Source organism: Acinetobacter sp. P1(2025) (genome assembly GCF_051390655.1).
Taxonomy (GTDB): Bacteria; Pseudomonadota; Gammaproteobacteria; order Pseudomonadales; family Moraxellaceae; genus Acinetobacter; species Acinetobacter junii.
In genome coordinates this window covers 57,672-115,342 of the sequence record NZ_JBPKBJ010000001.1, presented here as the reverse complement: position 1 = coordinate 115,342, position 57,671 = coordinate 57,672, and the positions used below count along the sequence as shown (strand labels likewise).

General features: G+C 38.6%; 54 protein-coding genes (2 of these 54 cut by a window edge). 37 read left to right on the top strand and 17 right to left on the bottom strand.

The annotated features are described in order from the left end of the window. From nuoH to ACSC97_RS00545, 10 genes are all read left to right on the top strand, one after another. A protein-coding gene (gene nuoH / locus ACSC97_RS00590) for an NADH-quinone oxidoreductase subunit NuoH (protein ID WP_004914292.1) crosses the window boundary here: on the top strand, positions 1–540 show its 3' portion. Its footprint begins 477 nt before the window's first position; the window shows 540 of its 1,017 coding nt (coding positions 478–1,017); the start codon falls outside the window, past its left edge; it ends in the stop codon at positions 538–540. 18 nt (positions 541–558) lie between these two features. Beyond that, positions 559–1,101, top strand: a complete 543-nt coding sequence (gene nuoI, locus ACSC97_RS00585) for an NADH-quinone oxidoreductase subunit NuoI (RefSeq protein ID WP_004914290.1) — start codon at positions 559–561, stop codon at positions 1,099–1,101. Continuing rightward, positions 1,101–1,619, top strand: coding sequence for an NADH-quinone oxidoreductase subunit J (gene nuoJ / locus ACSC97_RS00580; RefSeq protein WP_171053817.1), 519 nt, complete (start codon positions 1,101–1,103; stop codon positions 1,617–1,619). Before nuoI ends, nuoJ begins: the two co-directional genes overlap by 1 nt. Then, the gene (nuoK, locus tag ACSC97_RS00575) at positions 1,619–1,927 is read left to right on the top strand and encodes an NADH-quinone oxidoreductase subunit NuoK (RefSeq protein WP_004914285.1); all 309 of its coding nucleotides are present in this window, start codon (positions 1,619–1,621) and stop codon (positions 1,925–1,927) included. Before nuoJ ends, nuoK begins: the two co-directional genes overlap by 1 nt. Beyond that, positions 1,924–3,819 (top strand): NADH-quinone oxidoreductase subunit L, encoded by a 1,896-nt coding sequence (gene nuoL, locus ACSC97_RS00570; protein ID WP_436658641.1) that lies wholly within the window; start codon positions 1,924–1,926, stop codon positions 3,817–3,819. The genes nuoK and nuoL overlap by 4 nt, the downstream gene beginning before the upstream one ends. A gap of 1 nt (position 3,820) precedes the next feature. Next, entirely contained in the window at positions 3,821–5,419 is a 1,599-nt protein-coding gene (gene nuoM, locus ACSC97_RS00565; protein WP_004952461.1) for an NADH-quinone oxidoreductase subunit M, read from the top strand. 3 nt (positions 5,420–5,422) lie between these two features. Next, the gene (nuoN, locus tag ACSC97_RS00560; RefSeq protein WP_004914279.1) at positions 5,423–6,919 is read left to right on the top strand and encodes an NADH-quinone oxidoreductase subunit NuoN; all 1,497 of its coding nucleotides are present in this window, start codon (positions 5,423–5,425) and stop codon (positions 6,917–6,919) included. Between the two features lie 114 nt (positions 6,920–7,033). Then, on the top strand, positions 7,034–7,669 hold the full coding sequence (gene upp, locus ACSC97_RS00555) for a uracil phosphoribosyltransferase (protein WP_075696145.1): 636 nt from the start codon (positions 7,034–7,036) through the stop codon (positions 7,667–7,669). A 117-nt stretch (positions 7,670–7,786) separates the two neighbouring features. Continuing rightward, complete coding sequence (locus tag ACSC97_RS00550) at positions 7,787–8,080, top strand: cold shock domain-containing protein (protein WP_005158613.1); 294 nt, start codon at positions 7,787–7,789, stop codon at positions 8,078–8,080. A gap of 188 nt (positions 8,081–8,268) precedes the next feature. Further along, positions 8,269–9,021: an excalibur calcium-binding domain-containing protein gene (locus tag ACSC97_RS00545; protein WP_348882825.1), complete on the top strand. Its 753-nt coding sequence runs from the start codon at positions 8,269–8,271 to the stop codon at positions 9,019–9,021. 13 nt (positions 9,022–9,034) lie between these two features. Here ACSC97_RS00545 and gigC read toward each other — a convergent pair whose 3' ends face one another. Continuing rightward, the gene (gene gigC / locus ACSC97_RS00540; protein ID WP_004914268.1) at positions 9,035–9,919 is read right to left on the bottom strand and encodes a LysR family transcriptional regulator GigC; all 885 of its coding nucleotides are present in this window, start codon (positions 9,917–9,919) and stop codon (positions 9,035–9,037) included. 84 nt (positions 9,920–10,003) lie between these two features. Between gigC and ACSC97_RS00535 the strand changes: the two genes are divergently transcribed. After that, complete coding sequence (locus ACSC97_RS00535) at positions 10,004–10,765, top strand: ferredoxin--NADP reductase (RefSeq protein WP_436658637.1); 762 nt, start codon at positions 10,004–10,006, stop codon at positions 10,763–10,765. Positions 10,766–10,786: 21 nt separating this feature from the next. Here ACSC97_RS00535 and ACSC97_RS00530 read toward each other — a convergent pair whose 3' ends face one another. Further along, positions 10,787–11,209, bottom strand: a complete 423-nt coding sequence (locus ACSC97_RS00530) for a hypothetical protein (protein WP_436658658.1) — start codon at positions 11,207–11,209, stop codon at positions 10,787–10,789. Positions 11,210–11,421: 212 nt separating this feature from the next. Here ACSC97_RS00530 and ACSC97_RS00525 point away from each other — a divergent pair, with 212 nt between their 5' ends. The 3 genes from ACSC97_RS00525 to ACSC97_RS00515 all read left to right on the top strand — a co-directional run bounded on the left by ACSC97_RS00525 (position 11,422) and on the right by ACSC97_RS00515 (position 13,685). Continuing rightward, positions 11,422–11,622 carry a hypothetical protein gene (locus ACSC97_RS00525; protein ID WP_026057418.1) on the top strand — a complete coding sequence of 67 codons (201 nt, stop codon included), beginning with the start codon at positions 11,422–11,424 and terminating at the stop codon, positions 11,620–11,622. A gap of 224 nt (positions 11,623–11,846) precedes the next feature. Then, the gene (locus tag ACSC97_RS00520; protein WP_436658635.1) at positions 11,847–13,409 is read left to right on the top strand and encodes a mechanosensitive ion channel; all 1,563 of its coding nucleotides are present in this window, start codon (positions 11,847–11,849) and stop codon (positions 13,407–13,409) included. Between the two features lie 96 nt (positions 13,410–13,505). Further along, positions 13,506–13,685 (top strand): hypothetical protein, encoded by a 180-nt coding sequence (locus tag ACSC97_RS00515; protein WP_004914255.1) that lies wholly within the window; start codon positions 13,506–13,508, stop codon positions 13,683–13,685. 30 nt (positions 13,686–13,715) lie between these two features. Here the strand turns inward: ACSC97_RS00515 and ACSC97_RS00510 are convergent, their stop codons facing one another. Further along, on the bottom strand, positions 13,716–14,912 hold the full coding sequence (locus ACSC97_RS00510) for an NAD(P)/FAD-dependent oxidoreductase (protein WP_168154775.1): 1,197 nt from the start codon (positions 14,910–14,912) through the stop codon (positions 13,716–13,718). 142 nt (positions 14,913–15,054) lie between these two features. On the opposite strand from ACSC97_RS00510, the gene ACSC97_RS00505 reads away from it, so the two are divergent. Further along, positions 15,055–15,420, top strand: coding sequence for a DUF4870 family protein (locus ACSC97_RS00505; RefSeq protein ID WP_099948165.1), 366 nt, complete (start codon positions 15,055–15,057; stop codon positions 15,418–15,420). A 43-nt stretch (positions 15,421–15,463) separates the two neighbouring features. On the opposite strand, the gene ACSC97_RS00500 is transcribed toward ACSC97_RS00505, so the two are convergent. From ACSC97_RS00500 to ACSC97_RS00485, 4 genes are all read right to left on the bottom strand, one after another. Further along, on the bottom strand, positions 15,464–16,330 hold the full coding sequence (locus ACSC97_RS00500; RefSeq protein WP_436658632.1) for a 1-aminocyclopropane-1-carboxylate deaminase/D-cysteine desulfhydrase: 867 nt from the start codon (positions 16,328–16,330) through the stop codon (positions 15,464–15,466). A gap of 66 nt (positions 16,331–16,396) precedes the next feature. Continuing rightward, positions 16,397–17,464, bottom strand: a complete 1,068-nt coding sequence (locus tag ACSC97_RS00495) for an HlyD family secretion protein (protein ID WP_436658656.1) — start codon at positions 17,462–17,464, stop codon at positions 16,397–16,399. 125 nt (positions 17,465–17,589) lie between these two features. Continuing rightward, complete coding sequence (locus tag ACSC97_RS00490; protein WP_436658630.1) at positions 17,590–19,236, bottom strand: MFS transporter; 1,647 nt, start codon at positions 19,234–19,236, stop codon at positions 17,590–17,592. A 13-nt stretch (positions 19,237–19,249) separates the two neighbouring features. Beyond that, a complete protein-coding gene (locus ACSC97_RS00485) occupies positions 19,250–19,798 on the bottom strand; it encodes a TetR/AcrR family transcriptional regulator (protein ID WP_125297891.1) in 549 nt (182 codons plus the stop codon). A gap of 187 nt (positions 19,799–19,985) precedes the next feature. On the opposite strand from ACSC97_RS00485, the gene ACSC97_RS00480 reads away from it, so the two are divergent. Beyond that, on the top strand, positions 19,986–20,666 hold the full coding sequence (locus ACSC97_RS00480; RefSeq protein WP_004952490.1) for a DUF1345 domain-containing protein: 681 nt from the start codon (positions 19,986–19,988) through the stop codon (positions 20,664–20,666). A 313-nt stretch (positions 20,667–20,979) separates the two neighbouring features. Continuing rightward, positions 20,980–21,603, top strand: coding sequence for a LysE family translocator (locus tag ACSC97_RS00475; protein WP_436658627.1), 624 nt, complete (start codon positions 20,980–20,982; stop codon positions 21,601–21,603). A 57-nt stretch (positions 21,604–21,660) separates the two neighbouring features. Here the strand turns inward: ACSC97_RS00475 and ACSC97_RS00470 are convergent, their stop codons facing one another. The 3 genes from ACSC97_RS00470 to metG form a co-directional block, all read right to left on the bottom strand. Next, on the bottom strand, positions 21,661–22,626 hold the full coding sequence (locus tag ACSC97_RS00470) for an MBL fold metallo-hydrolase (protein WP_436658625.1): 966 nt from the start codon (positions 22,624–22,626) through the stop codon (positions 21,661–21,663). Between the two features lie 386 nt (positions 22,627–23,012). Next, entirely contained in the window at positions 23,013–23,369 is a 357-nt protein-coding gene (locus tag ACSC97_RS00465) for a hypothetical protein (RefSeq protein WP_004960269.1), read from the bottom strand. A 140-nt stretch (positions 23,370–23,509) separates the two neighbouring features. Then, positions 23,510–25,567 carry a methionine--tRNA ligase gene (gene metG / locus ACSC97_RS00460; RefSeq protein WP_436658622.1) on the bottom strand — a complete coding sequence of 686 codons (2,058 nt, stop codon included), beginning with the start codon at positions 25,565–25,567 and terminating at the stop codon, positions 23,510–23,512. Between the two features lie 200 nt (positions 25,568–25,767). On the opposite strand from metG, the gene ACSC97_RS00455 reads away from it, so the two are divergent. Next, entirely contained in the window at positions 25,768–26,229 is a 462-nt protein-coding gene (locus ACSC97_RS00455) for a hypothetical protein (protein WP_129261958.1), read from the top strand. Positions 26,230–26,256: 27 nt separating this feature from the next. Here the strand turns inward: ACSC97_RS00455 and ACSC97_RS00450 are convergent, their stop codons facing one another. Then, complete coding sequence (locus ACSC97_RS00450) at positions 26,257–26,754, bottom strand: hypothetical protein (protein WP_034602660.1); 498 nt, start codon at positions 26,752–26,754, stop codon at positions 26,257–26,259. Positions 26,755–26,861: 107 nt separating this feature from the next. Here ACSC97_RS00450 and ACSC97_RS00445 point away from each other — a divergent pair, with 107 nt between their 5' ends. The 4 genes from ACSC97_RS00445 (at position 26,862) to ACSC97_RS00430 (ending at position 30,508) form a co-directional block, all read left to right on the top strand. After that, complete coding sequence (locus ACSC97_RS00445; protein ID WP_436658619.1) at positions 26,862–27,398, top strand: GNAT family N-acetyltransferase; 537 nt, start codon at positions 26,862–26,864, stop codon at positions 27,396–27,398. A gap of 192 nt (positions 27,399–27,590) precedes the next feature. Beyond that, complete coding sequence (locus tag ACSC97_RS00440) at positions 27,591–28,127, top strand: hypothetical protein (protein ID WP_004960254.1); 537 nt, start codon at positions 27,591–27,593, stop codon at positions 28,125–28,127. Between the two features lie 150 nt (positions 28,128–28,277). Next, entirely contained in the window at positions 28,278–29,507 is a 1,230-nt protein-coding gene (gene apbC, locus ACSC97_RS00435) for an iron-sulfur cluster carrier protein ApbC (RefSeq protein WP_436658616.1), read from the top strand. Between the two features lie 128 nt (positions 29,508–29,635). Then, positions 29,636–30,508, top strand: a complete 873-nt coding sequence (locus ACSC97_RS00430) for a 5'-methylthioadenosine/S-adenosylhomocysteine nucleosidase (RefSeq protein WP_436658614.1) — start codon at positions 29,636–29,638, stop codon at positions 30,506–30,508. A gap of 18 nt (positions 30,509–30,526) precedes the next feature. Here the strand turns inward: ACSC97_RS00430 and ACSC97_RS00425 are convergent, their stop codons facing one another. Continuing rightward, positions 30,527–31,084, bottom strand: coding sequence for a DUF2062 domain-containing protein (locus ACSC97_RS00425; protein ID WP_436658612.1), 558 nt, complete (start codon positions 31,082–31,084; stop codon positions 30,527–30,529). 326 nt (positions 31,085–31,410) lie between these two features. Between ACSC97_RS00425 and ACSC97_RS00420 the strand changes: the two genes are divergently transcribed. From ACSC97_RS00420 to ACSC97_RS00385, 8 genes are all read left to right on the top strand, one after another. Further along, a complete protein-coding gene (locus tag ACSC97_RS00420) occupies positions 31,411–32,004 on the top strand; it encodes a LysE family translocator (protein ID WP_023013055.1) in 594 nt (197 codons plus the stop codon). A 105-nt stretch (positions 32,005–32,109) separates the two neighbouring features. Then, positions 32,110–32,679: a dCTP deaminase gene (gene dcd / locus ACSC97_RS00415; protein WP_004914176.1), complete on the top strand. Its 570-nt coding sequence runs from the start codon at positions 32,110–32,112 to the stop codon at positions 32,677–32,679. Between the two features lie 248 nt (positions 32,680–32,927). Next, positions 32,928–34,409, top strand: coding sequence for a hypothetical protein (locus tag ACSC97_RS00410; RefSeq protein WP_436658610.1), 1,482 nt, complete (start codon positions 32,928–32,930; stop codon positions 34,407–34,409). 63 nt (positions 34,410–34,472) lie between these two features. Continuing rightward, positions 34,473–35,954 (top strand): tryptophan 7-halogenase, encoded by a 1,482-nt coding sequence (locus tag ACSC97_RS00405; protein ID WP_436658608.1) that lies wholly within the window; start codon positions 34,473–34,475, stop codon positions 35,952–35,954. Positions 35,955–36,216: 262 nt separating this feature from the next. Next, positions 36,217–38,337, top strand: a complete 2,121-nt coding sequence (locus tag ACSC97_RS00400) for a hypothetical protein (RefSeq protein ID WP_436658606.1) — start codon at positions 36,217–36,219, stop codon at positions 38,335–38,337. A gap of 13 nt (positions 38,338–38,350) precedes the next feature. Further along, positions 38,351–39,133 (top strand): hypothetical protein, encoded by a 783-nt coding sequence (locus tag ACSC97_RS00395; protein ID WP_404228217.1) that lies wholly within the window; start codon positions 38,351–38,353, stop codon positions 39,131–39,133. A gap of 27 nt (positions 39,134–39,160) precedes the next feature. Continuing rightward, entirely contained in the window at positions 39,161–41,773 is a 2,613-nt protein-coding gene (locus tag ACSC97_RS00390; protein ID WP_436658603.1) for a DUF6160 family protein, read from the top strand. A gap of 12 nt (positions 41,774–41,785) precedes the next feature. Continuing rightward, positions 41,786–42,847: a pilus assembly protein FilA gene (locus ACSC97_RS00385; RefSeq protein ID WP_129261977.1), complete on the top strand. Its 1,062-nt coding sequence runs from the start codon at positions 41,786–41,788 to the stop codon at positions 42,845–42,847. Positions 42,848–42,887: 40 nt separating this feature from the next. Here the strand turns inward: ACSC97_RS00385 and ACSC97_RS00380 are convergent, their stop codons facing one another. Together ACSC97_RS00380 and ACSC97_RS00375 are read right to left on the bottom strand one after the other, a co-directional pair. Beyond that, the gene (locus ACSC97_RS00380; protein ID WP_004960223.1) at positions 42,888–43,817 is read right to left on the bottom strand and encodes a tRNA dihydrouridine synthase; all 930 of its coding nucleotides are present in this window, start codon (positions 43,815–43,817) and stop codon (positions 42,888–42,890) included. Positions 43,818–43,896: 79 nt separating this feature from the next. Next, positions 43,897–44,706 (bottom strand): cytochrome C assembly family protein, encoded by an 810-nt coding sequence (locus tag ACSC97_RS00375; protein ID WP_005403133.1) that lies wholly within the window; start codon positions 44,704–44,706, stop codon positions 43,897–43,899. A 147-nt stretch (positions 44,707–44,853) separates the two neighbouring features. Here ACSC97_RS00375 and ffh point away from each other — a divergent pair, with 147 nt between their 5' ends. Together ffh and ACSC97_RS00365 are read left to right on the top strand one after the other, a co-directional pair. Next, complete coding sequence (gene ffh / locus ACSC97_RS00370; RefSeq protein ID WP_004914148.1) at positions 44,854–46,263, top strand: signal recognition particle protein; 1,410 nt, start codon at positions 44,854–44,856, stop codon at positions 46,261–46,263. A 172-nt stretch (positions 46,264–46,435) separates the two neighbouring features. Next, positions 46,436–47,023 carry an RBBP9/YdeN family alpha/beta hydrolase gene (locus ACSC97_RS00365; RefSeq protein WP_436658600.1) on the top strand — a complete coding sequence of 196 codons (588 nt, stop codon included), beginning with the start codon at positions 46,436–46,438 and terminating at the stop codon, positions 47,021–47,023. Here ACSC97_RS00365 and ACSC97_RS00360 read toward each other — a convergent pair. Next, the gene (locus ACSC97_RS00360; protein WP_125298939.1) at positions 46,993–47,736 is read right to left on the bottom strand and encodes a pantothenate kinase; all 744 of its coding nucleotides are present in this window, start codon (positions 47,734–47,736) and stop codon (positions 46,993–46,995) included. The genes ACSC97_RS00365 and ACSC97_RS00360 overlap by 31 nt on opposite strands. A 14-nt stretch (positions 47,737–47,750) precedes the next feature. Next, positions 47,751–48,503 carry a biotin--[acetyl-CoA-carboxylase] ligase gene (locus ACSC97_RS00355; protein WP_171065676.1) on the bottom strand — a complete coding sequence of 251 codons (753 nt, stop codon included), beginning with the start codon at positions 48,501–48,503 and terminating at the stop codon, positions 47,751–47,753. 31 nt (positions 48,504–48,534) lie between these two features. Here ACSC97_RS00355 and ACSC97_RS00350 point away from each other — a divergent pair, with 31 nt between their 5' ends. The 5 genes from ACSC97_RS00350 (at position 48,535) to ligA (ending at position 57,109) form a co-directional block, all read left to right on the top strand. Beyond that, a complete protein-coding gene (locus ACSC97_RS00350) occupies positions 48,535–49,335 on the top strand; it encodes a sulfite exporter TauE/SafE family protein (protein WP_075696164.1) in 801 nt (266 codons plus the stop codon). Between the two features lie 518 nt (positions 49,336–49,853). Next, positions 49,854–50,549: a GntR family transcriptional regulator gene (locus ACSC97_RS00345; RefSeq protein ID WP_004960197.1), complete on the top strand. Its 696-nt coding sequence runs from the start codon at positions 49,854–49,856 to the stop codon at positions 50,547–50,549. Positions 50,550–50,559: 10 nt separating this feature from the next. Next, the gene (gene smc / locus ACSC97_RS00340) at positions 50,560–54,009 is read left to right on the top strand and encodes a chromosome segregation protein SMC (RefSeq protein ID WP_436658596.1); all 3,450 of its coding nucleotides are present in this window, start codon (positions 50,560–50,562) and stop codon (positions 54,007–54,009) included. Between the two features lies 1 nt (position 54,010). Then, a complete protein-coding gene (locus ACSC97_RS00335) occupies positions 54,011–55,009 on the top strand; it encodes a cell division protein ZipA C-terminal FtsZ-binding domain-containing protein (protein ID WP_436658594.1) in 999 nt (332 codons plus the stop codon). Between the two features lie 72 nt (positions 55,010–55,081). After that, the gene (ligA, locus tag ACSC97_RS00330) at positions 55,082–57,109 is read left to right on the top strand and encodes an NAD-dependent DNA ligase LigA (RefSeq protein ID WP_436658592.1); all 2,028 of its coding nucleotides are present in this window, start codon (positions 55,082–55,084) and stop codon (positions 57,107–57,109) included. A gap of 51 nt (positions 57,110–57,160) precedes the next feature. Here the strand turns inward: ligA and ACSC97_RS00325 are convergent, their stop codons facing one another. Next, positions 57,161–57,671, bottom strand: partial view of an SDR family oxidoreductase gene (locus ACSC97_RS00325; RefSeq protein ID WP_129261994.1) — the end only. Its footprint extends 545 nt past the window's final position; 511 of the gene's 1,056 nt are visible here — the last part of the coding sequence; its start codon lies off the right edge, out of view — the gene reads right to left on this strand; its stop codon occupies positions 57,161–57,163.

Below are 57,671 nucleotides of genomic sequence, written 5' to 3'. Positions count from 1 at the left end.
ACCATTTCTTATGAAGTGTTCTTGGGTATCTCATTAATGGGTGTGGTTGCGATTGCGGGATCATTTAACCTTCGTGAGATTGTTGAAGCACAACGTGATATGTGGTTCATCATTCCACAATTCATTGGTTTCTTGATCTTCGTGGTTGCAGGTGTAGCAGTGACTCACCGTCATCCATTTGACCAACCAGAAGCTGAACAAGAGTTAGCTGAAGGTTACCATGTTGAATATGGTGGTATGAAGTGGGGGATGTTCTTCGTTGCAGAGTATGTCAACGTGGTATTAATCTCAGCTTTGATAGTCACTTTATTCTTCGGTGGATGGTTAGCTCCATTTAACTTAGAAATTCCATTTGTTCCACCAGTTTTCTGGTTCGTAATTAAAACAGCATTCTTTGTGATGATGTTTGTCTTGGCGCGTGGCTCTTTAATGCGTCCACGTTATGACCAAGTCATGAATTTTGGTTGGAAAGTTTGTTTGCCATTGGCGTTGGTCAACTTGTTAGTGACTGGTGCTGTGATTCTGATGAATCAGGCCTAGGACAGCAGGGAGTACAAAATGTATAAAATTCTAGCTGGATTTGGATCGATTGTACGTTCGTTGTGGATGGTATTTAGCCATGCCACACGCAAACGTGACACGATTTTATATCCAGAAGTACCAGCTGAACAAATTGTACCTCCACGCTTTCGTGGTCGTATTATCTTGACGCGTGATCCTGATGGTGAAGAGCGTTGCGTAGCATGTAACCTTTGTGCGGTTGCTTGTCCAGTAGGCTGTATTTCATTGCAAAAAGCGGAAAAAGAAGATGGGCGTTGGTATCCAGAATTTTTCCGTATTAACTTCTCACGTTGCATTTTCTGCGGTATGTGTGAAGAAGCATGTCCTACAACTGCTATTCAAATGACGCCTGATTTCGAGCTTGCTGAATACGTTCGTCAAGATTTGGTTTATGAGAAAGAAAATTTACTCATCTCAGGTCCTGGTAAATATCCTGATTATAACTTCTACCGTGTAACAGGTATGGCTGTAACAGGTAAAGACAAAGGCCAAGCACAAAAAGAAAGTGCACCAGTTGATGTACGGAGCTTATTACCATGATGTGGCCATTTTATTTGATGGCACTTGTGGCCATTGTTTCGACAGTTCGTGTTGTAACTAACACGAACCCTGTACATGCGTTATTAAGCTTGATTGTTTCATTGCTCGCTGTTGCTGGTATTTTTATGATTGTGGGTGCACCGTTTGCGGCTGCACTTGAAATTATTGTCTATGCAGGCGCGATCATGGTTTTGTTTGTCTTCGTTGTGATGATGCTCAACCTAGGTCAAGAAACAGTTGAACAAGAAAGTAAATGGTTAACCTCAGATGCATGGGCATATCCTGCAATGTTGAGTTTTATCTTAGGTTTGACACTTGTTTGGATGTTAAACGGTGAATACACCACGATTTCTGCACCAATGGGCTTAGAAATCGTTGGTCCTAAAGCCGTAGGTCAAGCGTTATTTACTCACTATCTATTATTGGTAGAAGTTGCCGCGATGTTGTTGCTTGCAGCCCTAGTTGCTGCATATCACTTAGGCAAACGTGAACCAAGTGCAGAAGAGGATAAAGAATAATGGGACACATCCCTTTAGAACATGGTTTGATTGTCGCAACCATCCTTTTTGCACTGGGTTTTTACGGTGTAATGGTGCGTCGCAACCTATTATTTATGCTAATGAGCCTTGAAATCATGATGAATGCTGCTGCATTAGCATTTGTCCTAGCAGGTAGCGTTTGGTCTCAGCCAGATGGTCAAGTGATGTTTATTTTAATTTTGACACTTGCTGCTGCCGAGGCGTGTATCGGTCTTGCGATCGTCCTTCAGTTTTATCATCGCTTCCATCACTTGGATGTTGATGCTGCTAGTGAGATGCGCGGATGAGTACATTATATTTAACCGTTTTATTCCCGCTCATTGGTTTTATCCTTTTAGCGGCAGGGCGCAATAAACTTTCTGAAAATGTAGCTGCCATTATTGGTGTTGGTTCAGTTGGTTTATCTGCTCTATTTGCTTTAATTGCTGGTCTTGCTTTTACGAGCAGTGGTCAAACCGTTTTTGTTCAACATTTATGGACTTGGTTCAGTGTTGGCGGTTTTGAGCCAGGTATTAGCTTACATCTTGATGGCTTGTCATTATTAATGACGGGCATGATCACGGGTGTAGGTTTTCTGATTCATATCTTTGCATCATGGTACATGCGTGGTGAAGAGGATTACGCGCGTTTCTTCTCTTATTTCAACCTATTCGTTGCTAGCATGTTGTTGTTGGTACTTGGTGATAACTTAGCGTTATTGTTCTTAGGTTGGGAAGGCGTGGGGCTGTGCTCTTACTTACTGATTGGTTTCTATTACTCTAATCCTGCAAATGGTTGGGCAGCAATCAAAGCATTTACAGTAACACGTGTGGGTGACGTATTCTTACTCATCGCATTGTTCTTGCTTTATCAACAATTTGGTACTTTGAATACTCAGTACATCGTTGAAAATGCAGCGACTGTAATGACGCAAAGCTCATCATTGTCAATTTGGACAGCATTAATGTTGTTCTTGGGTGCAGCAGGTAAATCAGCGCAAATTCCATTACAAACATGGTTAGCTGATGCGATGGCAGGTCCGACACCTGTATCTGCATTGATCCATGCTGCGACAATGGTTACAGCAGGTGTGTACTTATGCTGCCGTATGTTCTCCGTGATGGAAATGGCACCAGAAGTGATGCAGTTCATCTCGATTACAGGTGCTGTGACATTGCTTGTGGCTGGTTTTGCAGCGCTTGTGCAAACCGACATCAAACGTATCTTGGCTTACTCAACTATGAGTCAGTTAGGTTATATGTTTATGGCTGTAGGCGCTGAAGCTTACCAAGCTGGTTTGTTCCACATGTTGGCTCATGCATTCTTCAAAGCATTATTGTTCCTTTCTTCGGGTGCCGTAATTCTTGCATGTCATCACGAACAAAACATTTTCAAAATGGGTGGATTACGTAAAAAGATTCCATTCGTATTTTGGTGTTTCGTCATCGGTGGTGGCGCATTGGCTGCACTTCCAATCGTAACTGTTGGTTTCTTCTCTAAAGATGCCATCTTAGGTGCAGTATATGCACAGTCTACAATTGCCAACATTCCACTTTACAACACATTGTATTGGGTTGGTGTAGCGGGCGCTTTCTTAACTTCTATTTATACGTTCCGTCTAATTTGGGTCGTATTCTTCGGTGAAGAAAAAACTCACGCTCATGCAATTCATGGTGTGACATATTGGGCACCACTTGCGATTCTTGCTGTGTTATCAACAGGAATTGGTTACTTCTTGCAAGCACCGGTTGCAAATTTATTGACTGCTGCAAGCATTCCAAGTTTTGTTATCCCTGAAACTTTACATGAAGCTGTTGTACATGCAGAACATTTGGCGAGTGGTATTGCACTTGCTGGTTTAGCAGTTGGTATCTTCCTATTTGCCTTTGCATATGGTGGTGTTAAATCATTTGCTCAAACATCATTGGGCGCTGGTTTAGCACATATTTGCCGTACAGCATTTGGTTTTGATGCTTTGTATGACATCGTATTCGTCAAACCTTATTTATTGATTGCGAAAATCTTAGGTCGTGATCCAGTTGATGGTTTATGGCTAGTACTACCTGCGATTGTGAAAGGTGGTAATACCTTTACTAGCTCGCGTCAAACAGGTTCATTACGTGAATACGCATCAAGCATGTCACTCGGTGTAGTGGTGCTATTGATGATCTTGATCGTGATTCAGGTTGTGGGGAAATAAAATGGAAAACAATTTAATTTTACCCGCACTGATTTTAGTTCCTTTCATTGCTGGTTTTATTTGTTGGTTGGTTGATAAATTCGACCAACAATTACCGCGTTGGATTGCCTTAATTGGTATGCTTATTACCTTTGGTTTAGGCATTGCGCTTTGGCAAAGTGGTACATTTAGTTACGAGTTGGGTGGTAAAGTCCCAACTTGGGCGGCTGAGTTCCATTTACCTTGGATTCAGACACTAGGCATTAGCATTCACTTGGCAGTGGATGGATTATCTTTACTCATGGTATTACTGACAGCATTACTTGGTGTACTTGCGGTTGGCTGTTCATGGGGTGAGATCCAAAAGAATGTTGGTTTCTTCCATTTAAACCTCCTATGGAGTTTAGGTGGTGTTATCGGTGTATTCTTGGCGATTGATTTATTCTTGTTCTTCTTCTTCTGGGAGATGATGCTCGTACCAATCTACTTCTTGATTGCGTTATGGGGTCATAAAGGCTCGAATGGTCGTTCACGTGTTTATGCTGCAACCAAGTTCTTCTTATACACGCAAATTGCTGGTTTGATCATGTTGATCGGTATCTTAGGCCTTGTGGTTTATGGATACATGATGACAGGTATGATAGGCTTCGATTACAACTATTTATTGGCTGTGGCGAACCACTTACCGCCTGAAGTTGCTTATGCATTTATGCTATGTTTCTTCATCGGTTTTGCTGTGAAATTACCTGTGTTCCCATTACATGGTTGGTTACCTGATGCGCATGCACAAGCACCAACTGCAGGTTCTGTGGACTTAGCTGGTATTTTGATTAAAACAGCAGCCTATGGTTTACTTCGTTTCGTTATCCCATTCTTCCCAGCAGCATCAGCGCAATTTGCTGATATTGCGATCATTCTTGGTTTGATTGGTATTTTCTACGGTGCATTCTTAGCGTACCAGCAAACAGATATGAAACGTTTGCTTGCATATACGTCTATTTCGCACATGGGTTTCATCTTACTTGCTATTTACGCAGGTAATATCCTGACATTCCAGGGACTTATGATCATGATGTTGGCACATGGCTTGTCATCTGCTGCATTATTTATCATGTCTGGTCAGGTTTATGAGCGTTTACATACACGTGACTTACGCTTAATGGGTGGTTTACGCGGTCAGCTGCAGTACCTTCCATTTTTCTTAATGTTCTTTGTAGCTGCACTTGTAGGTGTACCAGGTTTAGGTAACTTTATTGGTGAATTCCTGATCTTGATGGGTTCATTCAAAGCTTATCCTGTATTCACGATTATTGCGGCAGTAAGCTTGGTGTTTGCTGGTCTTTATGGTTTGATTTTGATTCATAAAGCATTGTTTGGTACACCAAATCCAGAGCAACAGCAGCACTATACAAGCCCATTAAAAGATTTATCAGCACGTGAAGTTACTATCTTGATGATCTGTGTGATCGGTTTGGTTTGGTTAGGTATTTACCCACAAACATTCTTGGATGTATCGCATTCAAGCATGCAATGGTTAGTAAATAGTTATATGCCAGTACAAGAAGTTGTTGAAACTGTTCAGCAGACAGCAACTCAACTTGAGCATGTGGAGATGCAATAAACCATGAACTTCACACTTTCTTTTTCTGAACTTATGCCGCTCGTCCCTGTGATGATTGTGGCGTTGACTGCAATTGTTGTGATGTTATTGATTTCGATTAAACGTAATCATAATTTAATCGCAACAACTTCAGTTGTGGGGCTTAACCTCGCTGCAATTTTTATCGCATACACTGCGTATACAGGTCACTATGCACCTGTAAACGTGATGGGCATGTTTATGGTTGATCCATTTACCATGCTCTATCAATTCATGATTTTGATCGCAGCTTTGGCATGTTGTACTTTGTCACATGCTTATATTGAGACATATAAAGACAATCGCGAAGAGTTGTACATCTTGCTACTTTGTTCAGTAGCTGGTGCGATGTTGATGGTTGCTAGCTCTCATTATGCTTCGTTCTTTATCAGCTTAGAATTAATGTCAATTCCAGTATATGGTATGTTGGCATATACCCATCAGCGCAGCCAATCTTTGGAAGCAGGGATTAAATATCTTGTGCTTTCAGCGACGGCATCTGCAATGTTGTTAATGGGTATGGCGTATATTTATGCTTATACGGGTTCATTATCATTCTATGATTCTGTACAAGCGTTATTCACTGCAATCAAACAACCAATGGTGTTATTGGGCTTAGGCTTAATCATCTTTGCTGTTGCGTTTAAACTGTCACTTGCTCCATTCCACAAATGGACACCTGATGTGTATGCAGGTGCTCCAGCACCGATGGCAACATTCTTGGCGACAGCTGCGAAAGTAGCAACGATCGGTTTGTTTGTACGTTACTTATTGGCATCAGGTGCAATCCTAGTTGAATCGCTGGTAACAGTTCTTACAATTATTGCTGTATTGTCAATTTTAGTAGGTAACTTACTTGCAGTACGTCAAGTAAACTTGAAACGTATTCTTGGTTATTCATCGATTGCTCACTTTGGTTATTTGTTAATTGCTTTAATTAGCATGACTTATGCGAGCCTTGGTAGCGTGACGGTCTATGTGATTACTTATGTACTTACAACAATCGGTGCGTTTGGTGCAGTTACGTTAATGTCGAGCCCTTATAACAACGTGGATGAAGCACAAAGTCTTGCTGACTACCGTGGTTTGTTCTGGCGTCGTCCGATTTTGACTGCAACATTAACTGTGATGATGTTATCGCTAGCTGGTATCCCATTAACAGCGGGCTTTATTGGTAAGTTCCTTGTGGTTATGGCTGCAGTAACAACTCAACACTGGTTCTTAGCTGCAATGATCGTTGTGGGTAGTGGTATCGGTTTGTACTACTATTTGCGTGTCATGGTTGTGATGTACATGACTTCACCAGATACTCCTCGTATTGATGCTGATGCACATTGGGGAACTAAAGTTGGTGGGATCATGGTACTAGGTGCTGCATTGTTGGTATTGTTCTTGGGTATCTATCCAGATCCAATGATCAATTTAGCATTGAAATCAGAGATTCTTTCTCCATTACATTTCATGTTATCTCAGCAACAGTAATCATCTGATAATCTGATTTGTACAAAAAAGCCTCCAAAACTGGGGGCTTTTTTATTGAATAGTAAAAAAACACTTTATAATAAGCGAATATTTATATTAGCTAGGTACTTACTCGTGTCGATTCAAGAAATTCGTCATCCGCTTATTCGCCATAAACTTGGTTTACTTCGTCGCTCTGACATTAGTACTAAGAACTTCCGTGAATTAGCGCAAGAAGTTACGATGCTATTGACGTATGAAGCAACAAAGGACTTATCTGTTGTGGATCACGAAATTGATGGGTGGGCAGGGAAAGTAACAACTCAACGTATTGCAGGGAAAAAAATCACGATTGTTCCGATTCTTCGTGCAGGAATTGGAATGCTAGAAGGTGTACTTAACCTGATTCCAAGTGCAAAGGTGAGTGTTTTAGGTTTAGAACGTGACGAAACAACTTTAGAAGTTCGCACTTACTATAAAAAGCTAGTACCAGATGTCGCTAATCGTTTGGCGATGATTATTGATCCTATGCTTGCAACGGGTAATTCATTGATTGCTGCAATTGATGTATTGAAAGCAAGTGGCTGTAAAGATATTCGAGTGATGATTTTGGTTGCTGCTCCTGAAGGGATTGCAAAAGTTGAAGCTGCACATCCTGATGTTCGTATTTATACGGCTTCAATTGATCAAGGCCTGAATGAAGAAGGTTATATCGTGCCTGGTTTGGGTGATGCAGGCGATAAAATCTTTGGAAGTGTGCAAAAAGATTAATTTTTGAAAATATGCTTAAAAAAGAGACTTAATCCAACCGTACTGTTTTCAGGGGAGGATTTAAAGTCTCTTTTTTTATATACTGAAATACAGTACTTGCAAAATTAGGTGAATGTCATGAAGAAAGAATTTTATCAGGGAAAAGTTAAACAATATAATCCAGACAAAGGGTTTGGTTTTATTGCAACTGCTGAAGGCGAGATCTTTTTTCATATTTCAGATTTTCCTGCATCGGAAGGTGAGCCGAAACGAAATGAAAAAGTAAAATTTGTAGCCCTAGAAAATAATGGAAAATTTAAAGCAGTACAAATTGAACGAGTAGATCCGAATCCTGCAAAAACTAAAAAAAATAAAATATTGGCTCATAATCAATCGATTACATCAGAATTGTTATCAAACTTTCGACGTTAGGAGAATGCATGATGAATCGCTCATCAGCAAATAAAAATACTTGCTTTTACTTTATCGCAGTCTAACAGGGCAGCATTATTTTTTGTGATGATGTCAAATTTTATATATTACGTGTTGAATTTTTTGGGGTAATCTGATGCTAAAAACTGGAATAATTAAAAAATATAATAAAGAATGGGGGTGCCATTATGCAAAGTGATATTGATATTGTAGTTACTCAAAGCAAGGCTTTGGAAGCATTGCTGGAGCAAAAATTTGGAGCTACTGGGCGTGGTTTGCATGAAAAATTAACGAGCATTGAATATCAGCTTGAAGTTGGGCTAGTGAAGAATATACGTTGGATAGCCACTATGCGTAATAAAGTGGTACATGAAAATTTCCAATTGACCAATCAAAATGACTTTTTAAGAAGTTGTCAGCGTGCTTTAGAGGGTTTACAAAACACCCAAAATACTTTGAGAATTGTTGGTAAAACTAAAGAAATCAATACCGTAAATTGGAGTTTTTCATCACAAAACTCGCAACATACAACGTCGGAACGAGTAAATTCCTCATCACGAAATTCATATAACACGACACCCAAACGTATCGTATCTCATTCAAGAAGAAAAACTAAACGAAAGAATGAATCAGGTGGTTTTTTTGGGACAATCATTACAGTCATTATTTTTGGCATAATCGGCTATTTTGTGTATGGTTTTATTCAAGACTCTTTGCATCGTAATGAATTGACAAATCAACCTGTAATACAGGAAACCTTAGAAATAGCAAATACTCAAGCAGTAAATAGCAACCCTAATCATTTTCAATGTGATGGTAGAAAACATTGTTCTCAAATGCGATCACTTGAAGAGGCACGTTGGTTTGTAAGAAATTGTCCAGATACAAAAATGGATAGTGATCATGATGGTGAGCCATGTGAAAATGATTCACGTTGGTAAAAAAAGATCAGATTTAAATCTGATCTTCACAAAATTGTAGAAAGGCTTTTAATCCTGGTCCCTGATATTTTTGACGGTGTACCAGCATATAAAGTGGTCTTGTCAGTTGCCAGAACGGTGTGTCAAGGATGACCAATTGACCTTTTTCAGCTAAAGGCTCAATCGCCAATCTTGATACACAGGACATTCCAAGCCCACCCGCTACAATTTTTAAAATTGCTTCGTTATGACCTAAGGTCAAACGAATATTCGCATCAGGAACATCTTGTAAAATTGCATTGTCAAAAACTTCACGTGTACCAGAGCCTTCTTCACGTAAAATCCATTCAACATTTAGAAAGTCAGCAGGGCTTAATGCACGTTGAATTTGAGCAAGAGGATGTGAAGGTGCACAGCAAACGGCTAATTCATCATCACGCCAGTGAATACACTGTAATTGTGGCAAATGACAAGAACCTTCAATTAAAGCTAAATCCAGTTGGAATTGATTGACTGCTTCAATCATTTGACGAGTATTACCCACTTGTAATTGTAAGTGTGCCTGTGGGTGTTTTTGTAAGAAATCAGCCATTAAATCAGGCATCAAGTAGTCGCTGATTGTGAGCGTTGCTCCCAATCTAAGGTCAATACTTTGTAATTCACCTTTGGCTGCTTGCTCAAAAGATTCACAGCGACCTAATATTTCTAATGCTTGTGGCAATAAAAAGCGTCCCAAATCATTAAGCTGTAAACGCTTGCCGAGTCGATCGAACAATGGCGCACCAAGACCATCTTCTAAATCAGCTAAAGCCATACTTGCTGCACTTTGAGTAAGTCTAACAGCATCACTGGCTTTGGTTACGGTTCCTTCCTGAGCGACCGCCACAAAAACAGCCAATTGGCGTAAGGTCATTCGCATGTTATATAGCCTTAATGTTTTGAGTATCCATCAAATATTCGATCATGCTAACATGAGCATACTGTTTCGTGCCACGTTCAAATCATGTCAATTGAAAAATTTACCGTAGAAAAGGTTTTATCTGTACATCGTTGGGCTCACAATCTTTTTAGTTTCACGATGACGAGACCCGCCCATTTTAAATTTACAGCAGGTCAATTTGCTCGTATTGGGTTGATGGTAAATGGTGAATTGGTGGTTCGTGCATATTCAGTCGTTTCTTCACCTTTTGATGAAAATCTGGAATTCTTTTCTATCGTTGTACCTGATGGTGCGTTTACTTCAAACCTTCAACATCTTGAAATCGGTGATGAGTTATATCTCGACAAAACTGCGTATGGGTATTTAACTTTAGCTCGCTATCAATTGCCTTTAGCTCATGATTTATGGTTATTAGCCACAGGTACTGGATTGGCTCCTTTTTTATCTATGCTCCAAGATTTTGAAACGTGGACGAAATATCAGCATATTCATCTTATATATAGTGTGAGATCTACAGCTGAACTGGCTTATGTAGATCGTATACAAGAGATCGCTGAGAGCTTTGGTGAAGGGCATACAGGTTTCAAATTTGTACCTATAATTACCCGTGATCCAAATGCGACCCTACATGATCGTTTACCTGTTTTGATTGAAAATGGTGAGCTAGAAAAAGTGCTTGGCCTATCACTCAATCCTGCTACTAGCCATGTGATGTTATGCGGTAATCCACAAATGGTAGAAGATACTAAGGATGCATTAAAACAACGTGGACTGACGATGAATCGTCGTGGTGAGGGAAATATTGCTGTAGAGAACTATTGGTAATATGTACGCATGGATATGTTATTAGTGAACAAACATATCCATAAATTCGCGGATTTCTTGAATTGCGGTATCAACATCTGTATTCAGCCATGTAGGCTCAAAAAGTCCAGTGTAGTGCTCTAAGCGATCATGGGGAACAACCAGTCGAACTGTGCAATCTTCTTCAAGTAAGCGCCAAGGTAAAATCGGAACTTCATTATCGAGAAATGGTTGTACATTCCGAATATCGATAATCATTGCATTAATGCAATCGGGTAAGGGCATAACCGAGAATTCTTCAGTACGTCGACGGAAATATTCTAGATCACCCCATTTTAAAATATAGCTTGGTTTATTGAACTCGATAATACCAATCAAATGTTCATCGCGTGTGTGATGTAAAAAACATTGATGTGTGACATCAGTGTCTAAATCTAGAGAAACACTTTGTTGGCTATAGGACATACAGTAATTAAAAACAGAACAGAAACGTGACAGAGGATTATAGCTTATTTTTATCATTTTCTAAACCGCCTATATTTTATACAAGAAAGCAAATAATAAAAAGTAGAGTTATGCAAACAAAACAACGATAGTGCGAAGCTTTGTCACACAATGCAACACAGTCCATTGCTAATATAAAGGTCTAAGCAATAAAAGGATGAGGGCAAACTATGATGCATGATTTTAGTAAGCCACAGCCTCATGTGGCCAGTAAAGAAGAAATAGCAAGGAAAAGGAAATTACCAGTCTATATGCTCATTATCGTAGGGCTGTTCTTGCTAGCATTATTAATTTTTATGGTTGCAGACCATTCGAATAAACCTACTGCACAAGTGATCATGTCACAGTTGCATTCGGTCCTTTTAAATGCGTAAGCAATCTATCTTAGACCAAACCTAATCGATTTAACGAGCTCATTGGTGTGAACTAGTGGGCTTTTTTGCAAAATTATGCGTAATTTTTGTTGTATTAGTGATGCTGTTCGTTGATTGAGAATTAAGCAAAAATTATGGTTTAGCTATCCATTCGTGATTTTCTCTTAACAGAATGAGTATGGGTAGCTATTTGACTTAAAAAACACATAAAAGGATAACAAGACATGAATGAAATTTTTAGTGATCCATCCCAAAGAGGGGGATTTGATGCAATGTATTATTGGGATCAATTTCAGCCAATATTAGCCGCAATTGTTATTCTACTGGTGGGTTGGATTATTGCCCTAGTGATTGCAGCAGGCGTGAAAAAGTTATTACAAAAATTTGATACCAATCATAAATTGTCATCGGCGACTGGTAGAGCGCCCAATATAGAAAGTCTCATCTCCAAACTTGTATTTTGGTTTGTGATGATTTTGGCCGTTGTTGGCGCATTAAATGTCTTAAATATTAGTGGTGTAAGCGATCCATTTAGCAATATGGTTGGTCGTGTACTGGCTTATATTCCAAATCTGTTAGCTGCTGTTGCCGTCGGATTTATTGGTTGGATTGTTGCACGCTTGGTACGTGTAGGCTTGACCAATGTATTATCCAAAACTCAGTTAGACGATAAGTTAAGTAGTGAAGTTGGTGTTAGTTCACTGAGCAGTAATATTGCTGAGATCTTTTATTGGTTAGTTCTATTATTATTCTTGCCGATTGTTTTATCTATTCTCGGTTTAAATGGGCTACTTGTTCCTGTACAGAATATGGTGAATGAAGCAATTGCATTCTTACCGAATCTATTCATTACAGGCGTAATCATTTTTGTTGGTTACATTTTAGCGAAAATCGTTCGTGGTATTGTTGAGGGCTTAACCAATAGCTTAGGTTTACAGGCTCAAGCAGAAAAGATCGGATTATTTAAAAATTCAAGTGTTTCTAAATTCTTAGGTTCATTTGTATTTGCAATTATTATCATCACAGCATTAATTGTGGCATTTGAAGCATTGGGTGTTGAAGCAATTTCACAACCAGCAACAGCGATGTTGAATGAAATTATGCATGCAATTCCACAAATTATCGCGGCTGGATTGATTTTAATCGTGGCTTATGTGGTATCGAGATTTGTTGGACGTTTGGTCGCTGAATTAATATCAGGTGCTGGTGTTGACGAAGTTCCGATGAAACTTGATGTACAACGTTTTCTTGGACAAACACGTGTTTCTGATATTGTTGGCTACTTGATCGTGTTCTTTACTATGTTATTTGCTGTTTCTGAAGCAGCGAATCGCTTAGGCTTAGAACAGGTGAGTGGCTTGATTGCCATGTTTATCCAATTCGGTGCAGACATTTTACTCGGTGCTGTGATCTTGGTAATCGGTTTTTGGCTTGCAAATGTGGTTGCGAATGTCGTGCAACGTGGTGAATACAACAGCTCACGTTGGTTAGGTAATCTAGTTCGCATTTTGATCATGGGCTTAGTTATTGCGATGGGTCTAAAAGCAATGGGTATTGCCGATTCGATCGTTAACTTGGCATTTGGTTTGACGTTGGGTTCTGTTGCAGTTGCTTTTGCATTGGCATTTGGTTTAGGGGGTCGTCAACCTGCTGAACGTTTATTGACAGATTTATTGGATAAAGCAAAAACCGAAGCTAAGCAACCAAATCCAATTCATCAAAATCAACCTACAATCAGTACCAATAACAATCCAACTCCTCCTTCATCTCCATATTCAGATGAATAGAAAAAATAATCTTTGATTTTTTTGATCAATTCGACCACTCTTAACAGGGTGGTCGTTTTGTTTTTTCAATAAATAAAAAGTCTATAGGAGAATTAAATGAAGAAGCCTAACCGCGTATTTGCACCGATTATTATTGCTGGAATCACCGTAGGATTTTTGGCAAGTGCATATAAATTCGTAATCGCAAAGTCTGGCACGAGCAAAGAAAAATCAACATCAAATAGCTCGCAATCCTCTTCTGTTGAAGCAGCGAATTCTCCTGAGCATCACTCTTAGTTCATCAAATGATCTCTCAATTTGAATTTTCTAGACGAATTGAGCAGCGGCTTGTGCTGATGACCACGCCCATTGGAAGTTATATCCCCCAAGATGACCTGTTACATCGAGAACCTCTCCAATAAAGTACAAGCCTTTTTGTTTTTTACTTTCCATGGTTTTGGAGGATACCTCACTGGTATCTACACCACCGAGAGTCACTTCTGCAGTTCGATATCCCTCAGTTCCTGAAGGTTTTACAGCATAAGCATGTAGTTGTGTTGCAATGTGCTCAAGTTGAGCATCACTGATATTGCCAATCGCAGTTTCACTGTGATCCGCCCAAATGAGTTGCTGTAACTCAACAATGATACTTTTTGCAGTGAACTCATTCAGTAAAGTTCTGAGTAGAACTTTAGGTTGTAATTTTTTCTTGGCTTTGAAAAAATCCAATAAATCTTGGCTTGGGAAAAAGTCTATTTTAAAACTTTCTCCAACATGCCAGTAATTGGATAGTTGCAAGGAGCTTGGACCACTTAAACCGCGATGGGTAAATAAAAGTGCTTCAGTAAATTGATGACGATCGTTGATCAAGGTTACATCTAATGCATTACCACTTAAGCGAGTGGTTACTTCTTTAAACTGATCCGAAAAAGTAAAGGGAACAAGACCAGCACGGGTTGGAAATACATGATGTCCGAACTGCTTTGCCAGTTCATAGCCAAAACCTGAACCGCCTAATGTTGGAATCGATAAACCACCAGTGGCAACCACTAACGACTCACAGTGATAAGTGCCTTGATTGGTTTCAATAATAAAACCTGAATCTGCTTTATTTTTTACCTGTTCAACTTCGCAGTGTGTTTGAATTTCAACGTGCTTTGATTTGCTACATTCTGAAAGTAACAATTCAAGAATTTCTTTAGAGCCTTTCAACGTGAAGAGCTGACCATGTTTACGTTCTTCGTATTCAATGCCATATTCACAGACCAAACCAATAAAATCCCAATTGGTATAACGGGTTAAGGCTGAAATCACAAAATGAGGATTTTCTGAAAGATAGTTGGAAGGCTCCACTTCTAAATTGGTGAAGTTGCATTTACCACCACCTGACATCAGAATTTTTTTACCGACTTTATTGGCTTTTTCAAGTACGACGACTGAACGTCCACGTTTGCCTGCTTCAGCAGCTAACATCAAGCCCGATGCACCTGCACCTAAAACAACCACATCAACTTGATGAACCATGAGCATTACTCGATAGAATACGAAAAGCGGGCAATTATAGAAGATTTAAAGCCTTTTGAGTACGTCGATTGTTTGATTAAAAAATATGCCTTTAAAATCAAGGCATGCTATAAAGTTGAATTCTATAGAGGGGTAAAAAATAATGAACGATAAAACATTTTTAAACGATATTCAGCCGAACAACCAAGATCAACTAAGACAATATACTTTAATTGCCTATGGTTTATATGCAGCCAGTATTTTTGTGGGTTTGACCAGTATTGCAGCTGTCATCATGAACTATATGAAACGTAATGAAGTACAAGGTACGTGGTTGGCGAGCCATTTTGAATGGCAAATCAAAACCTTTTGGTTCACGCTAATTGGTGCTGTGATTGGTTTCGTATTGTCATTTGTCCTCATCGGCATTCCAATCTTGTTTGCGGTGTCGATTTGGTTTATTTATCGCATAGTAAAAGGTCTTGTGGTGTTTATGGATAATAAACCAATCGGTGATGGATGGTTTTAAGCCGTTAGAATCAGTAGATCAAAAAGTCACTTCAGGGTGACTTTTATTTTATGCGTCCTTGTAGCCCACCTGTATGAATCGCTAAGATTCCCGTATTCACAGGGAAGTGCCCTTGTTGAATTAAATCAAATAATCCCATCATCATTTTAGCTGTGTAGACCTGCTCGAGTGGAACAGCATATTGTTGTTCGAATTGCTGCATAAATTTCAGCAGTTCAGAATTGGTTTTGGCATAACCACCACAACAATATTCATCTGTTAAAGACCAGTTGGTTTTATTGGTCCATTGTTGAATATCGTGCTTGAGAAAATCACCTTTAAGTGCCGAAAAGCCTAAAATATGCTGCTGAGCTGAACTACTTTCGATGATCCCTGCAATCGTGCCACCTGTACCGACAGCACAACAAATCACATCATAATTTTCTCGATCATCAGCAGACAGAATTTCTTTCGTGCCTTGTATCGCAAGTTGATTAGTCCCACCTTCTGGAATAATCCAAGTATTTGGATAACGCTGTTTTAATTGTTGTAAATACTCAAGTTCATGGCGAAGTCGGTATTCAGCTCGACTGACAAAATGCAGTTGCATACCAAAATCTTGTGCGGTTTGCAGGGTTGAATTCAATGCTTGCTTTGCTAACTCTTCACCCCGAATAATGCCAATACTTTGGAAACCAAAATAATGAGCTGCATAAGCTGTTGCAGCGATGTGGTTGGAGTAGGCCCCGCCAAAGGTCAGTACTTGATTCAAATTTTGTTGCTTAGCTTCGAGTAGATTGTATTTCAGTTTAAAAAATTTATTCCCTGAAATCTGAGGGTGAATGAGATCAAGACGTTTCACTGTCAATTGCACAGGAAAGGGAAGGTCTAATGTTTGATAAGGAGTTGGAAAAGCAATGTGATCAAACATTGGAATAAACAAAAATTGGATTTGATCACATTGTAAATGTATTTGATTGAGAATGTCAGTGCTGCATTAAGAGTCGGTATCTACAGAGCTAATCACGGACATACCAGGACGTAAATTTTCGATGCCTTTTTGGTTTGGATCTATCGCAATACGCACTGCAATCCGTTGCACCACTTTAGTAAAGTTACCTGTGGCATTATCAGGTTTTAGTACGCTAAATTCGGAACCAGCCGCAGGGGAAATTTGCTCTACATGTCCTGTGAATTTCTGATGATTCATGGCATCCACAGTAAAATACGCTTTTTGCCCAATTTTCATATTGGCTATTTGCGTTTCTTTAAAGTTCGCAATCACCCATGTTTGTTTCGGGATTAAATACAATAATTGTGTTCCTGCCGCCACGTATTGACCTACTCGTGGATTGACCTCACCGAGTTGACCATCTAACGGTGCAACAATCGTGCTGTAATCCTTTGTGGTATTGGCTTGATCTAATTGCGCTTGTGCGCTATTCACTTGTGCTTTTAGTCCAGCTTGAGCGACTTGTGCCGTTTTTAATGCTTCTTGTGCAACGAGGATATTCGCCTGCGCTTGTTTGAGCAAAGCTAGATTATTTTGTGCATCCGCAGCCGCTTTATCCTGTTCAGATTTTGATGCTGCACCGCTATCTCCAAGTTTTTGATAGCGCTTAAGTTGTGCGATGGATAAGTCGTATTGCGCTTTGACTTGATCAAGTTTGGCTTGCGCTGCAACCACATCAGCTTGTCGTTGGGCGATGGCTTGAGTTTGATTGGCTAGACTATTTTCTGCTTGTTCTACACCTGAGACAGCCTGCGTGACTTTTTGATCATAGGTGGTTGCATCAATATGCATCAACACCTGACCTTGTTTGACCTGATCAAAGTCCTTGACCAATACATCTTTGATATAGCCATTAATCTGTGAGGAAAGAATGGTGGTTTTGCCTTTCACATAGCTGTTGTCAGTTTGTTCAATCTCTGTATGAAATGGACCAATTCGCCACGCCCATAAAATAATGGTAATCCCCACGATTAATACTAAAAGCATCCACCATAAGGTAGAGCGTTTGGTTTTAATCAATTTACTGGTTGTAGGTGGAGGCGGTGGTGGCATTTTTGGCACGGACTCAACTGCTTTGTCAGACTGAGCATGATTATTCTGCTCAGCGTTTTCGATCTTGGAGCTTTCAGGTTTCTCTTGTTCAGACATAATTTTTTCTCAATCAAATACAATAAAAATTAATTTGCTGTTTGCAAGCTTCTACGGGTTTTGTACTTATTCCGAGCATATTTAAATAAGCCCCAAAGCAGCAAAATAACGGCAAAGATGCCATTTAAGGCAATCACATCGTTGTAGGCACGAACCTGAGCTTCACGAGTCACCACCTTATTTAAATTCTGTAGGGCTTGATTGTTTTGTAAAACAGGGTCATTCGTTGTGAGCATTGAACTATGTTGATAACTTTGCAAACGCTGTGCGACGAGGGGATCGGTAGGATCGAGATTGCTACTAATCTCAACTTTATAATCATAAGTGTGGCGTTGCTGATAGGTATTGAAAAATGATGAACCGACTAAACCACCAAAGTTTTGCGTAGCTGAGAACAATACAATAAAGGTCACGACATATTGAGGACCACGCTGTAAGGTACGCATAAAACCCATCAATAGCAGAGGACCAATAAATACGCCCCCTGCAAAACTCACCAAGAACTGGCTTCGATAAAAATTGGCAGGTCGTACATCACTGGTCAGGTGATAATCCAAAGCACAGGCGATCAGAATTAAAATTTCAGCTAGAAATAAATTTAAAATTAAACGCTCACGATGAAATGTCAGCGCACTAAATACCGAACCTGCAATCGTTCCACAGAAAATAACCACATAAAGCGGAACAAATTGATCAGGACCCATACCAACAGTTTTTAGAAAATTGACCGCAGCGTAGCTTTGTTCAGACATTAATAGTCTGAGTGCAAAGGCACTGACGATGAAACTCAAAAGATCGCCTGTCGCCAACCAACGGGTCATGATCAGTGGATTGCGACGATAATGTTCATAAGTCAAACCGAACACAATTAAACAAAAACCGACGATCAAGGTATAGGCTAACCAAGGGCTATCAAACCACCAGTGAATAGGCCCTTGTGTTAACACGATACACAGGCAGGCGAAACCTGGAGCGAGCAGTGCAAAGGTAAAGAAGTCTTGTTTCTCAAAAACCGCGAGACGCATACTTCGAGGCAGTTTTAAAGCTACCACCATTGCAAAACAACAAATTGCCAAACCCAGTTCAAAGGTATAAATCACATCCCATTGATTGGCGCTTAGTAAAAACGGCGAGATAATCCAAGCCAAAGGCAAACCGAGTTGCTGAAAGCCGAAAGCCAAATAAATCCCTTTAGCCATATCTGCTTTAGCAAAAGCTTGCATGGTGTAATACATACCCAATGAGCTAAGTGGAGCAGCGGCTAAACCTGCAATAAAACGGACAAATAAAGCCATTTCATAGGTTTTAACAAAGATGTGTAAGACCAACACACCAATGAATACTAATAATCCAATTTCTGAAAATAGTCTTAAGCCATACTGTTGCCGAGCTTTAAATAAGATCAAATTTGAACTGACATTTGCCATCACATAAGCAGCAGGTAACCAAGCAGCTTGTGATGGTGTGAGACCATACTCACCTTGGAAAATTGGTAAATTAGCGACAATAAAACCATTACTTAAACTGGCAGCAATACAAATAAATAGCCCAATAAAGAAATATGCAAAACGTTTTGGCTTTGCATGTGCGATAGCCGCAGGAGAGCCGGGTAGCGTAGGGCGTTCATCGGCTGACCAATCGGGTGGAGTTTCAAGATAGCGAGGGCTGTTATCCATATTATTCCTCGAACTAAATTTTGATGCCGTTTAATAATAATTCTATTGCACGTTTTGCCAGTCGCACTTGATCAGAAGCAAGATGCCCTTGAAAAGAAGAGCCTAAGATCGCCGTAATCATTCCAAAGTCTTGTGGGGTCAGATCAGGGCGACATAATTGATGTTCTATGGCTTTATCAATTAAAGGTTGTAATGCTTTATCTCGTCGCTCATAAATGTTTAGCATGATTGGGTCTTGGCGATCAATGATACGCCAGTAATCAATCAGTACGATCAGATGAGGGAGTTGTTCAATATGTCCTTCAATCAAACGAATAAAACCATCATTATATTCGAGTAGAGCAGATGCTCTCTGTTCTAAGCGCATCATCGCTTGATCAAGTAGGGCAAACATGAGTGCTTTGCGATCTGAGAAATTACGATAAAAGGTTGCTCGTCCTACGCCTGCATGATCAATAATTGCTTGTAATGGCACATGTACACCTTGAGCCCGAAATACCTCTTCTGCTGCATGAAGCAATTCTTCGCGGTTATGAGCAGCTTGTTGAACACGTTTATTCATTATTGAACTTGCTAGGTGTAAATTGGATAAGAGTTATTTAACGGACAAACTTGTCCGATGTAAACAAACGATCGATATCTGATTTGTTTATATTGAGTAATAGGGGTAAATTGGTTTGTGTAGCAACAAACTTATCGTATTAAAAAATAAAACAATTTGATTTTGAAAATTTTAAGGTAGGTTTTATATGCAAGCCTTCATGCATCGATTTTTTCGTGGTCTAAAACATCGTCCATACTTATCCGCAACTTTTGCTTTGGGCTTCGTTATCTTTTTTGTGCTGCAAGCATTCAGCTCATGGCATTGGGCGACACGGCTACAAATTGGCTGGAATACTGCAATCTGGCTATATTTGTTTATGATTCTAAAGATGATGTGGCGTTTAGATCCAGAACACATCTTAGAACGAGCAAAACAACAAGATGAAGGGAAGTGGATGATACTTACGGTTGCTTTAATTGCAATCGTTGTTTGTTTTATTTCGATTGCTGTGCAGCTCAGTCATGTTCCCAAAGATCAAGCAATCATTAAAACGATTCTGATCTTGCTAACGATAGGAACTATTTTCTCATCGTGGTTGTTACTGCATACCTTGTTCGCTATTCATTATGCACATGACTATTATCTTGCGAAAAGCCGTCAAGTCGATGGGGGCTTGGATTTTCCAAAAACAGATCAACCTGATTATCTCGATTTTGTCTATTTCAGCTATATCATTGGCACTTCTGCACAAACCGCAGATGTTTCTATTACCAGCTCACAGCTTAGACATCTGAATATTTTTCATTGTGTTTTAGCTTTTATTTTTAATACCGTGATTTTGGCGGTTGCAATCAATGTGGCAGCGAGCCTGATCGGTTTTGGCTAATTAACAATGCTAAATGAATCTATAAGGTGATTTTTATTATTCAAAATAGTGAAATAGTGGAGTAAATATTTAATCTTTTAGCTGGTTAAATAAGAAATGTAGATGGTTGGTTTTTTATTTAATAGTTCATCTTGGCTCTGTATTTTTGATGGTTTTTTTATATAAGTTATTTGGTTTTTATTATTGTTTTTAATTAATTTGTTGAATTGTAAGATTTTATCTATGCACTGTGGTTTGTAAAAAATAGTATCTTGTATGAGTCTTTTTCGCATAAAATATTTGCTAGAAAATTATTCTAATTTTGAGGTTTATCTTGGAATCAATATTGATTTTAGGCTCGATTACATTGGCATTGATGTTGGGTGCGATTAGCCCTGGTCCGACATTTATTTATGTTGCAAAAAACTCGATTGCGATTTCACGTAAACATGGTTTATTTACTGCGCTTGGTACAGGTACGGGTGCCGCGTTGTTTGGTTTTCTAGCTGTGATGGGATTACAGGCAATCTTACTTGCAGTGCCTTCAGCATATTTGGCTTTAAAAATCTTTGGTGGTCTGTATTTACTTTGGCTTGCTTATAAAATTATTAAACATGCTAAAGAACCAATGGCATCAATGGAGAGTGCAGTTCATAACATGAGCTATGCACAAGCTTTTCGTTTAGGTCTAATCACTCAGTTGAGTAATCCTAAAATTGCGATCGTGCTTGCCAGTATTTTTACTGCTTTATTACCTAAAGAAATTCCAACTTATTTCTATGTTGTGTTGCCAATTTTGTGTTTCTTTATTGATGCAGGTTGGTATTCTCTAGTGGCTGTTGCATTGTCAGCAGAAGGACCACGTAAAGTTTATTTAAAATCTAAAGCTGTTTTTGATCGTATCGCAGGTGGTGTCATGACCTTGCTTGGATTGAAGTTGATCTTTGGAATGAAGTGATAAAAGAAGCGACCAAGAAGGTCGCTTCTTTTATGGGCTAATTCTAAATAAAAGCATTTAATCTTTGAAATGAGTTGGAATCCATTGATAGCTTTTTCCATCGGCTGAATAAATGTGTCCAATGCCGGGGAAAGGTAAATGTGGCGCAGCAATGGTCTGTCCGTTTTTAGCAAAATCAGCGAATTGCTTTAAACGTGTTTCAACGGCTTTTTTCGGGTCTATATCGTATTCAATTGCCGTTTCAGGTTTATCAAATTGCACAGTATGTGAATGGACAATATCTCCAATAAACACCACGTTTTCATCTTTGGTTTTTAATTCATAACTAAAATGCCCAGGTGTATGTCCCGCCGTGTTAATGACTTTAAAACCTTGAATGTCATCTCCGAGTTTATACGTTTTAAAGCGTTGCTTGGTTTGGTAAGGCGCAATCGCTTGTTTAATTTTCTCAACCGTACCTGAGTAATTGGCTTGTTTTTCTTTCGGTAGTTTTGCTGCTTGTTTCGGATCTAACCAATATTTTGCTTCATCATCAGATACATAGACTGTCGCATTAGGGAAATTGGCAACGCTATCTTTACTGATTCCACAGACATGATCGGGATGTAGATGTGTGAGTAGAATGGTATCGACTTGTTCAGGTTGATAGCCTGATGCTTTTAGGTTGGTTAAAACTGAACCTAAATGAGCACCAAAACAACTCGCTGCACCGCTATCCACCAATACTAGAGATTTTCCTGTATTAACGAGGAAGGCATTGACTGAGGTTTGTACGCCTTTCTCTTGATCTGCATAGTATTTCTTTAAAATCTCGTGAACTTGTTGTTGTGGAATGTCTTTAAACAAGCTTGGTGACATAAAGTTTGTACCATCGAGCAGGGCTGTGATTTGTACGTCACCTGTTTGATATTGGTAGTAACCAGCGACTTGGTTTTGTAGGGAGATGGTGGATTCAGCAGCTTGGATGGTATGGGCTGTGGTGCTTAGAGCGAATACGAGGAATAGGGGGGTAAATGTTTTCATGGGGTTCTTATAAGTTTTAAAGGGATGGGTATTTTTTATCATACTTAAATATAAATTTTAAAATTTTTTGAAAGCTCTTTTTCTTGCGCCACATATGGCTCAGGGAAAAGGTTGGGATGAAGGTTATATACTATAGCTGAATACTTAATTTATTATCACACCTAAAACCATAGGAAATTAGGTTTTACAGATGTTTCCATGTGCTAGTGTTTTTAGAATTTAGCTATATTTACCTTACTTTTGACGTATAAGAAATTCAACTTCGTAAGGTAACATTCCAATATTGATTTAATAATGGATTCTCCCCATGGGGAAGGGTCGGGGTGAGGGAAATCCCAAAAAACAAAAAAGCCCCTACAACGTAGAGGCTTTTTTACAACTAAAAATTATTTTTTACATTCTGGCTGTGAACGGTCAATTACTTGAGTACCTTCAACACGGTAACCAATCTGCCCCACAATAAATGCTTGATTCAATTGAGTAATAACAACATCAGATAAAGCCACAGCACAACGATCTTTTTCAATTGCACGATCTACCGCTGTTTTGAAGTTAGGAATACCTAATGGGAATAAAACTACCGGAACCTTATCTTCACCTGTGACACGCTCACCCTTCACAAATTGGTTTGAGTTCAAGTTATAGTTCTTCGTAGAAGCTACAGTCATGTCTGCCATACGAACTGAACAGCCTGTAAATGCAATTGTTGACATCGCTAGAACTGAAACTAGTAATTTTTTCATGCATACCCCGGATAGTTATAAAAAATAAAAAGCGCTTTTATTTTATCGATATATTTTTTTAAAACAAGAAAATAAATTATATAAATGGTATAAAAAAGCCCCTACAACGTAGAGGCTTTTCTCATATTAGATTTAAAATCTTAAGAAACTTTATCGCCAGCTTTAGCACCAGATTCAGGTGAAATCACCCAAACCCCTTCACCATTACCCGCTGCAAGTACCATACCGTTAGAAATACCAAAACGCATTTTACGAGGTGCAAGGTTAGCCACCATTACTACCAATTTGCCTTTTAAATCTTCAGGCTGATAAAACTCACGAATACCACTAAACACATTACGTGGTTCAGCTTCACCAACATTTAAAGTGAGTTGAAGTAATTTATCAGAACCTTCTACCGTTGCAGCTTCTAAAACTTCAGCTACACGGAGGTCAACTTTCATAAAGTCTTCAATACCAATAATTTCAGCTTCACCCACTTTAGGTTCAGGCTTCTTCTCGGCTTTCTTCTCTTTTTTCTTTTCCACTTTTGGTGCTTCTGCCGCAGCAGCTAAAGAGTCTTTAGATGCATCAACCATGGCTGCAACTGCTTTAGGATCAACACGCTGCATAAGCGGTTGGAATTGAGCAATTTCGTGTGCAACGAGGATTTGCTGACGTGATGCAAAGTCAAAGCTTTCAAGTTGTAAGAAAGACTGTACTTGAGCCGCAAGTGTTGGAAGCACTGGAGCCAAGTAAATTGCAAGCTGACGGAATAAGTTGATACCAACTGAGCAAACATCATGAACTTGTTGTTCTTGACCTTCTTGCTTCGCAAGCGCCCACGGTTTTTTCTCATCAATATATTGATTCGCTTTGTCCGCAAGAGCCATGATTTCACGAATAGCAGCAGAGAATTCACGAGCTTCATAGGCTTGAGCAATTGAGTCGCCCGCATCAATAAAGCTTTGAACCAATTCAGGTTCAGCACAAGTGTTAGAAAGCGTATTATTGAAATTGCTGTTAATGAATTTTGCGCAACGGCTGGCAATATTCACCACTTTACCTACAAGGTCAGAATTCACTTTTTGTACGAAGTCATCTAAATTCAAATCTGAATCTTCAACTTTGTCAGAAAGCTTAGAAGCAAAGTAATAACGTAAATATTCAGGATTCAAGTGCTGTAAATAAGTTTCAGCTTTAATGAATGTACCGCGAGATTTTGACATCTTCTGACCGTTCACCGTCAAGAAACCATTTACGAATAAACCAGATGGCGTGCGGTAGTTCGCACCTCCAAGCATTGCAGGCCAGAACAGTGCATGGAAGTAAACAATGTCTTTACCAATGAAGTGATAAACTTCTTTGTCGCTGTCTTTTTTCCAGAAATCATCAAAGCTTAGATCAGGGCGTTTAGTTTTGATGTAGTTTTCAAAACTCGACATATAACCAATCGGAGCGTCTACCCAAACATAGAAATATTTGTTTGGAGCATCTGGAATTTCAAAACCGAAATAAGGCGCATCACGCGAAATATCCCAATCTGATAAACCCGATTCAAACCATTCATCTAGCTTGTTGGCAATCGAAACAGGTAAACGACCTTGATCACGTGTCCATTTCTGTAAGTATTCTGAGAAATTCGGTAGTTTAAAGAAATAGTGATCTGATGATTTCTCAACTGGCGTTGCACCACTCAATGTTGAGCGTGGGTTTAATAACTCAGTCGCGTTATAAGTTGTACCGCAGACTTCACATGAGTCGCCGTATTGATCTTCAGCTTTACATTTCGGGCACGTGCCTTTAATGAAACGATCAGACAAGAACATGCCTTTTTCAGGATCAAATAATTGTGTGACAGGGCGAACAGCGATATTGCCTGCTTCACGGTTTTTAATATAAATCTCAGATGCACGTGCTTTGTTTGCATCGCTATGAGTTGAATCATAATGATCGAAATGCACACCAAAACCATCAAAATCACGAATGTGTTCTTTCTGAACATTGGCAATTTGCGCTTCAGGGCTAATGCCATTCGCTTCAGCACGTAACATGATCGCTGTGCCATGAGCATCATCCGCACATACGTAAGTCACGTCATGACCCATTGCACGCATCGCACGAACCCAAATATCTGCTTGGATATAACCGAGTAAGTGACCCATATGGATAGGACCATTGGCATAAGGAAGGGCATTGGTGACTAAAATTTTACGCACGGATATTGTTCTCTCATTCGTATTTACAAGGTGGATGATTTTACATGACTTAAGAGCGACTTGCACAAGGGAATCGGTGAAATCTTTTTAGCCTGAAGGGAATCTTATTTTGAAACTTCATACAAGCTTCACTTTGGCTTCAATCAAAGTACATCTGTTTGATCGAGAATAATCACAATATCAAAGATAGGAAAATAAAAATGAGGTCTTGGTCATTAGTTTTTTCATCAGTCTCAGCCAGTTTAGTTTCTGTTTTTAGTTTTGTGATTCCATTTTGTTTGTTCTTAAATTATCGACAGAATCATCTGCTTCATGTAGTCAGTGATGGCATGGAAGTTATGATGTATTTGACCCCAATACTCATCGTTTTGGCTTTTATCTTTTATCTGATTGTTTTTGCAGTATTGAAATTGCCCACTCAGATTTTTGATTTATACCAGTTTTTAAAAATAGGTTTTGTGATCTTAATTGCTTGGGCTTTACTGGTCTTAATGATCCTGTTCGAAGATCAAGTGAACCACATTGATTTTTCAACTTTAAAAATTGGTGTTGTGATGTATTTCATGATGCTGCCGATTTTAGCTTTGAGTTGTATGGGGGCGAACAGTTGTTATTTTGTGATGAATAAAGTAAATCAAAAGAAGAATATGATCTTATTTTGATTAAAAAAAAGTATGTATCCCAAAGGATTACATACTTTGCATCTGCTTAACGGTAACACTTTGCTTAGAGTTCTTTCTTAAAGAGATGATTTTCCCTTTAGATAAGAAATGGATGTGATAGCTTTTTAAACTATTGGTTTTTGGATCAACTGTAATTTCGGCAAAGAGTGGCGTTTGCCAAAGTTCATCACTTCCTAAAGTACCTAACCAAGCCTGAGCTTTAATTACAGCGGTAAATTCATCTTTAACTTGTAGATCGCTAATACTTAACTCACTGCACCAATGAACGGTCTTTGGGAATTCAACTTTTGAAAATTTCCAACAAATTGAAAGCGCCAAACTTGTTGCGATTCCAGCATAATCGTTGCTTTCATTATGAATGACAGGAAGTAATTGTTCTGCCAAATCACCTTCAAAAGAATCAATCATGCTTTGGATTCTTCGTTTGCTCGAAAGAATATAGTTCAGGCGCTTTTGTTGAGCTTGCAGTTCATTTTGAATTTCTAGAAGTTCATTTTCATTCATATATAAAGCTTTATAAGTCAGGTTAATTTCAAGATAGCGCAAAAGTATATCTGATCTAATTCTCTATATTGTGAATAGTTTTTAATACAAATTTAATGGTTCTAAAAATGATCGAAACACCAAGACTGATTTTACGCCAATGGCGAGACACGGATTATTTACCTTTTGCAGAGATGAGTGCTAATCCAGAGGTTATGCGGCATTTTCCAAAAGTTTTAACTCGCGCTGAAAGCGATGCATATATAGATAAATTAAAGGCAATTATTGAAAAACAGGGTTGGGGCTTTTGGGCAGTAGAATTAAAACAGACTCAGCAATTGATAGGCTTGGTAGGATTACATGATCAACCCACACAGTTTTCATTTTCGCCCTGTGTTGAAATTGGCTGGCGTTTAGATCAAGCATTTTGGGGCAAAGGTTATGCAAAAGAAGCAGCAAATGCAGCCTTGGATTTTGCTTTTAATCATTTGCAGCTTGAAACTGTTGTGTCTTTTACCACTTTAGAAAATCTGCGATCGCAAGCGCTTATGCAATGCTTAGGGATGAGGAAATTAGCAGAATTTCAACATCCTGCTCTAGTTCAAGATCATCCATTAAGTTGGCATGTATTGTATGAGATTCAGCAGTCTGATCGTATCAAGTAATTTAGTTGTGTTATGCATTTATATGATTTTTATATATGAAAATTCAAATGGTTATTAATCAGCAATAAATTTGAATCATCCTGTATCCCATTTGTTTCAATTTGCAGCAAACACGATAAGTGTAGGCAGAATCTTGTATAACTGTAATAGAAATCAACGACAGCTTTTACGAAATAACAAGAGGAACAAGACATGAGTAATGACAAAATTGATCAGTTAAAACAGTTCGCAGCAAAAGATTTAGAGCAAACCAAAGCAGACTTTCAGCAGGCTAAAGATAAAGTCAGCGAGCTTGGAAGTGATATCAAACAAAAAGGTCAGGAAACTGTGGAGGATGTAAAAAACTTCGCAGCGAAAGATATTGATCAAACTAAAGCTGATTTACAGCAAGCTAAAGATAAAGCCAATGAGTTGAAGCAAAAAGGCGAGCAAGCTTTAGATGATTTAAAGACCAATGCAAGCGATCAATACGGTGAAAGTAAAGCTGCATTATCAGCTAAAGCAGATGAGTTAAAAGAAAAACTGGCGGATACTCAACATGCTGCCAAAGAGAAATTAGATCACTTAAAAGAAGAGGCAACGCATAAATTAGAAGATGCAAAAGCCAAAGCAGCTGAGTTAAAAGATGAGGCAGCTGCAAAATTTGATGATCTGAAAGCTCAAGCTAGCAGCAAGTTAGATGATTTAAAGAAAGCTGCCACTGATACGATCAATAAATTCAAAGGCTAATCACGATAAAGCTTTAACAATCGACGCTGATAGGCAAAGATAAATTGCGACATAAAATTGAGCAATTACGGTCTTTGATGTGAGCGTCGAATCTCCAATACTGCTAAACTAACCACATTCAGTGAGTATGATCAGTTTTTGGAGTACAAAATGTCGTGGCTTTCTTCCTTAAAATCCGTTTTTTCGCCTGCGCAAGAAGTGAAGGAAGATGAAATCCAAACAGTCCTTCAAAATTATGTTCTTCCAAACTCTGAAAATGCCTTGAAAGATCGTATCAGCCAAGTTAATGTTCAAGGTCGCATCCTACAGCTCACGATCAATACATTTCCTGCAGAAAAAGATCATTTACAACAAATCCATGATGAACTTGCAGATGCCTTAGAAAAGTGTGGTATCCAAGAACTCAATCTGCATATTATTCAGCAGAAACATGCTGCCCATGGCGAGGCGGGACATAGTTGTTCATCTAAACCAAAAGCACAAAACACCAATCTTCCTCCAGTGATGGATGCATCTCCGAAAGCTGAAGCTGACCCAAATAATCCTCCGATTGAGAAAGCTGCGCCACAACAACGAGATGTTGCTCCACATCCACGTATTCAAAACGTAATCTTGGTGTCGTCGGGTAAAGGTGGTGTAGGTAAATCTACTACAACTGTGAATCTTGCACTCGCATTGCAAAAACTCGGTTTAAAAGTTGGGGTTTTGGATGCAGATATCTATGGTCCGAGTATTCCAACTATGTTGGGAAATGCTGGTCGCACACCACAGATTGAAAATGAACATTTTGTTCCTTTAGATGCTTATGGTATGGCTGTGATTTCAATCGGTCATTTGATTGGTGCGCATAACACTCCTGTAGCATGGCGTGGCCCTAAAGCCACTGGCGCATTGATGCAGTTATTTAATCAAACTCTGTGGCCAGATTTGGATGTATTGGTTATCGACATGCCACCAGGTACTGGCGATATTCAATTAACGCTTGCACAGCGTATCCCAGTGACTGGTGCGGTAATTGTTACTACACCGCAAAATGTTGCCTTAATGGATGCTGTAAAAGGGATTGAATTATTCAATAAAGTGAATATTCCTGTACTCGGTGTGATTGAGAATATGTCAACACATGTTTGTTCTAACTGTGGACATGAAGAGCAAATATTTGGTACGGGTGGTGGTGATCAGCTTTCTGAACAATATGACATACCTTTACTAGGTCGTTTACCTTTAGATGCAAAAATCCGAGAGAATGCCGATAATGGTAAACCAAGTGTCATCGCACAAGATGTCGCTTCTGAAAGCTATATCAATATTGCGGAAAGTGTCTTAAAACAGATGGAAAAACTTCCAAAACGTCAGAGAGATGACAAGCGCATTTTCTAATTGATGGTTATTTTTAAGTTCGGCCCAACATTTCGTTGGGCTTTTCTTTGTTTGATGTTGTAAATATATCGTTTGGTAAAATATGGCATGAGAGTTGCTTCATCACTATTTTATTTTCGAGTGATGATATGAAGTCCGTCAAAAGAGCTGTAAGTATTCTGGGATTGTGTAGTGCATTTTTACTGAGTGCTTGTAATGGTGATAATTCTCCAAAAGAGACTGAGCAATTAGAAACTAAATTACAACCCATCGTGATCCAAGGTGCTTTACCTGTCGAATCTGAACGTATGGCATCAAAATTAGATAACGTCAGTGTTGAAACAGTGGGTGGATGGAAGTTTTGGAAAGGAACTTATAAAGGTTATCCAGTGATCGTGTCCAAAACACGTATGGGCATGAGTAATTCTGCCGCAGCTACAGCACTTGCGATTGAGCGATATAAACCCATTGCAATTATTAACCAAGGTACATCAGGCGGGCATGATCCTGCTTTAAACGTGTTTGATATTGTATTAGGCAAATACACGACAAATATTGGTGCGTTTAGAACACCAAGATTACCGATAGGAGGCGGTTCAAACTCATTGGCATGGACAGAGGCATTTGATGTGTTACCAGAAGATGAGTCTGACCCTGAACCGATTGCGATACGCAAATTTGAAGGTGATCAACAGTTACTGATTGCTGCACATAAAGCAAAAGCTTCTTATAGCAAAGGGAATGTGGTTGAGGGAACGATTGGTTCAGCAGATGTTTGGAATAATGAGTTGGATCGAATCCAGTTTTTCCATAATAATTATCAAACTTCTGTAGAGGAGATGGAGGCAGCTTCCGTCGCACAGATTGCACATCAGTTTAATGTTCCATTTTTAGGTATAAGAATTTTATCTAATAATATTACCAATAATGGTGCATATAATCCTGCTACGGGTGAGGCATGTCAGGACTATGTGCTTGATGTGGTTGAACAATACATGAAACAACAATTGGATAAAAACTAAAGATTTAGAAGAAATCAGCTACATGATTTCTTCTTGATTATTTTGAATTCTATTTTTCCAGTTTTTAATAACAAACCAGCGCCATAAGAGGTGAGTTGCACAATAAAACAATAAAGCAAACAGAATGGCTTCTATGACTAAACCTGAAATTAAGATTTTTGCCAGACTCAAGTCTATATGCCCATGTCCAAAGTTTTTTAACCAATTGATGATTTGATGTAGCACACCCAATAACATCTCTTGATCAATCATATTGACATGATAAATCTTAGTACCAAACCAAAAGCCTAAATAAAGTATAGGAACTACAGTGAGAGGATTGGTCAGCCATGCCATACACAGTCCGATCGGCAAATTAACCTCAAACCATAGGATTGTCAGAATAATAAATAAACTATGGAAAGGTACAGGTAATATGCCCCAAAAGGTACCAATAAACATCGCTTTGGCGATAGAGTGACGATTCACATACCAAAGTAAAGGATTTAAGGTACTTTGCCCAAAAATGCGCATAAACTTGAGTTGAGCAACTTTCTCTGATGAAGGAAGCCACTTATGAAGAAATTGCTTAGGCATAAAATATTGGCGAGTAGAAGAATGAAAATAGTGTGATCAACTGATTATAAAATAGCACTTTTTGCTTAGGCCTAGCTTAAATTTCATGCTAAATCTTAATCTAATCAGTAAAATGTTATTCAAAAATTCACGGTAATCGTACTTTAAATATACACAGATATCTAGGTGACTGTTCAGTAGCGAGCTACTTGAAATTTATAAAGATGAAATAAAATAAATAGTTAAATAATTGTAGTGAAATTAACGTTATAAGTGCTTACAGTTATTTTTTTGCTATAAAATTGTAATTGGATTAATCTCAGAGAATCCTTTAGTGAGGTCATTCAATGATTTCATGGTTTTTCATTGGTTTAGTTATAACCATATTATTTACTCCTGGCCCAACCAACACATTATTGGCATCATCTGGTGTTCAGGTTGGTGTACGCAAATCACTTTTACTTATCCCAGCTGAAGCATTGGGTTATATCGTTGCTATAACAGCTTGGGGTATGTTGATTGGCAAAGTATCAACAGCTTTACCATTACTTCCCACCTTTTTAAAATTAATGAGCGCTGGCTATATTTTGTATTTGGCGATTAAGCTTTGGCGTACAGCGAATCAACAAGTGGCATTAAATCAACCAACTATTCGCCCACGTGAATTATTGTTTGCTACGCTTTTAAATCCTAAAGCGTTGTTGTTTGCATCTGCTATTTTTCCAGCAGTTGCATGGAAGAGCCAAGACATTTACTTAGTACATATGAGTGTTTTTGTTGGTTTGATTTTGCCGATTGCTCTGTTTTGGATATCTGTTGGAGCAATGTTGGCGACCAATAAAGTTAAATGGCTTTCACAATCAAAATTACAACGCACAGCATCTGTCGTGCTCATTAGTTTTTCAATCCCGATCAGCTATTCTGCATTAATCAATTTATAAAGTATCTCTGCTATTCTGCCTATCAGGATAGCAGTCTTATTTTCATTAATGATGATTTACGTTAAAGTACCTGCCAATCATTAATTTAGATTTTGGAAAAAAGTCATGGCAATAAAATCTGATCGTTGGATTCGTGAAATGAGCGAAAAACACGGCATGATTGAACCTTATGCAGAGAATCAAGTTCGTTATGGTGAAAATGGCGAAAAGTTGATTTCTTATGGGGTGTCGAGCTATGGCTATGATGTTCGATGCGCACGTGAATTCAAAGTATTTACCAATGTTCATTCAGCGATTGTTGATCCTAAAAACTTTGACGATAAAAGCTTTATTGATATCGAATCAGACGTTTGTATCATCCCACCAAACTCATTTGCCTTAGCACGTACCATTGAATATTTCCGTATCCCGCGAAATGTACTTACTGTTTGTTTGGGTAAGTCGACTTATGCGCGTTGCGGTATTATTGTAAATGTGACGCCGTTAGAGCCTGAGTGGGAAGGTCACGTTACTTTAGAATTTTCCAATACTACAAACCTACCTGCGCGTATCTATGCGGGTGAGGGTGTCGCACAAATGCTTTTCTTTGAAAGCGATGAAGTATGTGAAACATCATATAAAGATCGTGGTGGCAAATACCAAGGTCAGACAGGCGTGACTTTACCGAAGACCTAAATTAAAAAACCCATCATTTGTAAATGATGGGTTTTTTAATTTGATGATTTTTAAAAATTCTTCATTCATCATAAGAATTGTTCAGACGAATGAAGCTAGCAATTAATAAAAAATAAGATACAATCATTATAATTTGATTTGTTTTTGTACAGGATCACGGAAATTACTACTGCTATATAAGTGAGTATTCGATCAAACAGAAACAAGTAATAAAAAGAACATATGGAAGTTTTAACACGGAGGTCGTTATGCGACGGTTTAAGTCTCTACATTTTGCTATGTTGGCGTTGGGTAGTGTATGCCTGAATTTTGCCTATGCGTCCTCCGAAGGTTTGCAGAGTCTGAGTGATAGTGAGATGTCTGCTATAACAGGACAGGCATTGATGAGTTTGTCATATATATCTCCAACAGATAGTGCAAATTTAATGAGGAATATTAGTGGCTCCAATAATATAGGATTCTATAAATTAGGGCTTGAAGCTGAATTGGAGTTGAATGCTAATATAAAGAATTTACAGCTAGGTTGTGGCGGGCAGAATGGTGTTGGAGGCTGTGATATTGATATTAAAAATCTAGCCTTGAGTGGGCTTCCAAATGGTGGGGACTATGACATTAATGGGAATGCTGTTCCGAATGGTGGTTATGATATAGATGGTAATCCAGCCTATTCTGGTGATGGACGTGCTGCTACAAGTGCTAAAATTAGTAATCCTTTCTTAGAGTTTGCTATTAAAAACCCAAATAGCGCTTCAACCCGTGAGGTCATTGGTTTTAGAGCTAGTGCTGAAAAAATAAATGCTTTGTTAACCGCTGGTTTAACTAATAATGCATCGCCATCTACTACTGATGGAATTCAGTCGTTAAGTGGCTTTATGAGATTTAGTCCAACAACAGGGGAAGTGACAACAACACCGGGATTGTTTGCTAAAACTAACGACCAACGTTTAAATGGAAAACTAAATGCTTTAGGTTTTGATCGAGATTGGGTTTCAGATCCTACTAGTAGTGATACATTGGGAATTTCGATTCCATCCGTGACGGCAGGATTTTCAACACCAGCCTTTCAGGTTAATGGTAAGCGTCAAACAGCTGCACGTATTGATAATATAACGGCGAGTGTTGATATTCCGTTGGACCAAGGACCTAATAACCAGCTCAAAGTGGATTTTGACTGTATCTTAGTTATAGCATGTAAGGCGAAAATTAAATTGAAAGAGGGGTCAAGAATTGAAGGACTACCTTTAAATGTTAGTTTTGAGCAATCTTTAAGTATGATTCATAATGTACCTTTGACAGGTACAGGCGGATATTTATCCTTACAATTACAAGATTTATTATGGCCAGGCAATTATATTGATGGAGCTGATGTTGGAAAGACCTCTTTATCTAATTTTACTCAAGCTAGTGATATTGCTAGAGCTGGGTGGTGGATGTCATTTGCTGAACCTGTAAATTTAGGTTTGTTAAAAGGTCAAAATCCAGTGGATGTATCTGCTGTTTATCCTCAAGTTGCGACGAAAGTTTCTGCTTTTTTGAATCAAGAATCTCAACGCGTTTATGCTCCAGCTCTTGCTTCTATTGGTACTTTATTTGGAATTACATTGACTACTCCGGACCCCATTATAATTGATTTAAGTGATGCTACACCTGCCACACTTTCTTTATCTAATGTACAGCTAAAAAATCAAGTGCCAAAATCAAACTGTTATGGAACATTAAAATTCTGTTAATTTGCTTACATTTTAAAAAAGCAGCCGAGGCTGCTTTTATTATTTCAAATTGGGAAAAGAAGAATGATAAATCTACGAGGAATGAATAGGGTTGTAGTTGTTGGTGGTGGGACGGCAGGTTGGTTTGCTGCATTGCAACTTAGACAATTGTTTAGTCCATCTGTTGAAGTGATGGTAATTTCAGCACCAGAGATACCAATCGTTGGTGTTGGTGAAGGTGGAGTTTTGAACTTGCTTTCGGTATTACATGATTTGAATATCGATTTAAAAGATTTTATAGAACAAACGGGATCTACGCTTAAATTGGGGTTTCGTTATGAGCGTTGGAGAACAGGCAAACAAGAAGACTATTATTATCATCTTTTCCCTCTACCTACTCCTGATTTTGCATGGAATGAGTTTGGGTTTAATCCATATTTATCAGGATTATTTAACCATGGAATAGATGTTAGTCGCTATATGGCATCTTATGAGTTCAGTGAAGAGCGGAAACCTTTCCAAGAGGTTTTGCAGATTCTTTTGGAAGGAAAGAATAATTTTGGTGCATCGCTACATTTTGACACTTTTAGAGTTGGTCAATATCTTAAGAAAATTGCCTTAGCTAGAGGTATTATTCATGTTGAGCAGAAAATAGAGAATTTTGTATTTAACCCTACAACTGAGAATGTTTCTGCAATTCAATGTGCTGATCACGAGATAAGTTGTGATTTTGTGATAGATGCCTCTGGGTTTTCAAGGCTTTTGATTGGAAAAAAATATCAAAGCCAATGGTGTTCTTTTTCTGATACATTGCCTATGAATAGAGCCTTACCTTTTCATTTGCCGCACAAAAATAAAATTGAATTAGTGACACGAGCAACAGCTATGAGTTCAGGTTGGGTATGGCAAATACCATTGCAAGAGCGTATAGGTGCGGGATATGTATATCATGATCAATTCATCACTGATCAGGAGGCACAACTTGAAGTTGAAAATTGGTTAGGGCACTCTATAAATCCTGTTAAGCCAATTGCATTTGAAGCTGGATATTTTCAACAGGTTTGGATAAAAAATGTAGTAGGAATAGGTTTGGCATCGGGATTCATTGAGCCATTAGAAGCAACATCAATTGGGCAAATGCTCAGCCAATTACAATTACTGGTTTCTTTTATAAGAGAAAACCATGGGGTAATTTCACAACAAAATATAGACTTCTATAATCAACAAAATGCTCAATATTGGGAGGGTATACGTGATTTTATTCGTATGCATTATGATACTGGGCGTTCAGACACTCCATTTTGGAAATTTATGCTAACTGTACCTCAATCGGAAAGTTATCAGGAGCTCAAAAAATGCTGGGCGCATAGGACACCGAGAGATATTGATTTTGTAAGGCATAGTATGGATGGTATGTACATGTTTAGTGCAGCGAATTGGTTAGCTGTGGGTGCTGCAGTAGGTGTAATAAAACCTGAAGCTACCGTAGCAGAGCTTTATGCTTTGCCACCAGATAAAAAGCAAAAATTAGCTAAATTTTTGGAGCAGATAAGAAAGAAATTATAATTGTGCTAGCCAAACAAAAATATGTGTAGGTTATATTTATTTTTCATACATCGGAAAAATGTAACTTTTAGCGGGTTTTTTTTGCAATTGCGTAAATAGTAGGCATAATAAAAAAGTAAGATTGGGTAGGCGAATTCTGCCTACAATTTGAGTGATGCTTGGAAGCATATCCTTGACTGCGCCTTTTTTGTGGTTGGAAGTCACTCAGGAAGATTTAGAAAAATAACGTTGATGCGGAGCATCGTGTAACAGGAAGGTCAAGATGACTACACTTCATACGGTATCTTTTAAACGAACTGTTTTAGCGACACTAATCGGTTTGTTTCTCAGCAGATATTCCTTTGCATTACAGGAAATTTCTGATGATGCTTTAAGCCAAACAACTGGTGAAGGTATTGCAATCTTACCAACGGATTACTCTTTTGTTCTTCGTGGAGATAACACTGGTAACGAAACTTCTTTGACTGATAGAAGTAAAGATACTGGTTATATTCATTATATTCCAGTAGGTGGATTAACTTCCATCGTCCAAGATACGAACAAAGATGGGGCTGTAACAGCAACTGATCATTCTGTGGGTAAAGCTGATCTTTATTTATATGGTTTAGCATTATCTAAAAATGATAATGATACTAACAATCGCTTTGGTTCTAAAATTTCAAGTTGGGGTACAGCAAATAACCCTTGGATTTTTAAAGCAGCAACTGCAAATAACGTTCCTGACTTTGCTGGGGGGAATGGAACGATTACATATTTAAATTTTGAAGCACCATTATATGAAACTGGTACGAAAACTGGTGTGGATGCTTATAATTTAAAATTAGCATTATGGGCAGATGCTTTCGTACGTGACCAAAGCAAAACAGAGGGGCATGCTGACCAATTTAACCTTGGTGAGGGCTTTAGTACTACTGCCAGCGGGCGTGCTAATCGCTTGCGTTTACAAGCAATAGCCAATGGTTTTGGGGTGAATGGTAGTAATTTACAAGTTTTCCAAACATTAGGTGGTTCAAATAATAATAATGGTATGAGTGCTTTTTATAATAATACATTAGGCATAGCTGGAGTTCTACGGTTTAATAGTGGTGATGCTCAAAATCTAAAAGCAACTTTTACGGATACAGAATTAGGTAGCGTTGGCACACCATCTGCATGGACAACTATTCACAATGGGCAAGACTCAGTACTAGGTACATCGAAAACAGCATCAACTGGTGATTGCGGTAACGCAGGAACAGGGGCGTTTAATAGTACATCTCCAGGTTGTTTGTTTATCGTGCAAAAACAGACACGTACTGATACGCGTCAAATCAAACGAGTGTGGAGTGTGCCAACTAATAGTGTCTTAAGGTTAAGTACGCGAGAAACAACGGATACAGCAGGTTTGAGTACACCAGCGCTAAATGGTACTGGTGCACCGACTTTTGATGCAAATGAAGGTGTATTTATCTATAATCCGAACATTAATCTTGTGTTAGGAAATCTGTACCAACCAGTCATATTAGGTTCCGATGGTCGTAACTTTAGTTTGGAAATCGCACGTATACCTAATAATCCTGCTATCTATAAAAAAATATATACTGACTATACAGGTAGTGATCCAACTTATTTAGGTTCCACTTGTAATATTTATCAATGTGGTACAAGCGAAGTTTCAGGTTATCAAGGTGGCTCACCTCGAACTGATTACTCAACAACAGCCCTTAATAATAAAAAATTAGCAACTCATAGTAGTATTAGTATTGGTTCTGTTTATAGTTCAGATGGAGGTAAGACGCTCACAGCTTATAAAGGTACTGCTGGCGTGGATGATGCGGTTGGGATATCTTTTGGTAATTTGCAAAATCCAAATGGTTTTATTAGTAATATCACTACAAATACAGCATCGCAAATACGTTATGCACAACGTGAGATGAATACTTCAACATGGATCACTAATAGTAGATGCACTAGTACATCATGGGGAAGTTGTAATGGTGTAACTAATACCACGGGTTCTTTATATCAGTGGCAGTATTATAATGGTTCAGGATCGCTAATAAATTCAGTTAATGGTTGGACCAATACACCAACCAGTGCAACATTATGTACGAATGGTGGTTCAACAACATGTAATAACAGTGCAGCAGTAACCACAACACCTTTATATGGAACCATTGCTAACCGTACATGGTCAGATACGGCACTCAATGGAGCAGGTTGGCGGACTGCTGCTAATGCAAACCTAAATAATTTTATTGGTTCATCTAATGGAACAACTGGTTATGTGATTCCAGCAACAAATACAGCCCCAACTCCAATAGTACCTAATAACAATATGGGCTCTGCTGTAATCGATGGTTTGTTGATTCAACATTTAAAAATTACGACTACTGGTCTATAACGGGAGTTTAAATATGAAAAAAATAATCCCTTTGTTCCTATTGTTTATTACACATTTATCTCATGCTGAATTACAAGCTTTAGATAACCAAACCTTGCAATCGATACAAGGGCAAGGTGGGGCTGATTTATCTCTTAAGCTATCTATGAATCATAATATTTTAAGTGACGCTGATTTACTTGCAGGGGTTGCTCCTACATTTAATTGTGATCCTGCTCGCTTGGAGTATTGTCGATTAGCGATTTCTGTGAATAAGCGGTTTGTACAACAAGGCACAGCAGGTGCAAATGATCCAGTTTGGTCGATGGCTGCTAGTGATCCCGATATAAATAACAAAGGTCGTAAGCTTTGGGTTGTTTTTAAAGGTTTACAGGGAACAATTAATATTCAAAAAATTGGTTTAGATGCCATAGACCTACAATATACTGCAAAAACTGGTGGTAGTACTGTCACTAAACCTGTAATGCAGTTTTCGTTTGATGGTACAAAACCAATTCAAATTCGTAATTTTGGTTTTAATGCTTTATCTATCGAGCAGGATACTGGTACGGTTCTATCCTATTATGATACAAGTGGAAAATTGATTGAGGGAACAACGACAAATCCCCAAGATTATGGTTTCTTAAAGACGGGAACTTATAGTGCGGTTCCACAAAGTACAGGCGCTAATGGTACAACAGCCAACAATTATGATGTAGGACGGGAAAAGGGTTTTCTCGGTTTGCAAATGAATGGCAACCTTGCAATAGATGGAAAAGTCCAGATTTTTGCATGTAGTAATCATGCTCGTTGTTAAATTTTATTAGATTCAAAGGATTGAGCAATGAAAAAGAATAACCAAAAGCTACATAAAAAGTACTTCGTACTTACTACTTTAGCTGCAAGTGTTTTGTTAGTTAGTCATCCTTGTTATGCTTTGGAGGCGTTGGATGATACATCTATGCGCGACGTTAACGCACAAGATGGGTTAAATGTTAATTTAGATTTTAAAGAGTTGAATGTAGGGACTTTCTTTTGGCAAGATAATGCAGGACGTGGAAGTGTAGGAAAAGCAACTGACACCACCTTACGAGCTGAAGCTGAGAATTTCAAAATTCAATCGCATAGCTCATCACCAACAGTAAGACCTAATATCAATATCCAAATGAATACTGGTAGTGAATCTAATAAGGCAGGATTAGACTTCAATTTAAAAGTTGCGCCTGTTTTAATCAGTATGAATAAGTTTAAGGTTTGTGACTCAACAGCTTGTGGCAGTCCAGTCGGGGACATCGCGATACAAACTAACTCAGATACAAGTATTAGTTTTAAAACTCGAGACGGTCTTTTTAGTAAGACTGGCCAAAGTGAACTAACATTCGCTTCAAAAAACGCCAGTATATATCTAGGACAGACGACAGGATTAGCTCCAAGTCAAACTCTAAATCAATTAATTCTAAAAAACTTTAACTTTAACTTTTTTGCGAAAGGCGTGATGTATGTAGATGGTACAGAAGGCTTTATTGTTAGAACAAATGGTGCTAGTGCTTCTGATGCAGTTATTAACTACAATGCTGATGGCTCAGTAAATGTAGCTGCAAGTACTACACCGAGTTTAACACATGGTTATGTTGATTTTACTCGTGTAACAGATCCTGCTAATTCTGGAACTATATCTGGCAACACTTATTCTTCGCCAGCAACTAATTCTGGTCTAAACCTAGAATTTATGTTGAATCGTAATGTAAACCCAAATAATAGATATTCAGTAGACACAACTAAGACGCCAATAAATGGTCAAACTACATCAGAAACAGCCAAGGGTCTAATTCGCTTAGGTGCAAGTGGGCGCATGGTTAATGGTTCAATACAAGTTAGAGGGACAAATACGAATAGTAATGATGGATTTACTCGAACTGATCCTATTTATAATGTGGCATCTAATCAATTTGGTAGTCCTGACAATACTAATATTTTAGGTAAAGCAAATAATGCTGTTACGGCAGCAGGAACGCAGAACATTATTGGTAATACCGGTATTGCTTTTCGTATGAAAGCAGATTTTACCAAAAAAAATGATCCAATGTTGGGCGGTGATAATAGTAAAGCAACCACTTTAGAAATAGGTGGTGCTGGTTTTAATACTTATGGTTTTGAGTTTGGGGAACTAACTGGGTTGAATCTCAGAAATCGTGGTTCATTTGATACAGGTAATGTTTATCTCAATCTTGTTGATACAAAAACTGTTTTCTTGCCTGCCAATAAAGCATTACAAACCAGTCGTTATTGGAATGGTTCTTCATCTACGACATTAACAACAGATGCAGATTATATTCAAACCATTCATAATGGAACCACAGATCAGAATCCTTATGCACTTCTGGCTGCTATTCGCGGTGCAGAGTTTCAGGCATTTTCACGCAGCGGTCGTTTTACCAATAGTGCAAGAACGACAGGAACAACGATTCCTAAAATCAATGATACTGCAGGTAATACGTGGGGTTTAGCATTACCTTTCTATGATTTAAATGCAAATTTAGCCATGTATGGTACAACTGCTCCAGCAGATGCTTACTATTATGATTTAGGTGGAACAAGATACACAGTTGTAGCTGGTGCGGAGCGTTTAGGTTTTTCACTTGCCATGAGTACTACGGGTATGAATGGAAGTACAGATACTACTAAGCAAAAGACTACTTCAATCTTGTTATTAGATAATGCAGACATAAACTCAGTACGTTATATTGGTTTGCGTAATATCGATATGTTATTGCGCGGTACGGGAACAGTTGGGCTTGAAAATGGAAGTTTTAATGCTAGCTTAAAAGACATTTTGATTATCTTATCTGCACAAATTGCAGGAGGATATTTACCAGGAGCATTATATAAAGGGACATCTACACCGGCATCAGCTTCATCAGCGGACTTCTCAAATAATAATGATGTTTTGTTGTCTACTAAATTACGTTTAGATGGTAAGAAAATAGATCTTTCTTTAATACCAAATAGTGAATATACCAGTACTGACGGTAGTCGCTTGAGTGTTGTTGGTGAGTTAGAGCTTAAGGCTGTAAAAGATGGTGGGAAAAGCGCAATTCAGTTAAGTGATCCATTAGATGGTTCTACTGTAGGTTTCGATAATATCGATGGTAAAGTTGCATTTAATAATGCAATTATTATTTCACCAGATACTCGAGAGACATGTCCTACAGCTGGTTGTGATGGTATGGTTTCCTTTAAAGCAGGTCTAACTTTCAACCCAGCTGGAACAACAGGTATTGGAGCAACTGGTGGAGCAAATAGTGCAACAAATGCTGAAAAGATTGCGGGTGTATTAAGAGTTCGAGATATAAATCTTTATCCTCCAACAGTGGGAGCACAGCCACAACGCTTAGGTGAAATGGTGTTGACGGGTGGACGTATTACTGGTCAATTAGGAATTATTCCTCGAAACTAAGGATAGAATCTGATGAATAAAAATAAGATGCTAGGATGTCTAACTCTATTTTTTAGTCCTCTAGTAATAGCAATGCAACCAATGGATGATCAAAGTCTATCAGTTGCGACTGGTCAAGATGGTTTAAATATTAATGTAACTACCCCAAGCATTGAATTTAAACAAATGGCTGTGATTGATCCTGATGGTTGGGATACGAAGACGGTTGCTGCAACAGAATATCGTGGTAGAGCTGCGTTAGTACTTGCACAAAGTCCTAATTCAACTATGTCGAGTCCAACTATAACCGCAAAAGCTGCTGGTACTTCTACTAACTTAAGTCTAAATGCTGTTATTGATACAGATAAGGGGACTGGTACTAATGGTGCTTTCGCGAATATCGGGATAACTTTCGGAAATTTAGATGAGTTAGTATTTTCTAAATTCTCTATCTATACGGCTGGTGCAAATGCTGTATCAGATATGGGTTTGACAACTCCTGGTATTTATACGCAAAGAACCATTTTTGGTGGAACTACAGCAACATTAAATACAGGTGTTAAAGAGTTACTTAGATTAAATGACGGTTTGAATATAAAGTTTTTAGCTACGAATAAACCGAAAATGAATATTCAACTCGGAGCAGCGCCACAGGGTTACATGGTGCGTCTAGGTGGGGCGATTGATTCTATTTGTGGAGCTGGGACAGGGTGTAATATGATGCTAGTCTCTAGCTACGCTACTGAAACTGATCCAACAACAACAGCTATTGGTGCAAATTTTAAGTTTCAAATGAAAGCATCAAATCCTTTAACAGGTTTTCGTTTAGATAATTTTCATGCTGGTATTGAATCCGATGGTTTTGTTTTTGGAAATTCTGTAAACACGTGCTCTACAACACCTAGTACTTGTATCACCTCTGATGCAGTTGATTTATCATTAAATGAAATCAAATTAGGTAATGATATGACAACAATTCCTGCGGTTGGAAGTGCTAATTATCGATTTAATGGTTTACAAAATAGTTCAATTGGAAATGTTGGATTTAAAAATGCTTCAGTTACTGACTTAAAAATGAAAATTAGTGGTCTGTAATTAATCAAGAGCATTAGTAAAAAATAGGGAGTATCGCTCCCTATTTTTTATTTAAATATTCAAGAATATTCTCAAGTTGCTTTTCTCGTTTTACTAGGCTCCACAACTCTTGAGCTTCTGGATAGGCTTTAGTCATCATACCTAACCATTGCTTGTAACGACCAATCATTCCAATTTCAGTTTTGAATTGTCCGCTTAAAAAACGTTGTTGTAATACGACTAGCTCCTGCCATGTTAAAATCGCTTGGTCGCTATTTTCACGGATACAGAGTGTCAAATCTGGAGTTGTAACAGCACCACGTCCTATCATCAAATCCTGACAATTTGATTGTTCTAAACATGCTTTGGCATCAGCATTATTCCAGATTTCACCATTGGCAATTACATTGATTTTTAATGCTTCAGTAATCGGCTGGATTTTTTCCCAATAGGCAGGAGGCGTATAGCCATCGGCTTTTGTACGAGCATGAACTGTGAGCCAACTAGCACCGGCATCTTCAATAGCATGTGCATTATCGAGTGTATGGTTTTCATCTAAATAGCCGAGTCGCATTTTTGCTGAAACTGGAATATGTTTAGGTACAGCATCACGAACAGCTTTGACTAAGAGATGTACCGTTTCAGGTTCATCTAATAAAACTGAACCGCCGCGATGTCGATTGACTGTTTTAGCTGGGCATCCAAAATTTAGATCAATTGCAGGAGCACCGAGTTCAACGACTTTAGCAGCATTGGCTGCGAGCATTTCAGGATTATTTCCCAAAAATTGAACATGTACTGGTGTTCCAGCAGCTGTTTTACCATCAGTTTTTAGTTCAGGACAAAAACTGTAATAAATATGGTCAGGTAGAATGCTGTCAGTAATACGAATAAACTCAGTCACACACCAATCAAAACGACCAACATGAGTGAGGACATCACGCATAATTGGATCTGTTAGACCTTCCATAGGGGCGAGTGCGAGTTTCACAATGCATTACCTAGTTAAACAAAAACTGGTTTATACGCATTTTAAGAGAAGCTGTCTAGTTTTTATTGGGACAGTTAAATTAACGCCCTAATATCATTTCTAAAACAAATTTACTGCCAATAAATCCGATTGCTAGTAATACGAATCCAGTAATTGTAAATCGAATCGCTTTACGACCACGCCAACCAAATTTGTAATGTCCGATTAGTAAAGCTCCATATAAAAACCAAGAAATAATACTAAATGCAGTTTTGTGAGCGAGGTGTTGAGCAAAGAAATTATCAATAGTAAAGAAACCAAAGATTAGTGCAGCGGTGAGTAAACCAAACCCAGTAATAATTAAATCAAAAAGTAAGGATTCCATCACTTGAAAAGGAGGGAGCAGGTTGACCCAAATACGTTTTTTTTGTTTTTTCTTGAGTTCTCTGTCTTGAAACCATAATAGAACTGCTTGAATGGTTGCCATTAACAGAACCGCATAAGCGGACAAAGACAAAATAATATGGGTATCTAAACCGACTCCATGATGTTCAATGGTTTGATTGGATTGGCTCAAAGAAAACCCTAGGATTAGTCCAATCGCAGCAACAGGAATGCCGATTAAATTTAGAGGTAATATTGGGCGAATCAGACTTAAAATTAAACTTAGGCTTAACATCAGTCCAGAGGTAAAGGAAATGAGATTAAATACATCATAATTTACCCCTAACGGAGTAATCATATCCTGTGACAAGACAAGACCATGAAGTATCAATCCTAATACAACAATAAGACCATAACACCAAAGATTTGGAGTACGTTTTGACATTAAATGGATAAACAGATACCAGAATGAACTGGTATATGAGACAAGTGCCAAAATTGTGTAAACCAAGGGGAGACTGATCATGTCAAACCTTTTTTAGGGGGATGAATAATATTCACCATATAAGATATAAATTCGCTTCGAACTACAGTATCCTATAGCATCTTATGCATAAATTTTCTATTTTAAGAAAGATTTTTTTGCAACTAGCCATTTTAAGCGGATTTCGCAATGTTTGATACCTTAACAGAACGACTCACACAGAGTTTAAGAAATGTTACTGGCTCAGGGCAGCTGACCGAAGACAATATTAAAGATACCTTACGTGAAGTACGTATGGCACTTCTTGAAGCCGATGTGGCGTTACCTGTAACTCGTGAATTTATCGCGAAGGTGAAGGAAGAAGCACTTGGTCAAGAAGTAATGACTCAGCTTTCTCCAGGTCAGGCATTTGTAAAAATTGTCTATGATGAACTCACCAAAATGATGGGTGAGGCAAATGAGACTCTTGATTTAAGCGCAAAACCACCGGTTGTGGTCCTTCTTGCTGGTTTGCAAGGTGCTGGTAAAACCACGACAGCTGCAAAATTAGCGCGTTTCCTCAAAGAGCGCCAAAAGAAAAAAGTAATGACTGTTTCTGCCGACGTGTATCGTCCAGCAGCAATTAAGCAGTTAGAAACAGTATCAAATGAAGTTGGTGTTGGTTTTATTCCATCACAAGCGTCAGAAAAACCAATTGATATTGTCAATCGTGCGATTGAGCAAGCAAAAATTCAATTTGCTGACGTTTTGATTGTCGATACGGCAGGTCGTCTACATGTCGATGAAGACATGATGGATGAGATCAAAGAATTACATGCTGCTGTGAAGCCGACCGAGACTTTGTTCGTCGTTGACGCGATGACAGGTCAAGATGCTGCCAATACAGCAAAAGCTTTTAATGATGCTTTGGCTTTAACTGGTGTGATTCTCACTAAAACTGATGGTGATGCACGCGGTGGTGCTGCACTTTCTGTTCGTGCGATCACGGGCAAGCCGATCAAGTTCTTGGGTATTGGTGAGAAACTAGATGCGCTTGAGCCATTCCACCCAGATCGTGTTGCACAACGTATCTTGGGCATGGGTGATGTCCTTTCTTTAGTCGAAGAAGTTGAACGTAAGATCGACAAAGAAAAAGCCGAAAAAATGGCGAAAAAATTGCAAAAAGGCGGTACCTTCAACTTTGAAGATATGCTGATGCAATTTGAGCAAATGAGTAAAATGGGCGGCATGATGGGCTTCTTGGATAAGTTGCCTGGTATGAGTAATGCGGGCATTCAGGATGCAATTGAAAAAGCTAATCCTGAAAAGCAAGTTAAGCGTATGGAAGCGATTATTCAGTCGATGACGATTAAAGAACGTCGTAATCCTGATTTAATTAATCCAAGTCGTAAAAAACGTATTGCTGCTGGTTGTGGTATGGATGTTGCTGAAGTGAATAAATTGATCAAGCAACAAGCACAAATGGCGAAGATGATGAAGAAATTTGCGAATCCATCAGGTATGAGCAAAATGTTGAAATCATTGGGCAATATGCAGAAACAATTCGGTGGTGGTGGCGGTATGGGACCATTATTTGGTAACAACGATACCAAAAAATAATAAATAAAAGCCCATACTTTTATTAGAAGGCGCATTAGCGCCTTTTTTATTAACTGATGGTTGGTGTATAAAAAAGTTAGTGTATAAAAATAGTACAAAATTAAACACTAAACGTTTAGTAAAAATTAGATAATAAAAATTAAATATATGATTTTATTGATAAATGTAAACTATGTCACAAGATGTGAAAAATAAGGTTTTTATTTTGCATTGTGAAAATGCAAATCCAGAACAGCATTGGTATATCTGGTTAGAGCAACAACTAAAAAACATTGGTATCGCTGCTGAAAGAGTTGTTCTGGCTGATTCAAATCATCCTGATGCGGAGGTTTGGCAAACTTGCTTAGAGGCTCAATTAAATACTATTAATCAACAAAGTATTTTGGTTGCACATGGATTATCTTGTCTAGCGGCAGCGAGATATCTGGCTGATAAGCTCAAAGGGACATCTATTAAGGCAGCATTATTTTTAGCAGGTTTTAACGAAACAATTCCGCAACATCCAGAATGGAATCAATTTATTCAAGAAAATCGTTTCGAAAGCAAATACCTTCGAACGAATATCCTTCGACGTATCGTGTTTTTTTCAAGCAATGATCCTGTCGTGCCTGTGCCATACACATTCAAATTTGCACATTATATTAATGCACAATTGATTGAAGTAAGCCAAGCAGGACATTTTTGTGAGGATGATGGCTATCGTGAATTTGAACATTTATTTAAGGTAATTCAAACATTAGTAGCAGCAGAATTGACCTGAACATAATGTTTTAAGCCTTTTAAAAGTAAATCCGATTCGATTTGAGGATGATAATGCTTTAAAAATTTTTCAAACAAATTGGCATCACCACCTGTGAGTACGAGCTTTCTTGGCGATTGCTGCATGATTTGGTGAATCGTGCTAATCAAGCCCAAGAGAATGCCATGATGAACAGCATCAACGGTGTTATGTCCTGGATCTAGATTATCAAAGGCAGAATCTGGAATTTTGATACCCTTAGTGTTTTGAATCAGAGAGTCACGCTGTAAGTACAGATTAGGTAAAATATATCCACCTAGATGTTGAAAACCATCAATAAGATCAATAGTTAAAGCCGTTCCGCATCCAATGACACAATAGCTCTCATTCGGTTTAGCGGTTGCTAATACTTGCAACCATCGGTCTATTCCTAACTGACTTGGAACATCGTAGCCACATCGTAATCCAGCATATTCAGTATGTACTTTGGCAAAAATGACGGGTATTTCTAAAATATCTAGGATTGTTTTAATACGATGATTATTTTCACTGTCGAGAACAGAAGATACCCCAACGTGAGTAATGTTCTGATAACGAAAATGTTGAATAAGTCCTAACAACAAGTCGGCAGGCGATTGGAGATGTAATTCAGCAGCATGCTCAATAATTTGATCTTGCTGTGTAATCCAATATTTTAAACGAGTATTACCAATATCTAGCCATAAACTTTTCATCGCATTGTGATCCCTTAGTTAGATGCAAGACGTAAACGACCTTGATAGAACTGTTGTGTTTGATCTGATTTGATTATAACGGCACCATCATTCGAAATGCCTTGGAACTGACCATAGGTTTTACCTAGTGCATGTTCAAACTCTACAAACTCATTGATCCAAATCGCATGATGATTAAATCGTTCAGCTAGATTATAGCTACCATGTTCGAACCATTGTGCTGCTTGTTGAATCGCAACATATAATTCAGCAATAAGCTGAAATCGTTCAAGTTGCTGTAGTCCTAAATGATGTAGCGATGTAATTGATTGATCTGCATCTTCCACATTAGGGGTATTGATATTAATACCTACACCGACAATCGCTTGATTTGCAGAAAGTGGTTCAACTAAGATCCCCCCCCATTTCCCTTGTGAACTGTATAAATCATTTGGCCATTTGACGTTTAATGATAAGTTACGTAAGCATGGGATCTGTAAAATATTCAATGCAACTTCAAGTGCAAGTCGCCCATCAAGTGCTGTATTGGTTTGAATCAGTGTGCTTAAATAAACATTTCCATCAGGGGAAACCCATTCACGTTGGTGTTGACCACGTCCTTTGGTTTGTTGCGCGCTACACACAAGACCTGTTGTCATGCCTTTTTGAGCAAGCTCACGCATATCATCATTAGTAGATGTCGTTGTGGTTTTGAATAACACCACTTCTGGATATTGATTCTTTGCATTTAAGAGTTGCTGTAACTGGCGTGTTGCGAAATCATCCATCATTTTTTACAAGTAGAGTGGTCATGTATTCATGGAGTTAATCATATATTTGCTCATTGGTGCAATTGCTGGATTTACCGCAGGATTGTTTGGTGTTGGTGGTGGATTAATAATTGTTCCAATTTTATTTATTGTATTCACTCAGCTGAATTATGATCCTAATGTCATTATGCACATAGCTGTAGGTACATCACTTGCAACCATAGTTGTTACCTCAATCAGCTCAGTCATGGCGCATCATAAAAAAGGCGCAGTGCTATGGTCGGTATTTAAGAATCTAGCTCCAGGATTGATATTAGGCTCGTTTTTTGGGGCGGGAATTGCTGATCTCATGTCAGGACAACATTTACAGTTAGTGATTGGCATTTTTGCGGTTTGGATGGCTTATAAAATGTTTAGAGGAGCGCATGCACAGATTGATCCTAATAAGCATTTACCTTCAGCACCTCTACAATTTGCAGCAGGGGGCGGAATTGGTATCGCATCCGCGATTTTTGGTATTGGGGGCGGGAGTTTAACGGTTCCTTATCTCAATCGACATGGTGTAGTGATGCAACAAGCTGTAGCAACATCTGCAGCCTGTGGTTTACCAATCGCTTTAGCAGGTGCGATTGGATTTATGTGGTTTGGTGCAAAAGAACAAATTGATGTTCCCAATACGATTGGCTATGTACATGTATATGCTTTTCTGGGGATCAGTGTGATGAGTTTTATTACTGCCAAAGTTGGCGCTAGGGTAGCGCATCGACTATCAGCAGCGATGCTGAAGAAGTGTTTTGCAGGATTATTGGTTTTTGTTGGAAGCTACTTTATTTACAAAGGTTTAATTTAGTTCTTAATTTCATGTAATCATTACTATTACGTTGATTTAATAGGCTGTTTTATTCTAAAAGTGCACGTCATTTTGTTGACGTGTAACGACTAAAAAGAAAAGACTTTTTAGCCTAAAGATGGTGATCTTCGTTTGGAAATTAAGTTATGAACAATAAGGTTGTTTGCTTGTAACTACTTTTTCATTGGATAAGCGAACTAGGATGCTAGAATTTTAAATGAGACTTATTTTGCATAAATAAAAATTTATGAGAATAAGGTCAATAAAAAATCAATTAGAAAAAATGTTTCAGATATTCGGTTGATGCTTAGTAGAGTATCTAAATAATTGATCTTTAAATTATAAAAATAGATTATTAAGTCAAATTTAAAGGTGAAATAGTGTCTAAAAGTAGTGATTGGCTTAAAAAGCAATGAAATTGTCAGACAATGATATAGAATTTATAAGGTCAGATCAGTTAAAACAAAAAAGCGCAAACAGCATTGGAAAATGCGTATAACAAAGATAGCGAGGGGCTCATGAATCTCGAAGAGGCGGATAGTCTTTCTGAACAGATTGCAAAATATATTAGTGAACAAATAATTAGTGGTGAGCTTGTCGAGGGTGAACGCATTCAAGAATTGCGCATTGCTAAAGAATTAGATGTCAGTCGTGGCTCTGTCCGTGAAGCATTGTTATTACTAGAACGTACATATTTGATCGAGATTTTTCCTCGTCGTGGGGCGATTGTTTCTGAAATGTCTGCTCAGCAAGTCAAAGCTTTGTTTGATACCAATGTGATGGTTCTTGGGCATATTGTGCAGCGTATTAGTGAAACTTGGCGAGTAAATGAAGCTGAGCAACTACAAGAGTTATTGGATCAACTTGTCGAGTTTGTTCGTGCTGGTGATATAGAGAAATTCTATGATGCTATTTTTAAATATCTAGCAGAACAACACGAGATGGTGGCTAATCCTTACATGATGCAATTTTATAAGGAATTGTTGCCATCACTACGTCGTAGCTATTTTTTAACCTTAAATACATCGCGTCGAGAACTACAAGAATCATTTACCTTGTTTAAGTTAGTGATTGATGCAATTTTGATCCGAAAATCACAACAAGCTGCTTTATTTATGGAAGATTTTTGTCGACACTTGCGCAACCTTGTGTTGGAATCTCTAACACGAATGAAACAGATTGAATTGGCTTGGGCGAGACGCTCACGCCGTTAGTTAGGGCAGTATGCGTTTAAGCAGTTTAAAACTTTCAGGCTTTAAATCTTTTGCCGATAGTACCACTTTACATTTTAAGGCGAACCGCACTGCGGTAGTTGGGCCGAACGGTTGCGGAAAATCGAATGTGATTGATGCGATCCGTTGGGTTATGGGCGAATCCAATGCACGTCAGTTGCGTGGCGGTAGTATGCAGGATGTTATTTTTACAGGGACATCTAAGCGTAAACCTGTCGGTGTTGCCAGTGTAGAGCTGCGTTTCGATAATACATATGGAAAATTAGGTGGCGCATATAATGCATATAATGAGCTTGCTGTTCGTCGTCAGGTCACACGTGAAGGTAAATCAGAATATTTCTTGAATGGCACACGATGCCGCCGTCGTGATATTACCGATATTTTTCTAGGAACGGGTCTAGGACCACGTTCTTATGCAGTCATTGAACAGGGTATGATCAATCGTTTGGTTGATGCTAAACCTGAAGAAATGCGAGTGTTTATTGAAGAAGCTGCTGGCGTATCTCGCTATCAAGCACGTCGTCGTGAGACTTTGCAGCATTTAGAACATACTGAGCAAAACTTAGCGCGTTTGGAAGATATAGCGGCTGAATTAAAATCACAGTTGAGAACGCTAAAACGCCAGTCCGAAGCCGCCATCCAATATAAAACCTTAGAAACTCAGATTCGTACTTTAAAAATCGAAATACTGTCTTTCCAAGCGAATCAAAGTCAGAAGTTACAACAAGAATATACTGTTGAAATGAACGAGCTTGGCGAACGCTTTAAATTAGTTCGGTCAGAGTCGCATACAATTGAGCATGATTTAGAGGCGACAAGTGCTTTATTTCAACGTTTGATTCAGCAATCATCACCTTTGCAGCATGAATGGCAACAGGCAGAGAAAAAACTGGCTGAATTGAAAATGACTTTGGAGCAAAAGCAAAGCTTATTTCAACAAAATAGTAGTAGTCTGATTCAGCTTGAACAACAAAAACTTCAAACTAAAGAACGATTACAGCTTTCTGAACTTCAGGTTGAAACTTTAACTGCACAATATGATGAGCAGAGTGAAGCCTTAGTTGAATTGGAGCAGCAAACACAATCGACCGAACATCACTTTAGTGATCTTCAGGCGCAACAAAAACAAGCACAACAACAATTTGAACAAATTAAAACCCAAGTTGATCAGCAGCAACAAAAAAAGTTGCAAATGGCGGCACAAATTGAACAGCTTGCTAAAAATGTGCAACGAATCGAACAACAAAAGCAGACTTTGCAGAACCAAAGTAATCAGATTCGTGCACAGGTTCAGTATGATGAGCAAGCGCAACTAGAACAATTACAGCAGCAATTACAACAAGAAATCATTATTTTAGAAACCGAAATAGAGCAATTTCAACAAAATACAAAGATTTTGCAGGATCAACAACAGCAAGATAAAACCAATCTACAGAGTTTAAAAACAGAAATTCAAGTTCTATTGGCTGAACAGAAAAATTTGAATCAATTGCTGGCGAAGCAGAGTCCAAAACAAAATCAAAATGCTGTTCGATTGATGCAAAGCTTGCGCTTAACAACTCAAGGCAAATCTCATGCTGTGATCATTGAGAAATTTTTAGCTAAATGGTTACAAGCACAGTTGATCGAAAGTGGACAAACATTCCAAGAAGATGTGGCACGTCAGTTAAAATCATCCACGCAGCAAAAGATTCAAATACAACAACTGCGTCGTTTAAATGATTTTATTGAAGCTCCACAATCTTCGCTCTGGGCAAATGTTGCCGTTGCAGATGATTTAACAATAGCATTGAGTTATCAGTCTAATCTTATTCATGCACAATCAATTTTGACGCTTGATGGTTATCATGTCGGGGCTGATTGGGTGATCGCTCTGCACTATGATGAAGATAGCCAAAGTGCACAGGGCATGCTAAGCCATCAAGTGCGTTTAGAGGAAATCGAACAACAACTTGCAGAAATGCAGCCACAATTACTTGAGATAGAAAACCAATTTTCTGTTCAACAACAAACTTTGCAGCAACAGCAACAACATTTACAGCAACAGCAACAAAGCCAAAAACAAAAGCAAAAAGAATTACAACAACTCGATGTGCAAATTGCTAAATTACAAAGTACTGCACAGGCTTTTGTATTGCAGCAACAGCAATTGGCAGATCAACTAAAACAATTGGATTTGCAGCTTGAAGAAGATGCGATGCAGCGAGATGATCTAGAAATTGATCTGCATGCACTAGCAATTAAATTAGAAGCGGTATTACCGAACTATAAAACTTTGCAGTTTCAGGTTGAAAGTATAAATGAGCAGTTAGATGAGCAACAACAACAGTTGACTCAACAACAACAACAACGTGAAGTATTACGCCAGCAGACTTCACAAGCCAATCAACAGATTGAGTTGTTGGAAAAAGATATTTCTTTTTTAAAGACACAATATCGACAAATTATTGAGCAAATAGAACAGGCAAAGAAATTTGTTGATCCAATTCAACTCGAGTTACCTAACCTCGAATCACAATTCCAAGAGCAGTTCCAGCAAACTGAAAAATTGCAAAAAAATTGGAATGAATGGCAGCTTGAATTGAATCAAGTACAAGAAAAGCAGCAACAACTGACAGAGCAACGCCATCAAGCCCAACAAAAAGATGAACAGGTGCGTGAACAGTTGGAACAAAAACGCTTGGCATGGCAGGCAGCTAAGTCAGATCGTGAACATTATTTAGAACAACTCAAAGAACTTAATTCCGAACCTGTATCTGATCTGTCGATTGAAATTAAAGAGCATCAGCAAAAACTGGAAAAAGCACAACAACAGTTTGAGAAAATTGGCGCAGTTAATTTAGCAGCTTCTCAAGAGTACGAAGAGGTGTCACAGCGTTTTGATGAGCTTAGCCATCAGATGCAAGATTTGCAAAATACTGTTGACCAACTAAAAGATGCAATGAAAAGCATTGATCAAGAAACACGAAAGCTATTTATGACCACCTTTGATCAGGTCAACCAAGAGCTACAAGTATTGTTCCCTAAAGTTTTTAACGGCGGTGAAGCTACTTTGAGTCTTGAGGATGACTGGCAGTCAGGTGTCAAATTAATGGCTCGACCACCAGGCAAACGTAATAGCTCGCTCGCATTGCTGTCAGGCGGAGAAAAAGCACTCACGGCTTTAGCTTTGGTGTTTGCGATCTTTAGATTGAATCCAGCGCCTTTCTGCGTTCTAGATGAAGTAGATGCGCCATTGGATGATGCGAATGTACAACGGTATTGTAATTTGGTAAAAGAGCTTTCTGAACAGGTACAATTCATTTACATTACACATAATAAATTGGCGATGACAATGGCAACTGATTTATTGGGAGTGACCATGCCAGAGCCAGGTACATCAAAATTAGTGACTGTCGATTTAGAACAGGCAAAAGAATACGGGTTAGTTGCGGAGTCCTAATATGGAAATGAATACAATAATAGGCATTGTTATTGCCGTTGTGATTATGCTCGTTGGTTTGATAATGATTTTAAGAAAACCAAAACCAGTTGAGCCTTCACTAGAAGCAGATTTGCACATTAATCCTGAAAGTAATCAGCCTGTGATTCCACGTCATGTGAGAGATCAGATTCTGAAGGTGGAAACTCCTGAGCTTGCTGTTGAACGTGTTGAGCCTAGTTTTAAAACCAATCCAGTCGAAGCTGCTCCCGTTATTGCTTCTCAACCAGTCACTGTAGTTGAAAAAGCATCTGAACCTGAAAAAGTTCAAGAAATTGCTGAATCAGCTGAAGTTAAAACATCTGTAGCAACTGAAGCTGTACTTTCAACTCCAACTCAGACAGAAGAGAAGGTTTTGGAGGATCAGGTAAATTCTTTCGATAAACTTGATGAAGCGAAAGTTGAGCCTGAACTCACGTTAAACCCAAGTATTGAGACTGTTGAGATTGCTGAGTTTGATGGTGAAAGTAATATTTTAGATGTCCATTTGCATGAGCAACAACGTTATGATGATGAAAGTGCGTTAGCAACTGCTGAAGAAATTATTGCATTAAATGTCTATCCAAACCCGCGCCGTGCACTTTCTGGAGACAAAGCATTAAAAGTATTACTTAAATACGGTTTGCGTTTTGGTGAAATGTCATGTTTCCACCGCTATGAAAATACTGATGAACCAAGTGCTTTGATGTTTTCAGTATTGCGCATTACAGATAATGGTCCAGCAGGTTTTGACTTGGAGACGTTATCAGGTGAACAAGTACAGGGCTTGGCTTTCTTCCTTGCTCTACCAAACAGCAAAGCGGTTACTGGCTACGATATGATGACTAGTATTGCAGGATTAATTGCGCGTGAAATTGATGGTAAAGTTTATGATGAGAATAACCTCGAGTTTTCTCCGCAGTTGAAAGAGCATTGGCGTCATCATGTGATTGACTATCGACCAAGTCAAACAACTGTTTAAAATCAAATTTTTGTAATAAATGCAATGAAAGACATAGGGCGGTTTTCCGCCCTTTTATATGGTGAAATTTAAATGGAACAAAACTCAGTTATTGAGCAAATGCGTCAATTGATTCAATTGATCGCTAAACATAATCATGCTTACTACGTGATGGATCAACCTACGATCACCGACAGTGAATATGACCATTTATTTCATCAACTTAAAGCTTTAGAACAACAGTATCCAGAGTTTATGCAAGCTGATACACCCACGAATAAAGTCGGTGGACAAGCATTATCAAAATTTGAAAGTGTGACTCATGCAGTGCCGATGCTTTCATTAGGTAATGTTTTCAATCAGGATGATTTATTTGCCTTTGCACGTCGTATTGATGAGCGCCTACCGAATCAAAAGGTTCAATACGAGGTTGAACTTAAACTCGATGGTTTAGCGATTTCACTTTGGTATGAAAATGGTGTGTTGATTCGAGGCGTAACTCGTGGTGATGGAGAAACAGGCGAGGACATTACTCAAAATGTCAAAACCATCCGTAATTTGCCTAAGATATTATCTTCTCAGCACCAAGCTATTCCACAACTCTTAGAGGTGCGTGGAGAAGTATTGATGCCAAAATCAGGTTTTGAAAAGCTTAATGCAGATCAAGAGGCTAAAGGTGAAAAGACCTTTGCTAATCCACGAAATGCTGCTGCGGGGAGTTTAAGACAGCTTGATCCCAATATCGCAGCATCCCGTCCATTGGCTTTTTATGCTTATGGTATTGCTCAATGCGAGCCTCATCATGGCTTAACGACGATGCATGACAGTTTGCACTGGTTGACCAAATTTGGCTTTGAGATCGCAGAGCGTCAATATCTTTGTGAGTCGATTGAAGAAGTCCAACAACGCTATGAGCAAATTCAACTTGAACGTCCGAATCTCAAAGTTGAAATTGATGGGATGGTGGTCAAAGTCGATGACCTTAAACAGCAGCAACAACTGGGCTTTTTAAGTCGAGAGCCACGTTGGGCGACAGCCTATAAATTCCCAGCGCAAGCGGCTTTGACCAAGGTTGAAAATATTGACTGGCAAGTAGGGCGTACTGGCACGCTAACACCTGTTGCTCGTTTAGCTCCTGTTTTCGTTGGTGGTGTTACTGTCTCGAATGTAACTTTACATAATATTGGTGAAATTCATCGTTTAGATGTACGTGTTGGCGATACCGTCAGCGTGTATCGTACGGGTGATGTGATTCCAAAAGTTGAAAAGGTATGGATTGAATTTAGACCTGCCGATGCTGAGCTTGTTTATCTACCAACGAATTGTCCAGTATGTGATTCTCCTGTCGTCATGCCAGAAGGTGAGGCTTTAGCTCGTTGTTCTGGTGGTTTATATTGTGCAGCACAGCGTATTGAGGCGATTCGTCACTTTGTTTCACGCAAGGCTATGGATATTGAGGGCTTAGGTGATCGTTGGGTAGAGTCATTATTACATCTAGATCTACTCAGAGATGTAGCCGATATCTATCACTTACATGAACATCGCGAAAAATTACTCAGCATTGAAAAAATGGGTGAAAAGTCAGTTCAAAACCTTATTGATGCAATTGATGCGAGTAAGAAAACCACATTGGCACGCTTCATTTATGCTTTAGGTATTCGTGGTGTAGGTGAAACTACGGCACGTATGCTCGCCAATACTTTCCAGACCTACGATGCTTTGAAAGCTGCAGATATTGATGCTTTGAAGAAAACACCTGATGTAGGTGATATTACGGCAGAATGGATTGTAGATTTTTTCCAAGCCGAGCATAACTTAGAGGTCTTGGAGCGTTTACTTGCTGCAGGGATTCATTGGGATGCACCAACTGCACCAACTCGCCAGCCTTTGAATGGTGAAAGTTGGGTTGTGACTGGCACATTGGAAAGTATGGGGCGTGATGAAGCAACCCAGCGGCTTCAAGCTTTAGGTGCGCGTGTGAGTGGTAGTGTTTCAAGTAAAACCAAATGTGTCGTTGCAGGTGAGAAAGCAGGCAGCAAGCTTGATAAGGCACAAAAGTTAGACATCCGTGTAATGAACGAGCAAGAGTTTTTAGAGTTCCTTGCACAGTACGACGCCTAATAAATCCATAAAAAAGCCCGTTCAGTGAGTCACATTGAACGGGTTTTTTGCTTATGCACGTTTTTTTACAATGCCATCATCAAGTAATTGTTGGAAATGTTCGCAAACACTTTCTCGAATGTCTCTATATTCGATACCCAATTCATTTACGCTACGTTGAGCATTAAAATAAATTGGATATCCCATATTGAGTTTTACGAATTGACGAGAGTGCCCAAATATTGGTGCGACCAATGAGAATGCTGCTTTAGGTACAGTAAAGTGTGGAAAAGGATATTTATAACCAAACTTCTGAGTTAAAGCTTTGCCCATTTCTAATAAGCTTAGTGTGCCACCACAAATAATATAACGACCTTTTGCTTGAGTATTTAAGGCAGCTGCAACGTGAGCATCCGCAACATCTCGAACATCTACGATTCCATTCCACATTGGTGGGACACCAAATAAGGTTGTGCCATTACCAAACTGTTGTAATACTTCAATACTGCCCGATTGACTCGCATCAGTGAGTGATGGACCCATAACAAGAGCAGGATTGATACAAACAAGGCTCCAGCGATCT

Coding starts and splice junctions, on each gene's coding strand:
- nuoI (WP_004914290.1), top strand. CDS start 559: ATGTATAAAATTCTAGCTGGATTTGGATCGATTGTACGTTCGTTGTGG.
- nuoJ (WP_171053817.1), top strand. CDS start 1,101: ATGTGGCCATTTTATTTGATGGCACTTGTGGCCATTGTTTCGACAGTT.
- nuoK (WP_004914285.1), top strand. CDS start 1,619: ATGGGACACATCCCTTTAGAACATGGTTTGATTGTCGCAACCATCCTT.
- nuoL (WP_436658641.1), top strand. CDS start 1,924: ATGAGTACATTATATTTAACCGTTTTATTCCCGCTCATTGGTTTTATC.
- nuoM (WP_004952461.1), top strand. CDS start 3,821: ATGGAAAACAATTTAATTTTACCCGCACTGATTTTAGTTCCTTTCATT.
- nuoN (WP_004914279.1), top strand. CDS start 5,423: ATGAACTTCACACTTTCTTTTTCTGAACTTATGCCGCTCGTCCCTGTG.
- ACSC97_RS00550 (WP_005158613.1), top strand. CDS start 7,787: ATGAAGAAAGAATTTTATCAGGGAAAAGTTAAACAATATAATCCAGAC.
- ACSC97_RS00545 (WP_348882825.1), top strand. CDS start 8,269: ATGCAAAGTGATATTGATATTGTAGTTACTCAAAGCAAGGCTTTGGAA.
- gigC (WP_004914268.1), bottom strand. CDS start 9,919: ATGCGAATGACCTTACGCCAATTGGCTGTTTTTGTGGCGGTCGCTCAG.
- ACSC97_RS00535 (WP_436658637.1), top strand. CDS start 10,004: ATGTCAATTGAAAAATTTACCGTAGAAAAGGTTTTATCTGTACATCGT.
- ACSC97_RS00530 (WP_436658658.1), bottom strand. CDS start 11,209: ATGTCCTATAGCCAACAAAGTGTTTCTCTAGATTTAGACACTGATGTC.
- ACSC97_RS00525 (WP_026057418.1), top strand. CDS start 11,422: ATGCATGATTTTAGTAAGCCACAGCCTCATGTGGCCAGTAAAGAAGAA.
- ACSC97_RS00520 (WP_436658635.1), top strand. CDS start 11,847: ATGAATGAAATTTTTAGTGATCCATCCCAAAGAGGGGGATTTGATGCA.
- ACSC97_RS00515 (WP_004914255.1), top strand. CDS start 13,506: ATGAAGAAGCCTAACCGCGTATTTGCACCGATTATTATTGCTGGAATC.
- ACSC97_RS00510 (WP_168154775.1), bottom strand. CDS start 14,912: ATGGTTCATCAAGTTGATGTGGTTGTTTTAGGTGCAGGTGCATCGGGC.
- ACSC97_RS00505 (WP_099948165.1), top strand. CDS start 15,055: ATGAACGATAAAACATTTTTAAACGATATTCAGCCGAACAACCAAGAT.
- ACSC97_RS00500 (WP_436658632.1), bottom strand. CDS start 16,330: ATGTTTGATCACATTGCTTTTCCAACTCCTTATCAAACATTAGACCTT.
- ACSC97_RS00495 (WP_436658656.1), bottom strand. CDS start 17,464: ATGCCACCACCGCCTCCACCTACAACCAGTAAATTGATTAAAACCAAA.
- ACSC97_RS00490 (WP_436658630.1), bottom strand. CDS start 19,236: ATGGATAACAGCCCTCGCTATCTTGAAACTCCACCCGATTGGTCAGCC.
- ACSC97_RS00485 (WP_125297891.1), bottom strand. CDS start 19,798: ATGAATAAACGTGTTCAACAAGCTGCTCATAACCGCGAAGAATTGCTT.
- ACSC97_RS00480 (WP_004952490.1), top strand. CDS start 19,986: ATGCAAGCCTTCATGCATCGATTTTTTCGTGGTCTAAAACATCGTCCA.
- ACSC97_RS00470 (WP_436658625.1), bottom strand. CDS start 22,626: ATGAAAACATTTACCCCCCTATTCCTCGTATTCGCTCTAAGCACCACA.
- ACSC97_RS00465 (WP_004960269.1), bottom strand. CDS start 23,369: ATGAAAAAATTACTAGTTTCAGTTCTAGCGATGTCAACAATTGCATTT.
- ACSC97_RS00455 (WP_129261958.1), top strand. CDS start 25,768: ATGAGGTCTTGGTCATTAGTTTTTTCATCAGTCTCAGCCAGTTTAGTT.
- ACSC97_RS00450 (WP_034602660.1), bottom strand. CDS start 26,754: ATGAATGAAAATGAACTTCTAGAAATTCAAAATGAACTGCAAGCTCAA.
- ACSC97_RS00445 (WP_436658619.1), top strand. CDS start 26,862: ATGATCGAAACACCAAGACTGATTTTACGCCAATGGCGAGACACGGAT.
- ACSC97_RS00440 (WP_004960254.1), top strand. CDS start 27,591: ATGAGTAATGACAAAATTGATCAGTTAAAACAGTTCGCAGCAAAAGAT.
- apbC (WP_436658616.1), top strand. CDS start 28,278: ATGTCGTGGCTTTCTTCCTTAAAATCCGTTTTTTCGCCTGCGCAAGAA.
- ACSC97_RS00430 (WP_436658614.1), top strand. CDS start 29,636: ATGAAGTCCGTCAAAAGAGCTGTAAGTATTCTGGGATTGTGTAGTGCA.
- ACSC97_RS00425 (WP_436658612.1), bottom strand. CDS start 31,084: ATGCCTAAGCAATTTCTTCATAAGTGGCTTCCTTCATCAGAGAAAGTT.
- ACSC97_RS00420 (WP_023013055.1), top strand. CDS start 31,411: ATGATTTCATGGTTTTTCATTGGTTTAGTTATAACCATATTATTTACT.
- dcd (WP_004914176.1), top strand. CDS start 32,110: ATGGCAATAAAATCTGATCGTTGGATTCGTGAAATGAGCGAAAAACAC.
- ACSC97_RS00410 (WP_436658610.1), top strand. CDS start 32,928: ATGCGACGGTTTAAGTCTCTACATTTTGCTATGTTGGCGTTGGGTAGT.
- ACSC97_RS00405 (WP_436658608.1), top strand. CDS start 34,473: ATGATAAATCTACGAGGAATGAATAGGGTTGTAGTTGTTGGTGGTGGG.
- ACSC97_RS00400 (WP_436658606.1), top strand. CDS start 36,217: ATGACTACACTTCATACGGTATCTTTTAAACGAACTGTTTTAGCGACA.
- ACSC97_RS00395 (WP_404228217.1), top strand. CDS start 38,351: ATGAAAAAAATAATCCCTTTGTTCCTATTGTTTATTACACATTTATCT.
- ACSC97_RS00390 (WP_436658603.1), top strand. CDS start 39,161: ATGAAAAAGAATAACCAAAAGCTACATAAAAAGTACTTCGTACTTACT.
- ACSC97_RS00385 (WP_129261977.1), top strand. CDS start 41,786: ATGAATAAAAATAAGATGCTAGGATGTCTAACTCTATTTTTTAGTCCT.
- ACSC97_RS00375 (WP_005403133.1), bottom strand. CDS start 44,706: ATGATCAGTCTCCCCTTGGTTTACACAATTTTGGCACTTGTCTCATAT.
- ffh (WP_004914148.1), top strand. CDS start 44,854: ATGTTTGATACCTTAACAGAACGACTCACACAGAGTTTAAGAAATGTT.
- ACSC97_RS00365 (WP_436658600.1), top strand. CDS start 46,436: ATGTCACAAGATGTGAAAAATAAGGTTTTTATTTTGCATTGTGAAAAT.
- ACSC97_RS00360 (WP_125298939.1), bottom strand. CDS start 47,736: ATGAAAAGTTTATGGCTAGATATTGGTAATACTCGTTTAAAATATTGG.
- ACSC97_RS00355 (WP_171065676.1), bottom strand. CDS start 48,503: ATGGATGATTTCGCAACACGCCAGTTACAGCAACTCTTAAATGCAAAG.
- ACSC97_RS00350 (WP_075696164.1), top strand. CDS start 48,535: ATGGAGTTAATCATATATTTGCTCATTGGTGCAATTGCTGGATTTACC.
- ACSC97_RS00345 (WP_004960197.1), top strand. CDS start 49,854: ATGAATCTCGAAGAGGCGGATAGTCTTTCTGAACAGATTGCAAAATAT.
- smc (WP_436658596.1), top strand. CDS start 50,560: ATGCGTTTAAGCAGTTTAAAACTTTCAGGCTTTAAATCTTTTGCCGAT.
- ACSC97_RS00335 (WP_436658594.1), top strand. CDS start 54,011: ATGGAAATGAATACAATAATAGGCATTGTTATTGCCGTTGTGATTATG.
- ligA (WP_436658592.1), top strand. CDS start 55,082: ATGGAACAAAACTCAGTTATTGAGCAAATGCGTCAATTGATTCAATTG.